Annotated in this window: 59 protein-coding genes and 1 riboswitch (1 of these 60 only partly in view); of the genes, 30 read left to right on the top strand and 29 right to left on the bottom strand. The window is 64.5% G+C overall.

Going from position 1 to position 55,275, the window contains the following annotated elements; all coding sequences use genetic code 11:
- Positions 1-402, top strand: the 3' portion of a protein-coding gene (gene ubiG / locus DTX69_RS26130) for a bifunctional 2-polyprenyl-6-hydroxyphenol methylase/3-demethylubiquinol 3-O-methyltransferase UbiG (protein WP_284736078.1). Its footprint begins 354 nt before the window's first position; 402 of the gene's 756 nt are visible here — the last part of the coding sequence; its start codon lies off the left edge, out of view; it ends in the stop codon at positions 400-402.
- 130 nt (positions 403-532) lie between these two features.
- Here the strand turns inward: ubiG and DTX69_RS26125 are convergent, their stop codons facing one another.
- Positions 533-994: a DUF1178 family protein gene (locus DTX69_RS26125; RefSeq protein ID WP_119304528.1), complete on the bottom strand. Its 462-nt coding sequence runs from the start codon at positions 992-994 to the stop codon at positions 533-535.
- 87 nt (positions 995-1,081) lie between these two features.
- On the opposite strand from DTX69_RS26125, the gene DTX69_RS26120 reads away from it, so the two are divergent.
- Positions 1,082-1,609 carry a class I SAM-dependent methyltransferase gene (locus tag DTX69_RS26120; RefSeq protein ID WP_119304527.1) on the top strand — a complete coding sequence of 176 codons (528 nt, stop codon included), beginning with the start codon at positions 1,082-1,084 and terminating at the stop codon, positions 1,607-1,609.
- A 9-nt stretch (positions 1,610-1,618) separates the two neighbouring features.
- On the opposite strand, the gene DTX69_RS26115 is transcribed toward DTX69_RS26120, so the two are convergent.
- Both DTX69_RS26115 and DTX69_RS26110 read right to left on the bottom strand, forming a co-directional pair.
- Positions 1,619-2,911 carry an acyl-CoA desaturase gene (locus tag DTX69_RS26115; protein ID WP_119304526.1) on the bottom strand — a complete coding sequence of 431 codons (1,293 nt, stop codon included), beginning with the start codon at positions 2,909-2,911 and terminating at the stop codon, positions 1,619-1,621.
- Positions 2,912-2,948: 37 nt separating this feature from the next.
- Positions 2,949-3,299, bottom strand: coding sequence for an ArsR/SmtB family transcription factor (locus DTX69_RS26110; protein WP_119304525.1), 351 nt, complete (start codon positions 3,297-3,299; stop codon positions 2,949-2,951).
- A gap of 85 nt (positions 3,300-3,384) precedes the next feature.
- On the opposite strand from DTX69_RS26110, the gene DTX69_RS26105 reads away from it, so the two are divergent.
- Complete coding sequence (locus DTX69_RS26105; RefSeq protein WP_162917572.1) at positions 3,385-3,873, top strand: hypothetical protein; 489 nt, start codon at positions 3,385-3,387, stop codon at positions 3,871-3,873.
- 116 nt (positions 3,874-3,989) lie between these two features.
- Here DTX69_RS26105 and DTX69_RS26100 read toward each other — a convergent pair whose 3' ends face one another.
- The 4 genes from DTX69_RS26100 to DTX69_RS26085 form a co-directional block, all read right to left on the bottom strand.
- Complete coding sequence (locus tag DTX69_RS26100; protein ID WP_119304523.1) at positions 3,990-4,649, bottom strand: peroxiredoxin; 660 nt, start codon at positions 4,647-4,649, stop codon at positions 3,990-3,992.
- Between the two features lie 40 nt (positions 4,650-4,689).
- Entirely contained in the window at positions 4,690-5,541 is an 852-nt protein-coding gene (locus tag DTX69_RS26095) for a carbon-nitrogen hydrolase family protein (protein ID WP_119304522.1), read from the bottom strand.
- Positions 5,542-5,569: 28 nt separating this feature from the next.
- Entirely contained in the window at positions 5,570-5,851 is a 282-nt protein-coding gene (grxC, locus tag DTX69_RS26090; RefSeq protein WP_119304521.1) for a glutaredoxin 3, read from the bottom strand.
- 115 nt (positions 5,852-5,966) lie between these two features.
- Positions 5,967-6,716: a ComF family protein gene (locus tag DTX69_RS26085; RefSeq protein ID WP_119304520.1), complete on the bottom strand. Its 750-nt coding sequence runs from the start codon at positions 6,714-6,716 to the stop codon at positions 5,967-5,969.
- A 58-nt stretch (positions 6,717-6,774) separates the two neighbouring features.
- On the opposite strand from DTX69_RS26085, the gene DTX69_RS26080 reads away from it, so the two are divergent.
- Positions 6,775-7,671 (top strand): methyltransferase domain-containing protein, encoded by an 897-nt coding sequence (locus DTX69_RS26080; protein ID WP_119304519.1) that lies wholly within the window; start codon positions 6,775-6,777, stop codon positions 7,669-7,671.
- Here the strand turns inward: DTX69_RS26080 and DTX69_RS26075 are convergent.
- Positions 7,666-7,941: a DcrB/PsbP domain-containing protein gene (locus tag DTX69_RS26075; RefSeq protein WP_119304518.1), complete on the bottom strand. Its 276-nt coding sequence runs from the start codon at positions 7,939-7,941 to the stop codon at positions 7,666-7,668. The two genes, DTX69_RS26080 and DTX69_RS26075, sit on opposite strands and share 6 nt — an antisense overlap.
- Before the next feature lie 179 nt (positions 7,942-8,120).
- On the opposite strand from DTX69_RS26075, the gene DTX69_RS26070 reads away from it, so the two are divergent.
- The 4 genes from DTX69_RS26070 to DTX69_RS26055 all read left to right on the top strand — a co-directional run bounded on the left by DTX69_RS26070 (position 8,121) and on the right by DTX69_RS26055 (position 13,298).
- Complete coding sequence (locus DTX69_RS26070) at positions 8,121-8,840, top strand: response regulator (protein WP_119304517.1); 720 nt, start codon at positions 8,121-8,123, stop codon at positions 8,838-8,840.
- Entirely contained in the window at positions 8,837-10,303 is a 1,467-nt protein-coding gene (locus tag DTX69_RS26065; protein ID WP_284736077.1) for an ATP-binding protein, read from the top strand. The genes DTX69_RS26070 and DTX69_RS26065 overlap by 4 nt, the downstream gene beginning before the upstream one ends.
- A 348-nt stretch (positions 10,304-10,651) precedes the next feature.
- Positions 10,652-11,104 carry a (2Fe-2S)-binding protein gene (locus DTX69_RS26060; RefSeq protein WP_119304515.1) on the top strand — a complete coding sequence of 151 codons (453 nt, stop codon included), beginning with the start codon at positions 10,652-10,654 and terminating at the stop codon, positions 11,102-11,104.
- A gap of 19 nt (positions 11,105-11,123) precedes the next feature.
- Complete coding sequence (locus tag DTX69_RS26055; RefSeq protein WP_119304514.1) at positions 11,124-13,298, top strand: xanthine dehydrogenase family protein molybdopterin-binding subunit; 2,175 nt, start codon at positions 11,124-11,126, stop codon at positions 13,296-13,298.
- A 137-nt stretch (positions 13,299-13,435) separates the two neighbouring features.
- On the opposite strand, the gene DTX69_RS26050 is transcribed toward DTX69_RS26055, so the two are convergent.
- From DTX69_RS26050 to DTX69_RS26040, 3 genes are all read right to left on the bottom strand, one after another.
- Complete coding sequence (locus DTX69_RS26050) at positions 13,436-14,239, bottom strand: polysaccharide pyruvyl transferase family protein (protein ID WP_119304513.1); 804 nt, start codon at positions 14,237-14,239, stop codon at positions 13,436-13,438.
- Positions 14,240-14,416: 177 nt separating this feature from the next.
- A complete protein-coding gene (locus DTX69_RS26045) occupies positions 14,417-14,683 on the bottom strand; it encodes a hypothetical protein (protein ID WP_119304512.1) in 267 nt (88 codons plus the stop codon).
- A 74-nt stretch (positions 14,684-14,757) separates the two neighbouring features.
- Positions 14,758-15,555, bottom strand: coding sequence for an SGNH/GDSL hydrolase family protein (locus tag DTX69_RS26040; protein WP_284736076.1), 798 nt, complete (start codon positions 15,553-15,555; stop codon positions 14,758-14,760).
- Positions 15,556-15,588: 33 nt separating this feature from the next.
- Between DTX69_RS26040 and DTX69_RS26035 the strand changes: the two genes are divergently transcribed.
- Entirely contained in the window at positions 15,589-15,984 is a 396-nt protein-coding gene (locus tag DTX69_RS26035) for a hypothetical protein (protein WP_119304511.1), read from the top strand.
- 65 nt (positions 15,985-16,049) lie between these two features.
- Here DTX69_RS26035 and DTX69_RS26030 read toward each other — a convergent pair whose 3' ends face one another.
- Together DTX69_RS26030 and DTX69_RS26025 are read right to left on the bottom strand one after the other, a co-directional pair.
- Positions 16,050-17,372 carry a tetratricopeptide repeat protein gene (locus DTX69_RS26030; protein WP_119304510.1) on the bottom strand — a complete coding sequence of 441 codons (1,323 nt, stop codon included), beginning with the start codon at positions 17,370-17,372 and terminating at the stop codon, positions 16,050-16,052.
- A 96-nt stretch (positions 17,373-17,468) separates the two neighbouring features.
- Complete coding sequence (locus DTX69_RS26025; RefSeq protein ID WP_119304509.1) at positions 17,469-18,188, bottom strand: Crp/Fnr family transcriptional regulator; 720 nt, start codon at positions 18,186-18,188, stop codon at positions 17,469-17,471.
- A 227-nt stretch (positions 18,189-18,415) separates the two neighbouring features.
- Between DTX69_RS26025 and DTX69_RS26020 the strand changes: the two genes are divergently transcribed.
- From DTX69_RS26020 to DTX69_RS26000, 5 genes are all read left to right on the top strand, one after another.
- Positions 18,416-19,045: a FecR family protein gene (locus DTX69_RS26020; RefSeq protein ID WP_162917571.1), complete on the top strand. Its 630-nt coding sequence runs from the start codon at positions 18,416-18,418 to the stop codon at positions 19,043-19,045.
- A 12-nt stretch (positions 19,046-19,057) separates the two neighbouring features.
- Positions 19,058-20,980: a CHASE2 domain-containing protein gene (locus DTX69_RS26015; protein ID WP_119304507.1), complete on the top strand. Its 1,923-nt coding sequence runs from the start codon at positions 19,058-19,060 to the stop codon at positions 20,978-20,980.
- Between the two features lie 261 nt (positions 20,981-21,241).
- Complete coding sequence (locus DTX69_RS26010) at positions 21,242-22,183, top strand: ABC transporter permease (RefSeq protein WP_119304506.1); 942 nt, start codon at positions 21,242-21,244, stop codon at positions 22,181-22,183.
- Positions 22,184-22,196: 13 nt separating this feature from the next.
- Positions 22,197-23,057 carry an ABC transporter permease gene (locus tag DTX69_RS26005; RefSeq protein WP_284736075.1) on the top strand — a complete coding sequence of 287 codons (861 nt, stop codon included), beginning with the start codon at positions 22,197-22,199 and terminating at the stop codon, positions 23,055-23,057.
- Between the two features lie 12 nt (positions 23,058-23,069).
- Positions 23,070-25,169, top strand: coding sequence for a dipeptide ABC transporter ATP-binding protein (locus DTX69_RS26000; RefSeq protein WP_119304505.1), 2,100 nt, complete (start codon positions 23,070-23,072; stop codon positions 25,167-25,169).
- Positions 25,170-25,264: 95 nt separating this feature from the next.
- On the opposite strand, the gene DTX69_RS25995 is transcribed toward DTX69_RS26000, so the two are convergent.
- The 4 genes from DTX69_RS25995 to DTX69_RS25980 form a co-directional block, all read right to left on the bottom strand.
- The gene (locus DTX69_RS25995) at positions 25,265-25,873 is read right to left on the bottom strand and encodes a 2-hydroxychromene-2-carboxylate isomerase (protein ID WP_119304504.1); all 609 of its coding nucleotides are present in this window, start codon (positions 25,871-25,873) and stop codon (positions 25,265-25,267) included.
- Positions 25,874-26,147: 274 nt separating this feature from the next.
- A complete protein-coding gene (locus DTX69_RS25990) occupies positions 26,148-27,782 on the bottom strand; it encodes an acyl-CoA dehydrogenase family protein (RefSeq protein WP_119304503.1) in 1,635 nt (544 codons plus the stop codon).
- Positions 27,783-27,791: 9 nt separating this feature from the next.
- Positions 27,792-29,078, bottom strand: coding sequence for a crotonyl-CoA carboxylase/reductase (gene ccrA / locus DTX69_RS25985; RefSeq protein ID WP_119304502.1), 1,287 nt, complete (start codon positions 29,076-29,078; stop codon positions 27,792-27,794).
- Positions 29,079-29,473: 395 nt separating this feature from the next.
- Complete coding sequence (locus DTX69_RS25980) at positions 29,474-29,716, bottom strand: hypothetical protein (RefSeq protein ID WP_119304501.1); 243 nt, start codon at positions 29,714-29,716, stop codon at positions 29,474-29,476.
- A 185-nt stretch (positions 29,717-29,901) separates the two neighbouring features.
- Positions 29,902-29,977, top strand: a riboswitch (SAM riboswitch).
- A gap of 82 nt (positions 29,978-30,059) precedes the next feature.
- Between DTX69_RS25980 and metZ the strand changes: the two genes are divergently transcribed.
- Entirely contained in the window at positions 30,060-31,259 is a 1,200-nt protein-coding gene (gene metZ / locus DTX69_RS25975; protein ID WP_119304500.1) for an O-succinylhomoserine sulfhydrylase, read from the top strand.
- A gap of 150 nt (positions 31,260-31,409) precedes the next feature.
- Here the strand turns inward: metZ and DTX69_RS25970 are convergent, their stop codons facing one another.
- Positions 31,410-32,417, bottom strand: a complete 1,008-nt coding sequence (locus DTX69_RS25970; protein WP_162917570.1) for a patatin-like phospholipase family protein — start codon at positions 32,415-32,417, stop codon at positions 31,410-31,412.
- A gap of 83 nt (positions 32,418-32,500) precedes the next feature.
- Complete coding sequence (locus tag DTX69_RS25965) at positions 32,501-32,680, bottom strand: hypothetical protein (RefSeq protein WP_119304498.1); 180 nt, start codon at positions 32,678-32,680, stop codon at positions 32,501-32,503.
- Between the two features lie 220 nt (positions 32,681-32,900).
- On the opposite strand from DTX69_RS25965, the gene DTX69_RS25960 reads away from it, so the two are divergent.
- Both DTX69_RS25960 and bluB read left to right on the top strand, forming a co-directional pair.
- Positions 32,901-34,901: a protein meaA gene (locus DTX69_RS25960; protein WP_119304497.1), complete on the top strand. Its 2,001-nt coding sequence runs from the start codon at positions 32,901-32,903 to the stop codon at positions 34,899-34,901.
- Positions 34,902-34,904: 3 nt separating this feature from the next.
- On the top strand, positions 34,905-35,567 hold the full coding sequence (gene bluB, locus DTX69_RS25955; protein WP_119304496.1) for a 5,6-dimethylbenzimidazole synthase: 663 nt from the start codon (positions 34,905-34,907) through the stop codon (positions 35,565-35,567).
- A gap of 78 nt (positions 35,568-35,645) precedes the next feature.
- On the opposite strand, the gene DTX69_RS25950 is transcribed toward bluB, so the two are convergent.
- Together DTX69_RS25950 and DTX69_RS25945 are read right to left on the bottom strand one after the other, a co-directional pair.
- A complete protein-coding gene (locus DTX69_RS25950; RefSeq protein WP_284736074.1) occupies positions 35,646-36,341 on the bottom strand; it encodes a retropepsin-like aspartic protease family protein in 696 nt (231 codons plus the stop codon).
- 104 nt (positions 36,342-36,445) lie between these two features.
- Complete coding sequence (locus DTX69_RS25945) at positions 36,446-38,227, bottom strand: vWA domain-containing protein (protein WP_119304495.1); 1,782 nt, start codon at positions 38,225-38,227, stop codon at positions 36,446-36,448.
- 164 nt (positions 38,228-38,391) lie between these two features.
- On the opposite strand from DTX69_RS25945, the gene DTX69_RS25940 reads away from it, so the two are divergent.
- Both DTX69_RS25940 and DTX69_RS25935 read left to right on the top strand, forming a co-directional pair.
- Complete coding sequence (locus DTX69_RS25940) at positions 38,392-39,273, top strand: DUF4743 domain-containing protein (protein ID WP_162917569.1); 882 nt, start codon at positions 38,392-38,394, stop codon at positions 39,271-39,273.
- Complete coding sequence (locus tag DTX69_RS25935) at positions 39,270-40,124, top strand: DUF4743 domain-containing protein (RefSeq protein WP_119304493.1); 855 nt, start codon at positions 39,270-39,272, stop codon at positions 40,122-40,124. The genes DTX69_RS25940 and DTX69_RS25935 overlap by 4 nt, the downstream gene beginning before the upstream one ends.
- Positions 40,125-40,269: 145 nt before the next feature.
- On the opposite strand, the gene DTX69_RS25930 is transcribed toward DTX69_RS25935, so the two are convergent.
- Together DTX69_RS25930 and gluQRS are read right to left on the bottom strand one after the other, a co-directional pair.
- On the bottom strand, positions 40,270-40,968 hold the full coding sequence (locus DTX69_RS25930) for a TerC family protein (RefSeq protein ID WP_119304492.1): 699 nt from the start codon (positions 40,966-40,968) through the stop codon (positions 40,270-40,272).
- 57 nt (positions 40,969-41,025) lie between these two features.
- Positions 41,026-41,853: a tRNA glutamyl-Q(34) synthetase GluQRS gene (gene gluQRS, locus DTX69_RS25925; protein WP_119304491.1), complete on the bottom strand. Its 828-nt coding sequence runs from the start codon at positions 41,851-41,853 to the stop codon at positions 41,026-41,028.
- 29 nt (positions 41,854-41,882) lie between these two features.
- On the opposite strand from gluQRS, the gene DTX69_RS25920 reads away from it, so the two are divergent.
- Positions 41,883-42,512, top strand: coding sequence for a DNA-3-methyladenine glycosylase family protein (locus DTX69_RS25920; RefSeq protein ID WP_119304490.1), 630 nt, complete (start codon positions 41,883-41,885; stop codon positions 42,510-42,512).
- A gap of 86 nt (positions 42,513-42,598) precedes the next feature.
- Here DTX69_RS25920 and DTX69_RS25915 read toward each other — a convergent pair whose 3' ends face one another.
- Positions 42,599-43,552, bottom strand: coding sequence for a FecR family protein (locus DTX69_RS25915; RefSeq protein WP_119304489.1), 954 nt, complete (start codon positions 43,550-43,552; stop codon positions 42,599-42,601).
- A 521-nt stretch (positions 43,553-44,073) separates the two neighbouring features.
- Between DTX69_RS25915 and DTX69_RS25910 the strand changes: the two genes are divergently transcribed.
- The 8 genes from DTX69_RS25910 to DTX69_RS25875 all read left to right on the top strand — a co-directional run bounded on the left by DTX69_RS25910 (position 44,074) and on the right by DTX69_RS25875 (position 49,617).
- Positions 44,074-44,745, top strand: a complete 672-nt coding sequence (locus tag DTX69_RS25910) for a hypothetical protein (protein ID WP_119304488.1) — start codon at positions 44,074-44,076, stop codon at positions 44,743-44,745.
- Positions 44,746-44,756: 11 nt separating this feature from the next.
- Positions 44,757-44,954 (top strand): hypothetical protein, encoded by a 198-nt coding sequence (locus DTX69_RS25905; RefSeq protein ID WP_119304487.1) that lies wholly within the window; start codon positions 44,757-44,759, stop codon positions 44,952-44,954.
- A 75-nt stretch (positions 44,955-45,029) separates the two neighbouring features.
- A complete protein-coding gene (locus tag DTX69_RS25900; RefSeq protein ID WP_162917568.1) occupies positions 45,030-45,425 on the top strand; it encodes a hypothetical protein in 396 nt (131 codons plus the stop codon).
- Positions 45,426-45,493: 68 nt separating this feature from the next.
- Complete coding sequence (locus tag DTX69_RS25895) at positions 45,494-46,159, top strand: alpha/beta hydrolase (protein WP_119304543.1); 666 nt, start codon at positions 45,494-45,496, stop codon at positions 46,157-46,159.
- Between the two features lie 128 nt (positions 46,160-46,287).
- Positions 46,288-46,851, top strand: a complete 564-nt coding sequence (locus DTX69_RS25890) for an HNH endonuclease (RefSeq protein WP_119304542.1) — start codon at positions 46,288-46,290, stop codon at positions 46,849-46,851.
- Positions 46,852-47,082: 231 nt separating this feature from the next.
- The gene (gene yczE / locus DTX69_RS25885; RefSeq protein WP_284736073.1) at positions 47,083-47,721 is read left to right on the top strand and encodes a membrane protein YczE; all 639 of its coding nucleotides are present in this window, start codon (positions 47,083-47,085) and stop codon (positions 47,719-47,721) included.
- A gap of 124 nt (positions 47,722-47,845) precedes the next feature.
- Positions 47,846-48,232, top strand: a complete 387-nt coding sequence (locus tag DTX69_RS25880) for a hypothetical protein (RefSeq protein WP_162917567.1) — start codon at positions 47,846-47,848, stop codon at positions 48,230-48,232.
- Positions 48,233-48,435: 203 nt separating this feature from the next.
- A complete protein-coding gene (locus tag DTX69_RS25875) occupies positions 48,436-49,617 on the top strand; it encodes a radical SAM protein (protein ID WP_162917566.1) in 1,182 nt (393 codons plus the stop codon).
- Between the two features lie 259 nt (positions 49,618-49,876).
- On the opposite strand, the gene aac(6') is transcribed toward DTX69_RS25875, so the two are convergent.
- The 5 genes from aac(6') to DTX69_RS25850 form a co-directional block, all read right to left on the bottom strand.
- Positions 49,877-50,332: an aminoglycoside 6'-N-acetyltransferase gene (gene aac(6'), locus DTX69_RS25870; protein ID WP_119304483.1), complete on the bottom strand. Its 456-nt coding sequence runs from the start codon at positions 50,330-50,332 to the stop codon at positions 49,877-49,879.
- Positions 50,333-50,556: 224 nt separating this feature from the next.
- Positions 50,557-51,144: a demethoxyubiquinone hydroxylase family protein gene (locus DTX69_RS25865; protein ID WP_119304482.1), complete on the bottom strand. Its 588-nt coding sequence runs from the start codon at positions 51,142-51,144 to the stop codon at positions 50,557-50,559.
- The gene (locus DTX69_RS25860) at positions 51,141-51,644 is read right to left on the bottom strand and encodes a disulfide bond formation protein B (protein WP_119304481.1); all 504 of its coding nucleotides are present in this window, start codon (positions 51,642-51,644) and stop codon (positions 51,141-51,143) included. Before DTX69_RS25860 ends, DTX69_RS25865 begins: the two co-directional genes overlap by 4 nt.
- Before the next feature lie 10 nt (positions 51,645-51,654).
- Positions 51,655-52,209 (bottom strand): YqaA family protein, encoded by a 555-nt coding sequence (locus DTX69_RS25855; RefSeq protein WP_407644000.1) that lies wholly within the window; start codon positions 52,207-52,209, stop codon positions 51,655-51,657.
- Positions 52,210-52,359: 150 nt separating this feature from the next.
- Entirely contained in the window at positions 52,360-52,623 is a 264-nt protein-coding gene (locus tag DTX69_RS25850) for an usg protein (protein WP_119304479.1), read from the bottom strand.
- A 352-nt stretch (positions 52,624-52,975) separates the two neighbouring features.
- On the opposite strand from DTX69_RS25850, the gene groES reads away from it, so the two are divergent.
- Together groES and groL are read left to right on the top strand one after the other, a co-directional pair.
- A complete protein-coding gene (gene groES / locus DTX69_RS25845; RefSeq protein WP_119304478.1) occupies positions 52,976-53,293 on the top strand; it encodes a co-chaperone GroES in 318 nt (105 codons plus the stop codon).
- Positions 53,294-53,347: 54 nt separating this feature from the next.
- Complete coding sequence (gene groL, locus DTX69_RS25840) at positions 53,348-54,991, top strand: chaperonin GroEL (protein WP_119304477.1); 1,644 nt, start codon at positions 53,348-53,350, stop codon at positions 54,989-54,991.
- Positions 54,992-55,275 lie beyond the last annotated feature (284 nt).

The raw sequence follows: 55,275 nt of genomic DNA, 5'->3' as shown, positions 1-55,275 counted from the left end.
TACCTGCAATGTGCGGCAGAGGACATGGTGGAGCGCGGCGCGCACTTCAACATTGTGCTGGCAATGGAAGTGATCGAGCATGTCGCGAACGTCGATGCCTTCATCGCGAACTGCGCCCAGCTGGTGCGGCCGGGCGGCCTGATGTTCTTCGCGACGCTCAACCGCACCGCCAAGGCTTTTGCGCTGGCGATCGTCGGCGCGGAATACGTCATGCGTTGGCTGCCGCGCGGCACCCACGACTGGCGCAAGTTCGTCAAGCCCTCCGAGCTGGCGCGCCCTTTGCGCCAGGCTGGTTTCGCCATCGAGCAGATGACCGGCGTCACCTACAATCCTCTGGCCGACCGCTGGTCTCTCACCCGCGACCTCGACGTCAACTACATGCTGGCAGCGAAGCGGGTTTGATGTTGCGTGTGAATTCCCTGGAGCCGGGAGACTTTGCTTCTTTCAGAGAATGACGGTGTTGCGGACACTAAGCGATCAGACCGCACAGCGATCTTCAGACTTCTGATATCTGATCTCTGATTACTGAATCCTAAGCGTCCGACCTTGGCAGCCAGGGGATGCGCGCAACCTCGACGCCTTCTTCCTCCAGCTCCTGATGCTCCTGATCGGTCGCTTCGCCGTAGATGCCGCGCGATTCGGTTTCGCCGTAATGGATCTTGCGCGCTTCCTCGGCGAACTTGTCGCCGACATAGTCGCAATTTGCTTCGACCTGACTGCGGATCTCCTGCAGATGCTGGCGCATCGTGGTCGCCATCACCGACATCGGATGACGGTTCTCATCCACCGCCGGCTTGGCAGGCAGGTTCGCGGACTGCTGCTTCTTCTCGGACCCGCTGATGCGCGGTGCCATCAGCGCCTTGGAGACCTTGCGGCTGCCGCAGGACGGGCACTCGACCGTCTTGCGCGCAAGCTGCCGCTCGCAAGTCTGGCCATCCTTGAACCAGGCTTCGAATTCGTGCTCCTTGGCACAGCGGAGTTGGTAAAGAATCATCGCTCGAAAAGTTGCCGTTGATCGCGTGTTCCGGGCTTAACAGATGGCACAGCTGGAAAGTTTAACAAGTCTAAATGCGTCGCAGCTATGACAACAGCGTGTGAGACCCGTCCTTCTGCCTGGGTGGCGGCCCATGCCGGCCTCATTCCCGCTGGGTCAAAAGTCCTTGATCTGGCCGCCGGCAGCGGACGCCATACCCGCTATTTCAAGAACTTAGGCTGTCAGGTCACCGCGCTGGACCGCGATGTCGCTGACCTTCATGACCTGACGCAGGCCGGTGTCGAAGTCCTGGCCGCCGACCTGGAAGACGGCTCCCCTTGGCCGCTGGGCGACCGGCGGTTCGACGGGATCATCGTCACCAACTATCTCCACCGCCCGCTCTTCCCGCACCTGGCCGGCGCGCTGGCGCCGGGCGGCGTGCTGATCTACGAGACCTTCGGCCAAGGCAACGAGCGGTTCGGGAAGCCCAGCAATCCCGACTTCCTGCTCCGCCCCGGCGAGCTGCTGGAATTCGCCGCCACGCAGGCGTTGCAGGTGCTGGCCTATGAGTGCGGCGACGTGACGGAACCCAGGCGCGCTGTCGTCCAGCGCATGGTTGCACAGCGGCTGCGCTAGCGGCGAACCTCAAGCCACCGGGCGCAGCGACATCGCGCTGCGCACCGACTCAAGCGCCACAGCCATCGGCATCAAGATAAGCGCGACGATCCACGTGCCGAGATTGCGCTGCGCCATCGCCAGGCAGACCGCGGGAAGGCCGACGAAGCTCCTCGCGTCGTGATGCACAACCAGCAGATCGAGTGTTGGATCGACGGTAAGCTCCACCCTGTCGCCGACGAGCGTGCGCATCGGCTTTAGATTGAGGGTGCCCGCCGGCCATTCCATGCGGAGCCGCCCTGCGGAATTACGGAGTTCCCGGAGCTGCCGGAAATAGCAGGCGAGCCGCGGCTTCACGAAGCGTGCCTCTCGCAGATCGTAGCGCGCCGGCTGCAGGACCGCACCGGCCAGCCGATCGACCGAATGCAGCTCCGCCCGCTCGGGCAAATCCTTCGGGAGCCGGAAGCTCCAGGCGAGCCCCAGCCGATGAAACAGCAGCAGCGTCCACCAGCCTGGATCCCATTCGCCCGCGAACAGGCCAAGCCGCGCCGAGCCAGGATAGGCATGGTGATTGTTATGCCAGCATTCGCCCATGGTGAGGATGGAGGTGAGGCGGATGTTGCGCCCCTGCACGGCGGCATCCCTCACTTCGACATGCATGCCGCCGTCATTGTGCGCGAAGTAGCCGATGAGCCAGTGGCCGAGCACGCCCGCCGTTACCCGCGCGCAGGTGCCGAAGATCACGAAGCTCCAGCCGCCCATGGCGTAGAACAGCAAGGCCGGCGGGATCTGCTGCAGCATCCAGGTCGCTTCCAAGAAGCGATAGAAGCGATCCTCCGCGATGCGCGGCTCGATCGCGATGTTCGGCGGATTCTTGAGTATGAGCTCGCAATTCAGCTGCCACCACGCATCCTTCCAGAACGAACTTCCATGACGCAGGTAGTCATGACAGGTTGGCAGACGCTGCGCGTAGTCGCGCAGCTCGTGCGCACGCATCAGCCCCAGCGGCCCCGCCAGCCCGACCTGTACACCCATATAGACCAAGAAATACTCGAGCCATTTCGGGCATTCATAGCTGTTGTGGATCAGCTTGCGGTGGCTGCCGAGCGAGTGGCCGAGCAGCAGCACGGCGCCGGTGACGAGGAAGAAGAGGAGAAGGCCGGACCACGTGAAGAAATAGACACCGCCAATGACAGCCGCGCCGGCCATGCCCAGGAACCAGAGCGACTTCAGCGGCGCGTAGCGGACGTCGCCTTCGATGACGCTGTTGAGATCGTCGGTGGAAACGCGATGATGACTGAGGCTTTCCGGCAGATGCTGCATGGCTTTCCCCTCTTTGCCTGAGCGCCGGCCGCGAAGATCAGCCCGGCTTGCGTACCGTCTTCGTTTTCGTCTTCGTCTTCTTCTGCGCCGCGAGCTTGCGCGACTCGCGCTTCAAGGGCCCGCCGACCGGGCACAGCTCGAAGGCGAAGCCGGCCAGCGTGTTCACGAGATTGTCGGGCGCGAGCTTGTAGAGCACGAACTGCCCGTGCCGTGCGCTGGTGACGAGGCCGGCATTCTCCAGGACGGAGAGATGCCGCGAAATCGTCGGTGCGCTCATCTTGAAGCGCTCCGCCAGCTCGGAGGTCGAGAGCTCCGCCGATGATAGGTAGGCGAGGATCTCCCGCCGCGGGCCGGAGGCGAGCGCTTCAAAGACCTTGTCCAGCGACATGCGAAAACTCAATCATTAGCTAATTTGCTAATTGCACAATTCCACAATATACTGCTTCCGTCAAGTCAGCGTGTGAGGGGTTACCATGCCGATACTGAGATCTGCTGGAATGGAGTCGATCTCTCGGCTTCACACGGCAACAATGGAAACTCGGCTTTGGCACGGTGCCAAAAAGCACTTGCTTCGGATCTTGGTCTACCTGGTTGTGGGGCCGCTCGTCGGCGGCGCGACCTTCGATTTTTGGACGATCGTGTCGACGCGGCCGCTTCTCGATAGCACGCTCACAGCGATCGTTCTGCTGCCGGTGGTCATGCTCTGCGGATTGCCGGTCGGTTGGAAGGCAGCGCTCTTCACCGGGTTGGCGATGAGCCTGCTCACGCCGCTCTTCAGGTATCGCCCAGCCTCGCTTCTGAGCTCGGCGGTGGTGGGCGGAGGGGCTGGCGGATCGCTGCTCCTGTACAGCGACCTGTTGCCATCGTTTGACTGGCACGGCGCTGGATTCGGTGCCGCCGGCGCAATCGCCGCGACACTAGTCGTCCACATCTGGCCGGCTGTGGCGCCCCGCAGCGTGTGAGCTTCTTGCGGCAATCTCTCTGATCACCGCTCCTCCGGGAGCCGCGTCAGTGAACTGCTCAATAAAAGCCCCGCGACCGAAGCCGCGGGGCAACAGACCAGATCAGTCGAAATGTGTTACCTCGGCTGCGGCACGATGCGCAGGTAGGGCTTCAGCGCCTTCCAGCCGCCGGGGAATTTCTGCTTGGCCTGGTCGTCGGAGACCGAAGGCGGGATGATCACGTCTTCACCCTGCTTCCAGTTCACCGGCGTGGCGACCGTGTGCTTGGCGGTGAGCTGGCAGGAATCCAAGAGGCGCAGCACCTCGTCGAAGTTGCGGCCGGTGCTCATGGGGTACGTGAGCGTCGCCTTGATCTTCTTGTCCGGGCCGATGACGAAGACCGAGCGCACGGTGGCGTTGTCCGCCGGCGTGCGGCCTTCCGACGTGTCGCCGGCACCGGCCGGCAGCATGTCATAGAGCTTCGCGACCTTGAGGTCCGAATCGCCGATCAGCGGATAGTTGACCTTGGCGCCTTGAGTCTCCTCGATGTCCTTGGACCATTTCTCGTGGTTGCCGATGGGGTCGACGCTAAGGCCCAGGATCTTGGTATTGCGCTTGTCGAACTCGGGCTTCAGGCGCGCCATGTAGCCGAGTTCGGTGGTGCAGACCGGGGTGAAGTCCTTGGGGTGCGAGAACAGGATGCCCCAGCTGTCACCCAGGTAGTCGTGGAACTTGATCCTTCCGGCCGTCGAATCCTGCTCGAAGTCCGGAGCGGTATCGTTGATGCGTAGCGACATCTCTTCCTCCCTTGCGACTGAAATCTTGCGGCAATGGCCGCTATTCGCTGGCGGCCCGCATCAAACTGTGCGGCCGCTCGAACTCCCGGTCGTGGCGCAGCGCCGGCACCATGGCGCGCGCCTTCGATACCTGCTCGAGATCGACGTCGGCCATGATGTAGCCCGGCTGGTCGCCCGCATCCGCCAGCACCTCGCCCCATGGGGAGATGATCAGCGAATGGCCATAGGTGCGGCGGCCTTCCGCATGCTCCCCGGTCTGCGCCGGCGCGAACACGAAGCAGCCGGCCTCGATCGCTCGGGCGCGCAGCAACACGTGCCAATGCGCCTGGCCGGTCGGCACCGTGAAGGCGGCCGGCACCGTCAGCATCACCGCGCCGGCGTGGGCCAGCGCCCGATGCAGATAGGCAAAGCGCACATCATAGCAGATGGTGAGGCCGAGCGCGCCCCAGGGCGTTTGCGCCACCACCGCCTGCTCGCCCGGCTTCACGCCGTTCGATTCGCGATAGGTCTCGCCGTTCGGCAGATCGACGTCGAACATGTGGATCTTGTCGTAGCGCGCGACGGTGCTGCCCGACGGATCGAACAGGAAGCTGCGGTTGGCGATGCGCCTTTCGTCGGCGCGCACCGGCATCGAGCCGATCAGCAGCCAGATGCCGAGCTCCTTCGCCAACGCGGAGAAATGCGGGATGCCAGGGTGCGCCTCCTCGACCGGCGTCTTGGCGAGTTGCCGCGCGCGGTTCGGCTCGATCAAAGTGGTGTTTTCCGGCGTCATGACGAGCTGCGCACCGGCGCCCGCCGCCGCCCGAATGAACGCGCTCGCGCTCTCGAGATTCGGCGCGATCTCCGCGGCCGAATTCATTTGAACACACGCAGCCTTGAAAACTTTGCTCATGCCCTCGTCCAATCAGATTGCCGGCCGATCAGGAGGCCGGCAGTTCCGACGCTGGTTGGTCCAGCAGGGGTTTCAGCTTGCCCGCGCGATCCAGAGCGTAAAGATCGTCACAACCGCCGACATGCTGCCCGTTGATGAAGATCTGCGGAACGGAGGTGCGGCCGCTTGCCCGCTGACGCATTTCAGCGCGCAGGCCGCTATCGCACATTACATCGACCTCTCGGTAGGTCACACCCCGTTCTTCCAACAGCTTCTTGGCACGCCAGCAATAGGGACAAAGCATGGTGGTGTAGATTTCAACGCGCGCCATGCGTCTGTCCGCTTCCGTGGCTGTCGTGCATCTGACGCCTCTCGGCAGTTGCTATCAGGTCAGTACTTTTGGCCGTGAACAAGCATTTTGCAAGTAGGTTGCTGCCCGATATTTGCTAGGTGGGCTGTATCCTGACAACTCGCGCCAGAACCAGCAGATCGACGGCACTCGCCCCTGCCAGCCGTAGGGCTTTGGCGCAGGCTTCCGCCGTCGCCCCGGTCGTCAAAACGTCATCGATCAGCAAAATCCGAACCCCCGCCGCGCGTTGCGTCTGGCGCGGATGGAGGGCGAAGGCGCCGGCTACATTGCGCTGCCGCTGGCTGCGGCCGAGATGGCCCTGGGACGCCGTCGCCCGCTGCCGGACCAGCAGGTCCGGAACCACAAGTTTTCCTCGCAAGGCGCCGATGGCGTTGGCCAGCACGGCCGCCTGGTTGTAGCGCCTCCGGACCAGCCGCCAGCGGTGCAGCGGCACCGGGGCGATAACGTCCGCCGACGCCACCAGGTCCGCCCCAGCCCGCGCCATCCAGCCGGCGAAGGTCGCGGCACCATCGATCCGGTCCGCATGTTTGAAGCGCAGGACCAAATCCCGGCTGGCGTCGTCATAGGTGAGCGCCGCTCGTGCCCGGTCATAGAGCGGCCGCTTGGCGGTGCAGGCGGCACACAGGCTGCCCTCGCCCATGTCGAACTCGAAGGGAAAGCCGCAGCAGGCGCAGCAAGGCGTGCCCAGGAACTTGAGCGCGGACCAGCACCGGCCGCATAGAGAGCCGGAATCCGCAACGATCTCGCCGCATTTCAGACAGCGCGGCGGCAGGATCGCATCCAGCAGCCAGGAGGCCGATCTGCGCAGGACGGGAGCAAGGACCATCCCGGCAGCTTGCGGAGTGGCACCGGTTCCTGTCAATTGGCCGCGGCTGGAAGGTGGAATGGTTCAGAGCACTGTCCCGGAACAGGCGCGTATTTTCGATCGCCGCTTGCTGCGAGAGCGGCGGGGGCGGGCGGCGCGCGATCTGCACGCCCATGATTTCCTGTTGAAGGAAATTGGCGAGCGGCTGTGCGACCGCCTCAGCGACATCGCACGCAGCTTTCCGCTGACATTGGATCTTGGTGCGCGCGATGGCCTGCTGGCCCGCACACTGAACGGCCGCGGCGGCATCGAGACGCTGATCCAATCCGATGCTTCGCTCATCAACGCACGAGGGCTGCAGAAGGCAGGCCCGAGTCTGGTCGCCGACGAAGAGCTATTGCCCTTCAAGGCGGAATGCTTCGATGCGATCCTCAGCAATCTCGCGCTCCACTGGGTCAACGACCTGCCGGGCGCGCTGGTCCAGATCCGCAGCAGCCTGAAACCGGATGGACTGTTTCTCGCCAGCCTGTTTGGAAGCGGGACGCTCACGGAACTGCGCAGCTGCCTCATGGAAGCGGAGCTCGCGGAGCTCGGCGGCGCCAGTCCGCGGATCTCGCCCTTCGCCGATCTGCGCGATGCCGCCGGCCTGTTGCAGCGCGCCGGCTTCGCGCTGCCGGTGGCGGATGTCGATACGATAACCGTCACCTACGGCGATGTCTTCGCCTTGCTTCGCGATCTCCGCGGCATGGGCGAAACCAACGTGTTGCTCGAAAGGCTGAAGCACCCGACCCGCCGCACCATTTTCGCCCGCACCGCCGCGCTCTATCAGGACCGCTTCGCCGATCGCGAGGGCCGCCTGTGCGCGACCTTCCAGGTCCTTTTCCTCACCGGCTGGGCGCCGCATGAATCGCAGCAGCAGCCGGCAAGGCGCGGCAGCGGCAAGACCAGCTTGAAGGATGTGTTCCGATCCTCATGAATCCGCGTAGCCATTCGGGCACTGGACCCGCTCACCGACGTTACCCGTGGATGAAGCTGGCGTGAACCGGGCTCGTCCGTCGAGAGCGGAGACGTTGATGTCCGCCGCAGGCTCTGCCGAAACTGATAGATTTGCCGCAATGTCGCCAGGGGTATCCGGCAGCGCCGCGGCAATCAGCCCGAAAGCCAACACGCCGATCGCCAGATTGAACTTCCAACTGCCCTTGGGTGGCACGTGGTCTTCCCACTGGTAGCTTTCGAGATGCATCATGACCCGTCTCCTTGAGAACGGGGCCAGACTGGCAGGGGCCTGTAGCAGAACTTTGTCGATCGGGGCCCGCAAAAGCCGCAACCTGTCACGGGCGCGCCGGCTGACAAAGTTTGATACACTTTTCCTCCTGGGGCGGGGGCTCGGGCAGTGCTAAAAAATTCGGCATTGGAGCTGCAGCCATGGAATCCATGCCCCACATCGCGATCGTCGACGATCACAAGGACATCCGTGAACTGGTCGGGCGTTATCTGGGGCAGCATGGCTGCCGCGTCAGTGCTGCCGACAGCGCCGCCAGCCTGCGTCATCTGCTCCAGCGCAGCGCGCCGGACCTGGTCGTGCTCGATGTCATGATGCCGGGCGAAGACGGCCTCTCCGTCTGCCGGTATCTGCGCGCGACCAGCAACCTGCCTGTCATCCTCCTGACGGCAGCGGCGGAAGAGACCGACCGCATCATCGGCCTCGAGATCGGCGCAGATGATTATGTGACAAAGCCGTTCAATCCCCGTGAATTGCTGGCGCGCATCAAGGCGGTGCTGCGCCGCGCCAACAGCCTGCCGCCGCAGCGCTCCGCCCAGCGCAACAAGGCGGTGCGCTTCGATCGCTGGACGCTCGATGTCGGCCGGCGCGAGCTGATCGGCGCCGATGGCGTCGCGGTGCCGCTGAGCACGGCGGAATATCGCCTGCTGTGCGTGCTGGTCGAGCGGCCGGGCCTGGTGCTGACGCGCGATCAGCTGCTGGACCTCACCGTCGGGCGCGCGGCGGACGTCTATGACCGCTCCATCGACAACCAGGTCAGCCGGCTGCGCAAGAAAATCGAGCTCGATCCTCGCAATCCCTCGCTGATCAAGACGCATTGGGGCGGCGGCTACAGCTTTACCGCCGAGGTAACGCCGGCATGATGGGCATCAGATGCCTGTTTTCGCGGTGCTTCTGGACCAGGAGCCTGGTCGGCCAGCTGATCGGCTTCATGCTGCTGGCGCTGGTGGTCTCGCAGACCATCAGCTTTTTCGTCTATTGGGACGAGCGCGGGCATGCGCTGCGTGCTGCCGCGAAGGAGGAATTCCTGGTGCGCTCCGCCTCGGTCGCGCAGCTGCTGGAAACCACGCCCGCCGTCTATCACCCAGAGATCCTGCAGGCGGTTGCCACCACCTACACGCGCTTCTGGCTGACCAAGGAGAAGCCCGATGATGTAGCAGCCTGGAAGGAGGAGGCGTGGCACCGCCTCGCCCAGCCTCTGCCGCGCTATGGGGAACCCGAACCGGCCCCGCACGGCACGCCGGAACGGCATGCATCGGCGGCCGACCCGGCGCTGATCGCGGCGCAGGCCCAAGCGTCGGATCCGGGCACCTGGGGCGTGCTGGCGGCGCGGGACTGGTCCCTCGGCCGGGTGGCCCACTACGTGCGGCTGGATCACACGTTCGGCTCCGGCCTGACGGTTCAGCTCCAGGACGGAACGTGGCTGAACGCCGCGTTTGCAAAAGCGGCCTACGGGTCGATCTGGACCTCTCAATCCACCGTTTCCCTCGCCATTACTGCAGTGGTCCTGACGATGATTGCCGTGCTGGTTGCGCATCGTGTGTCGCGGCCGATGCGGCGTCTCGCCTTTGCGGCCGAGGCCTTCGGCCGCGGCGAGGACACGGCGCGCTTGCCCGAGGAAGGGCCGATTGATATCCGCCGCACCGCCGAGGCCTTCAACCGTATGCAGGAGCGGCTGCGCCGTTTCGTGTCCGACCGCACCAGCATGCTGGCTGCCATCGGGCACGATCTGCGCACGCCGATCACCTCGCTACGCCTGCGCGCCGAGTTCGTCACCGATTCCGAGATGCGCGAGAAGATCCTGGCGACGCTCGACGAGATGCAGGCCATGACCGAAGCAACCCTCGCCTTCGCACGGGAAGAGGCGACCGGCGAGCCGACCCGCGTCATCGACCTCGCGGCGCTGACGGAAAGCGTGTGCAACGACCTCGCCGATCTCGGCTGGGACGTCACTTTCGCGGAGAGCGGCAAGGTGCCGTATCGCTGCCGGCCGGCCGCGATCCGCCGCGCGCTGCGCAACCTGATCGAGAATGCCGTGCGCTATGGCGGCTGCGCGCGCGTCAGTCTCGCCCTCACCAAGGACTCGTTCGAGATTTCCATCGAGGATAGCGGCCCCGGCATTCCGGAAGAGGAGTTCGAGCGCGTCTTCGCCCCCTTCTTCCGCCTGGAAGGCTCGCGCAGCCGCACCACCGGCGGGGTCGGTCTCGGCCTTTCCATCGCCCGCACCATCGCGCGCGGCCACGGCGGTGATATCGAGCTCACCAACCTGCGCAGCGGCGGCCTGCGCGCCCTCATCCGCCTGCCGCAGGAACCCAAGGTGCGATAGGGCGAAGGCCAGAGCGCCAATGCAGCACCGCGATCGAATCGTTTCGATGCTGCCCAACAGCGCTTGCGCGCTGCGCGCCTTCGGCGCCTTCCCCCCATCCAACTACGCCCTGGGCTCTTTGGACCCGGGGGTCGCACACGCTCGCCAAGCCTCCGTATCCTTCCCCCGCACGGGGGGAAGGGGATGAATTTGTATCAAAGTGTGCCAGCGCGACCGCCCCGCATATCTCGCGACAAAAAGCGCGATGCGGGGCAAATCCACGCGACACTCGCCCGCTAGGTTGACCCGGCACATGCGGTGAGGCGCTGCGTCGCCTCCACCAATTCAGGCACAACCGAAGGGTCAGTCATGGCGCGCATAACGGTCAACGGAATCCCCCACGATGTCGACGTCGAGCCGGAAACCCCCTTGCTGTGGGTGCTCCGGGAGCAGCTGGGCCTGACCGGCACCAAATATGGCTGCGGTGTCGCGGAGTGCGGCGCCTGCACGGTCCACGTCGACGGAGCCGCCACGCGGTCGTGCGTATTGCCGATCAGCGCGGTGGAGCCCGGCCAGAATGTGACCACGGTCGAGGGGCTATCATCGGACGGCAATCATCCGGTCCAGAAGGCGTGGCTCGCACTCGATGTCCCGCAATGTGGCTATTGCCAGGCCGGCATGATCATGGCGGCGGCCGCGCTCATCGCGCAGAACAAGGCGCCGACCGATGCCGACATCGACGCGGAGATCACCAACATCTGCCGGTGCGGCACCTACAACCGCGTGCGCGCGGCCATCAAGCGCGCTGTCGAGCAAGCCTGAAGCACGGGGAGGAGCACTCATGAACGCAATCGCCAAACTTTCCCGGCGCAACTTCATCGTTGGTTCGACCGCCACGATCGGCGGCTTGTCGCTCGGCTTTTGCGTGCCGTTCGCTGAGGCCGCCGGCAATCTCCCGCCCGAGGTCAATGCCTGGGTGGTAGTGAGACCCGACGACACGATTGTCATCCGCATCGCGCGCTCGGAGATGGGGCAAGGCTCGCTCACCGGCCTCGCACAGCTGGTGGCCGAAGAGCTGGAATGCGACTGGTCAAAGGTCACGACCGAATATCCGTCGCCGGGGCAGAATCTAGCCCGCAATGAGGTGTGGGGTGACTTCACGACAACGGGCAGCCGAGCGATCCGCCGGTCGCACGAATATGTGCGCCAGGGAGGAGCCGCCGCGCGCGAGATGCTGATCGCTGCTGCCGCCGAGCAATGGGGCGTGCCGGCCCGCGAATGCAGGGCCGCCAACAGCGTCATTACGCACCAGCCGAGCGGGCGCACCACGACTTACGGCAAGGTGGCGGACGCCGCCGCGCGCCAGACGCCGCCTAGCGAAGTCAAGCTCAAGGATCCGAAGGACTGGAACATCGCCGGCCAGCCGCTGCATCGGCTCGATACCGCCGACAAGCTGACTGGCAAGCAGAAATACGGCATCGACCTGGTCCAGCCAGGCATGCTGAACGCCGCGATCCGCGCCTGCCCGGTATTCGGCGGCAAGCTCGCGCGCTTCGACGCCGCAGCCGTGCAGACCATGCCCGGTGTGCGCAAGGTATTGCAGGTGGACGAGACGGCGGTCGCCGTGGTCGCCGACACCTGGTGGCGCGCCAAGACCGCGCTCGATGCCTTGCCTATCACCTGGGACGAGGGATCGAACACCGGCGTCAGCAGCGCCAGCATAGCGGAGCTGCTGGCCGAAGGCCTCGAGTCCGACGAGCGGGTTTTCGTGGGCACCTCGATCGGCGATGCACGCGGCGTCATCGCGAAGGGCGGCAAGGTGATCACCGCCACCTATGCGTTCCCGTACCAGAACCACGCCACCATGGAGCCGATGAACGCTACCGCGCTCTGGACGCCCGAACGCTGCGACGTGTGGGCGCCGACGCAGAGCGGAGGATTGAGCCTCCAAGTTGCCGCCGAAGCGGCTGGGCTGCCGATCGAGCAGTGCGACGTACACAAGGTCCATCTGGGCGGCGGTTTCGGCCGGCGCGGCGGATTCCAGGATTTCGTGCGCCAGGCTGTGACGATCGCCAAGCAGATGCCCGGCACGCCAATCAAGCTGATCTGGTCGCGCGAGGAGGACATGCTGCACGGCTTCTACCACCCGACCACGCAATGCAAGCTGACCGGGGTGCTCGACGAGGCCGGCAGTCTGACGGGATTCCACATGCGCATTTCCGGTCAGTCCATCCTGACCAGTGCGGCGCCGCAGCGCCTGCGCGACGACGGCAGCGACCCGCTCGTGTTCCAGGGGCTCGCCAACGGCGGCGACGAATACGCGTTGGGCTACACGATCCAGAATCTGCTGATCGATCACGCGATGAGGAATCCACCGGTCCCGCCGGGATTCTGGCGCGGCGTGAACCTCAATCAGAATGCCCTGTATCTCGAATGCTTCATGGATGAGCTGGCACACGCGGCCGGGCAGGATCCCCTAGCCTTCCGGCGCAAGCTGATGGTGGACCATCCGAAGCATCTGGCCGTGCTCGAAGCGGTGGCAGAGCGTATCGGCTGGAACAGCACGCCACCGCAGGGAGTCCATCGCGGCCTGGCCCAGATCATGGGCTTTGGCAGCTACGTCGCCGCGGCGGCCGAGGTCTCGGTCTCTGACGGTCAACTGAGGATCCATCGGATCGTCGCGGCGACGGACCCCGGCCATGTAGTGAACCCGGCTCAGATCGAGCGCCAGGTCGAAGGCTCCTTCGTCTACGGACTCTCGGCTTGTCTCTATGGCGAATGCACGGTCAAGGGCGGACGCATGGAGCAGGAGAACTTCAATACCTATAACGTCATGCGGATGGCCGACATGCCGCGGGTCGAGACCATCGTCATGCCCTCTGGCGGTTTCTGGGGCGGCGTGGGCGAGCCGACCATCGCGGTGGCAGCCCCGGCGGTGCTGAACGCGGTCTTCGCCGCCACCGGTAAGCGCATCCGGAGGATTCCGCTGGCCAACCAGGACCTGGGGAGCGTCTGAGATGGAGCTCGGCGCTCAACCGGTCCGCGCCCGGCAATGCTTCTGGCTGTGGGTGTGCGGGACCGCCACAGCGGCCCTGCTCATGATCGTATCGAGCGCAGCGACATGATTGCTGCGCTCGCGCAGCTGCACGGACTTTATGCCGGCAACCGCCAGGGTTCCTGCCGCTCCAGCCAATCGAACAGCCGATCGTAGCGGCTGCGCCAGTTCTCCGCTTCCTGGATAGACGCCTTCAGCTCCGAGAATGTCCTGAAGACGGGAATATCCGCACCCGCCGACGCGATAATGCCCTCGATCTTGTGCGTGTTGCCGGCGAGGGCCAGGAAAGGCGTGCGCGCCTTGCACGCGGCATAGACGGCATGATGGCGTCCGGTCAGCAGCAGGCGTGCCGTTTTCAGCGACCCCACCAGGGACGACCAGTCCATCGCGCGCATGTCGAGGAACGAGAAGCGCTCCGCCCAGCGCGACCGGAGGCGGACAAAGCTGCCGAATTCATGGGACAGGAAGTCCGTCATCACGATGCCGCCCTTGAGGTCGACGGCATCGCCGCGCGTGATGGGGGCGAAATAGGACAGGTCGGGCACGACATCGGCCGTGACGTCATGCTGTGCGATCGCGCGCTGCGAAAGCACCTCGCGCACCACGATCTGACGGCATTTTGCGAGCGCGGCATCGAATTCGTGCGGATTGTCCTGCCAGACGCTGTTGACGAGGAACGCCGGCCGTGCGCTCGCGGTCGCCATCTCGATCAGCCGCATCTTGTCGCGGAAGGCCCCACCGCCATGGTGCATCGAGCCTTCCCCGTTCACGACCAGGACATCGAAATCATCGCCCGTCACGATCTCGCCGTGTCGCCGCAATTCGGCGGCAATGACCTGCGTGACGGCCGCGGATCCGCAATGATAGCTCGAATGGTCTCCAGTTAGCCGGATGCGCACCATGATTTCGCCCGATTGTCAGCGCCGCGCGTGCGGCTCCCGGCGCCGGAGTGTGGCGAACCGCCAATGTGGGGTCAATGCGCGCGATTCGGCCCTGGCGCCTGAGCACTTGCCTCGGGCGTGGACAAGTCGAGTTGCGGCAGCAGCGACGCTGTCGCGATTTTCGCGCCCTGGATACAGTCAGTTCGTCGGCACCGTCCGATCCGCCTGCGGGCAGCCGTTGGGACGCGTCTTCGTTCCTTGGCGTTCCGGCGGAACCTTGCAGTTGTTGACGCGCTGTTCGTCGCTTGCCTTGTCGCTCAAGCGCTCCTTTCCGGTCTTCGGAGATGTGGCCGACGACGTAGCTCCAGTATCCGCCTGCAGCGACTCCTCCGCCCAGACCAAGACGGGAAAGAGGAGCAGCGCAGTGCTTGCTGCCAGCGCAAGAAGGGCATTGCAGGTCCGCATGCCGAGCCTCGTTCGCGATGCGAGCAGAATCCACCCCCATCCTCGGTTGACACTCCGATTCTTGCGCTCTTCCGCTAGCGCACGAACACCTGGCTGCGGCCGACATCGAATTCGTGCTGCGTGAGGAGCGACACGATCGTGCCCGCAATCTTCCGGCCGCCCTGCACCGAGGGCTCGATCGGGTTGGCAAAATCCGCATCCTCGCCGCACACCACGCGCAGGTCGATCAGTGGAAGGCCGCGCATGACCACCTCGCGAACAATAACGTCGTTGATCACCGCAAGTGCCGTAGTGGCGACACGCCGCTCGATCGGGTCCGAATAGCGCGGATCGTAGATGGTGCAGAATGCCGTCGCCAGCTTCCTGCCGACCACCGCCTCGACCATTCGGACATAGCCGCTGCGAAATTCCTGCTGAATATCGGCAAGCTTCATGAGCGTGTCGGCAACCGAGCTGGAGGCCGCGCCCAGGATGTCCGAATAGCCCAACGCGTCGTTGCCGCCGATGCTGACGACAAGGTGCGTCGCGTCCGACGGCACGCGGGTCAGCTGATCGCCTATATCCCGGATCGTGCTGCCGTCGATCGCAGTCAGAGTCGCGCGCCAGCCTGCCGGCAGGCGCTCCCGGACTTGCGCAATGACGTCCGGCCCGCCGCCCACATAGGCAGCATTGTCAAAGATCGAATCCCCGAGCAAGGCTACATGGGGCATGGCTGAACCCTCCCCGGCGCGCGCCACGCCGGCCGTGGCAAGCGCGCCTATTGTTGCCGCCAGGATCGCACGCCGCGAGATACCACTCTCGCCATCGAGAAGATGCTGCGCGCCCGGAGCAAAATTGTCGTTCCCGTGTTGGGTACCCGGGCGTAGGTTCAATGCGCCCTCCTCGACGGAGACAGGGGACATGCCATGAAAATCATCGCCATGACAATGGTTCCAGGCCTGGCGCTTGCCCTTGCAATGCTGGGGAGTTCAGCTGCGCAGGCCGAGCAATATCGGCTTCTGCCCAGCGAGACTGGCACGATCTGCCAATCCGCCACCAAGTCGGACGTGACAACCATCCAAGGTGGCAACGACGTCAAGATCGCCCGCGCCAAGCGCGACACCGTGAACGCGGCCATCTGCGTCAGCGAGGGCAGCGTGAGTGGTGTCAACGTCCGTTGGAAGGCCAACGGCTACTGGAAGAGCAGCGGCACCATCGGCGAGGGTTGTGCCGAGATCCTGGGCGCCAGCAAGATCAAGGTGCGCCCCGTGAACACCAATTTCCACGAGGCCGCGACCTACTACACTTGCATCCAGGAGTAACGCCGCGCGCAAGCCAAAAGCCCGGGCTCCTTGCGGTGCCCGGGTGAGGAGTGGCTGAGAGGTACTTACGCTGCCCGCTTCGTGCCCTGGTCGCGATAGCGACGGGCCAGCGGGCTCTTGGGCTTGAGCGTCAGCCGTTCATTGGCGAGCGCCCGGACCAAGCTAAGCTCGCCCGCGCGATGCGCCGCCTCGATCAAGGTGAGGTCGATCAGGTCACGCTGGGCGTGGCTGCCGCCGAAGCGCTGAGCGATGTTGCGCAGCGGGCGCAGCAGGTCGATGGTCGCGGCATACTTGCCTTGCTCGAACGCCAGCAGGGCGCGCGCCAGTGGCAGGCCGACATCGCGGCTCATCAACGCATTGTCCGATTGCTTGCGCGCCGTCTCGGTCAGGATGGAGACCGTGCGCTCCGCCTCCCCGATGCGCCCAGCGCCCAGCAGCGCCATCACCGCATGGCAGTCATTGAAGGCATAGAGCTTGTCCTCGACCAGCGGTTGCCAGCGATCGGCGATCGCCTGCCAACGGTCGCCGACATCGACGCCGCGCAGCTTCAACCGCCACAGCAGGGCCGCAGCATCCACCATGTCGAGCACCGTGGCGGAGGAGCCGCCGCGAATCGGACTGTCATAGAGCTTCAGAGCTTCGGCTGTCTGGTCCGCCTCCAGACGGAACAGGGCGAGATGCCACCAATTGTGCACCTGGAAGAAGGATTCGGGCGCCCAACCCGCTTCATTGTCGCGCATGAAGCCGGCGCCCTCCTCGTATCGCCCCATCATCTCCATCACATGAGCGACGGCGTGATACGCCCAGCCATCGCGCTTGTTGAGCTGGATGGCGCGGCGCGCGCTCTCTTCCGCGCGGGCATGATCGCCCATTTCTTCGAGGCCGAAGGCGTGCATGCCGAGCAGCGTGTGATAACCGGGCATGCGCTGATCCCATTCGGCGAGCACTCGTGCCACGCGATCGCGCAGATTGCGGCTGTCGCCGCGGTAGAAGTCGAGGAGGTGACCCATCTGCAGCGCGACGATGTCGTGCGGATCGTCGATCAGGATGTCGTCCAATCGCTCCGAGGCGCGATTGAAGGCTCCGTCGATCAGGCAGGCGATGGCCGCGGCGTGGCGCCGCTCGCGGTCATTGAGCTTCAGATTGTGCAGCTTCGCCAGCAATTCTGTCGCGTTCGCGACGGACCCGCGCTCCATGCCGGAGAGCAGCAGATAGGCCTTGAGCGCAATCGCCATGGCGAAGTCCGGGCTTTCGGCGATGGCGTTGTCGACCGTCGCGACCGGATCACCGACATAGCAGTTGAACTGGCAGATCGCGGTCTCGTAGAGCTCGACCGCCTTGGTATCGGCGCCCGTCACTGGCGCGCCGCGATGATCCTTCATGATCATAGGCCCTCTCCTTCTTCTCTCCCGAAGCTGCGCCGGTTGACGCAGGCAAGCCATCAAAGACCTAGGCCAGCGGCGCTCGCCCCGCTGTGAGGCACTTCACACCCGGTCTATGCTGTCGATCGCGGCATGCTCGCGCAGCGTGCCGAGATCGAGGATGGTAAGCCCGCCATCTTCGGTGCTGACGATGCCCTTGTGGCTCCATGCCGCGAGCTGTTTGTTGATGGCCTCGCGCGAGACGCCAAGCATCTGCGCGAGCTCGGTCTGTGAAAAGCGTCGGCCGAGCCGCGCTTCGTTGCCATCGATCTCGCCATGCGCCACGATCAGATCGCCGAGCTTGCGCGCCAGGCGCACCGGTAGATCGGCAAAGGCGAAGTCGCTCAGCAGGTCCGTCTTCCGGCGCATGCGTTCGCACAGCAGCTCGATGATGTGCCGCCCGAGGATCGGCTCGCTGTCGAGCACCGATAGAAAGGCCGAGCGCTGGATCACCAGCAAGAGGGTCGCTTCCTGTGCGGTCGCGTTGGCGGTGCGCGGCAATCCATCCAACAAGGCGATTTCGCCGAACACGTCGCCCGGCTCCATGATGGAGAAGGTCAACTCCTTGCCGCTGTCGCTGCCGACCCAGATGCGGACCAACCCGTTCACCACGGCGTAAAGCGCATCGCCCTCATCGCCGCGGTTGAACAAGTTCTCGCGCCGGTCCAGGTGCTTGGTGACCGACAAGGCAGCCAGCCGCTCCAGGATCGGCTGTGCCACATCCTTGAAAAGAAAGCTGCGCCGGATGAGCGCCTGGCGCTCGCTGTGGTCCAATCGCCCCATTAATGTATCCAAAATTGTCGTCCGGCCGCCCTGAGGGACGCCATAGAGCTACAAATGGCGGTCTATCCGCAAGGGCTTGTGAACCCCTTCACACCGTCGTCGGCCTATTGGCTCAATCTATTTGACTGCTTAGGCCTACCCCGGCATTGCTGCGCGACCCGAAACGCCGGATGGTTGCATATTCTATCACCTTAGCGAGGGGAATTTGAATGGAATCGAGGCGAGCCATGGGTGAACGACATCCAGGAACCAATCGACGCTGCTGGCTACCAATATGTATCGGTACGCTCCTGGTGCTCGGCCAGCCTGCCTTTGCGCAGGACCGTGCCTGCGCGGTGGCCGAAGTCGCCGGCGCGGCAAGCCTGACGCATGCTGGCGCCCGCACGAATGTGCAGGTCGGAACCGAGCTTGCCGCCAGGGATGTGTTGCAGACCGGTCCGTCCGGTCGCGTGGATGTCGCGTGCAGCGACGGCACGCGCGTGACGCTTGGTCCCGACACGCAGGTCGGCTTGGGCTCTCTGGTAGGCGAGCAGGCAGACGATGCTTCCATCGGCATGAGCCTGCATCGAGGCATTGCGCGATTCCTGGCGCCGATCAGGACCTGGGGCAGCTTCAACGTGTTCGGCCCCGTTGCTGTCGCGTCGGTGCGCTCCACCGAATGGATCATGGAAACGCCCAAGCGCGGCACCAACGTGTTCGTGCTGGCGGGCACTGTCGATGTGTTGGGTAAGCGCGGCGACAATGTCCGCCTGTCGCCGACCTATGGCGTCGACGTGACCGCCGACGGCACGATGGGAGAAGCCAAGGTATGGGGCGCCCAGCGAGTCGCCAATGCTCTGGCGAGGCTCGGCCTGTAATAGCGAGGTCGCTTGCGTACCACCATCGGCAAGCTGCCCTGGTACTGGGTCCTCGTGTGCCTGATCGCCGGGGCCGCCATCGGCTGGTGGCATCCCGGCGAAACGAGCGCGCTGACCGCCGCGCTCGAAGGCCGCTTGCTCGACCTGCGTCATGTCCTGCGCGGGCCGCTCAAGGCACCGGATGATTTCGTCATCGTCGCGATCGACGATCGGAGCGTCGATCGGCTGCAACGCTTTCCCGTGCCGCGCGCAGCTCTTGCCGACGCGGTCGATCGCCTGACCGATGCCGGCGCCAAGGTTCTGGCAATCGATCTCCTGCTGCTGGAACGCGAGGCCGGTGGTGAGGGCGATGCACTCTCATCCGGCGATTCGCTGCTGGTGGCAGCCTTGGCCCGCCATGGCCACGTGATACTGGCGACGACGGAGTCGGCCGACATCCCGCCCGATACCGAGCTAGTGAAGCGCAGCCGGCTCGAAGTGGCGGGAACCGCCAGCGCTGCCCACGAACGGCCGGAGGGTTCCGTCGGCTTCCGGCTGCCAGTCAGCGATTTCGCCCGGGTCGCATCGCTGGCACATGTGAATCTGCCGCGCGATGCCGATCGGTCCATCCGGCGCATGGTGCTTGCAATGCCGATTGGATCGGCAGACTACCTGCCCGCCATGCCGCTAGAAGCCGTGCGGCTGCTACGCGATCTGCCGCGTTCGGCTATGAAATTGACCCCTGGCGTAAGCATCGCGCTAGGCAACCAGCAAATCGCCACCGACACCTATGATGCGATCGGCATCAATCACTATGGCGACGGTGGTGGCATCCCGAGCTATTCATTTATCGACGTGGTTGAAGGCAAGGTGCCGCCCGACTTGCTTGCCGGCCGAGCCATCTTCGTCGGCGCCACCGCGCTCGCGTCCGGCGACGTGTTTCTTTCGCCATTCGCAGTGGAACTGCCGGGCGTCAAGGTGCTGGCGACGGTCGCCGCCAACATCGCCCATGGCCAATATCTGCTCCGCGCGCCATCCACGTGGGCGATCGATATCGTCGTTGCTGTCCTGTTGTCGATGTTGGCCTTCCTCGCGGCCAACCGGCGCTCCCTGGCGATCGCCGCGATCGCAACAATCGCGCTGTGGGCCGTGACCTTTGCGGGCCTGCAATACGCGTTCACCGCGGCCTATCTCTGGCTCGATGCGACGACCTATGTTCTGACGCTCTTCAGCGTGGGCATCCTCACTTTCGCCGCGCGCATTGTGCAGCAGCGGCGCATCTCCGGCCGGCTTCAGTCCGAGCGCGACAATCTCGCGCGCTATCAATCGCCGCTCCTGGCGGAGTTCCTGGCCGAACAGCAGAGCCCGAGCTTCCATCAGCGGGCGCAGGAAGCCGCGGTGATGTTCGTCGACGTGGCGGGCTTCACGCGACGGGCCGAGCGTTTGGGCCCTACCGCGACCGTCGTCTTCCTGCGTGAACTGCACGGGCGCATCGAGCGCTCCGCCCTCGCCCATCGCGGCGTCATTGAGCAGTTCATGGGCGACGGCGCCATGATCATCTTCGGCCTGCCGGAGCCGACGCCGACCGACGCCACCCGGGCACTGGCGGCCGCGCGCCAGCTGCTCGACACCTTGAGCGACTGGAACCTCGATCTCGAGGCGGCAGGCCAGGAGCCGGTGCGTATGCGCATCGGCCTGCACTATGGGCCGGTGATCGCGGCACTGCTGGGCGGCGAGCACCAGGGCCAGATCACCGTCGCGGGCGACACCGTCAATGTGGCAAGCCGCTTGCAGGAGATGGGCAAGGAGCACAAGGCCGCGATCGTCGCCTCTGCCAAGTTCATCGCCAATGTGCACCGGGCCGGTCGCGACGACATGCTAAGCGGCATGCGCCGGCTCGCCGGCCAGCAGGTCCGTGGGCGAAACGAGACCATCGACCTCTGGGTATGGCCGTAAGGAATGGCTCGGCCTTCCCAGAAGGAATTTCTCCCGGCCCCTGAGGGGTAGGACCATTGCGTCGGATCAACCGAAGATCCTTCTCCCTGCCCGCTTTTAGGGAATAAGCGACGGTCGCTCAGGCGATAGTCCGCGTCGCGAAGGGGGTTCCATTTACACCCTGACTTACCTATGGTTTTCTGAGGGTTATAAATAAGAAAACATCAGGGAGGCGGCCGCGCGCACCGCGCGGACCCCGCCGTTCATATCGGAAGGGGACGAATGCTTGCTTTCTTTCTGAAGCGGCTGGCGTCGCTGGTTTTCACGATGCTGGTCGTGTCAGCCTTGGTATTCGCCGCCTTCGAGTTCACGCCCGGACAGATGGCGACCAAGATTCTGGGTCCCTTCTCGACCCAGGACCAGCGCGACCGCCTGATGGAGGAGCTCGGCCTCCACCGGCCGGTTTGGGAACGCTATTTCGAGTGGCTGGGCAATGTGCTCAGCGGCGATCTCGGTTACTCGACGCTCTATAAGCTGCCGGTCAACGACATCATCTGGGACCGGCTTGGCAACACCCTGACCCTGGCGGCGATCGCCTTCGCGGTGATGGTGCCGCTCTCGGTCCTGTTCGGCATCAGCGCCGGCATGCGCGAAGGCTCGAAGCTCGACCGCACCATCTCGGTCGCGAGCATCGTGACCACCTCGGTGCCCGAATTCGCTTCCGGCGTGTTCCTGGCCAGCATTTTCGTGATCGGCCTGGGCTGGCTGCCCGGCACTGCCACGCTTGAAGCCGGCGCCCGCTGGCCGATCGCCGCACAGCTCGTCCTGCCCGTGACCGTGATTGTGCTCTATGACCTCGGCTATGTCGTGCGCATGGTGCGCGCCTCGATGGTCGAGGTGATGACGCGGCCGTATATCCGCACGGCGATCCTGAAGGGCCTCACCTTCCGCGACGTGATCCTGAAGCATGCCTTGCGCAATGCGATGATCGCGCCCTTCACCGTCATCCTGCTACAGATCAACTATATGATCACCGGCGTCGTGGTGGTGGAGGCGGTCTTTGCCTATCCCGGCTTCGGACGCATGTTGCTGGATTCCGCGCTGTCGCAGGATGTGGCGACGGTGCAGGCGGCCTCTCTATTTGCCGTGCTGGTTTCGGTCTCTACCCAGATTGCGGGCGATCTGGGCTACATGATGCTGAACCCGCGTATCCGCTTCAGTTGAGGGAGAGCGACGGATGGCGATGAGCGATACCGCTGGTGCAGTGACCCGGACCTGGGCGCGCGTAAGCCTGCTGCGCGAATCCCCGGTTGGCATGGTGGGCGCCTTCCTGGTCGTGTTCTGGGTGTTGGTTGCGATCTTCGCGCCGGTGATCTCGCCGTTCGGGCCGAACTCCAACGACCTGGACGCGCTGGTCGATCCGACCCCGAACGCAATCCACTGGTTCGGCACCGACATGCAAGGCCGCGACATTCTTGCACGCGTGATCTGGGGCTCGCGCACGGTGCTCACCGTCGCGCCCGTCGCGGTCGCAATCGCCTATGCCATCGGCAGCCTGTTGGGCCTGCTGGCCGGCTATTATCGCGGCTGGGCCGATACTGTTATCAACCGCATCTCGGATATCATCCTGTCGTTCCCGGCCATCGTGCTCTATATCATCGTGATCATGCGGTTCGGCCCGAGCGCGCTCAACATCATCCTGGCGGTGATCTTCATCGCCTCGCCGCAAATCATGCGTATCGTGCGCGGCATGACGCTGGAGCTGCGCGAGCGCGAATATGTTGCCGCCGCCAAGATGCGCGGCGAATCCGCGCTCTACATCATGTTCATCGAGATCCTGCCCAATGCGCGCGGGCCGCTGATCGTCGATGCCTGTCTGCGCATGGGCTACACAACCATCGCCATCGGCGTGCTCGGCTTCTTGGGGTTAGGCCTGCCGCCGCCGACGCCCGACTGGGGCGGCATGGTGAAGGACAGCTACGCGCTGATGTCGATCTTTCCGCACATGGCGCTGTTCCCGGCAGCGGCCATCACCTCGCTGGTGGTCGGCTTCAGCCTGCTCGCCGACGGCATGCGCGAGATCAGCATGCGGGATTAGACGGAGTAAAGCATGCAATTCGCCACCGCCACTGAGACGAACAGCCGGCCCGGCGCCGGCGCCGGCAAGCCGCCGGTTCTCGAGCTGCGCAATGTCAGCATCTCCTATTTCGTGCGCGCGGGCGAAATGAAGGTGGTGCCGAACATCAGCTTCAAGCTCGGCCAGGGCGAGGCGATCGGCCTAGTCGGCGAATCCGGCTGCGGCAAGTCCACCGTCGCGTTCGCCGTCATGCAATATCTGGGCACAGTCGGCCGCGTCACCGGCGGGCAGGTCCTGTTCGAGGGTAAGGATCTCGCCAAGTTGTCGCCGGCGGAGCTGCGGGCCCTTCGCGGGCGCAAGATCTCCATGGTCTATCAGGACCCGATGAGCAGCCTCAACCCGGTCATCCCGATCGGCAAGCAGCTCATGGAAGTGCCGATGATCCATTTCGGCGAGAACGAGCAGCAAGCCCGGGCCCGCGCGCTGCAGATGCTGCGCGAGGTCAACCTGCCCGATCCTGAAACCATGATGACGCGCTATCCGCACCAGCTGTCGGGCGGGCAGCAGCAGCGCGTGGTGATCGCCATGGCGCTCATGGCGGAACCGTCGCTGCTGGTGATGGATGAGCCGACTACCGGCCTCGACGTCACGGTCGAAGCGGCCGTGCTCGATCTGGTGGCGCGCCTGCGCGAAAAGCACAACACCGCCATCGTCTTCATCAGCCACAATCTCGGCACGGTGGTGCGCATCTGCGACCGCATCGGCGTCATGTATGCGGGCGAGCTGGTGGAGGAAGGCCCGATCGCCGACGTGTTCCGCAACCCCCGCCATCCTTATACGCGGGGCTTGTTGAGCTGTATCCCGACCCTGGGCGCGGACAAGAACAGCCGGCCGCTGACCGCGATTCCGGGGCAGGTGCCGTCGATCCTCAACCGGCCGAAGGGTTGCGTGTTCCAGCCGCGCTGCCGCTTCGCGATCGCGGAGCGCTGCAGCCAGGATCCGCTGCCGACCTTGAGCCTCAGCGAGCGCCATCGCGTCAAATGCGTGCGGGCTGAGGAACTGCCGTCGCACGATAAGCTGCCGCAGGGCATTGAGGCGGTCGCCATTGGCGATCAGCCGGTCGATGCGGAGGCGGTGCTGAGGATCGCTCACCTGCGCAAGACCTATCACCAGTCGACCGGCATGTTCGGCGGCAAGGGCTATGACGTGCACGCCGTCGACAATATCGAGCTCGAGGCCAATCGCGGTCAGACCCTGGCAATCGTCGGCGAGTCCGGGTGCGGCAAATCCACCCTCGCCAAGGTGCTGACCGGCATCGAGCTCGGCTCTGCCGGCATGGTGACGCTGGCCGGCAAGGAGATCAGTCAGATTCCGGTGGAGGATCGCGAAGCGGACACCAAGCGCGCGGTCCAGATGGTGTTCCAGAATCCTGACAGCACGCTCAACCCCAGCCATTCCATCGGCTATGTAATGGAGCGCGCGATCCGCAAGCTGCGCGGCTTGAGCGGACGGGAGGCGAAGAACGAGACGAGCACACTTCTGAAAACCGTCAATCTGCCGCTGGAGTTCGCCAGTCGCATGCCGCGGCAGCTCTCCGGCGGCCAGAAGCAGCGCGTCGCCATTGCGCGCGCCTTGGCGGGCGAGCCGGACCTGATCCTGGCCGACGAGCCGGTCTCCGCGCTCGACGTCTCGGTGCAGGCCGCGATCATCAACCTGCTGGTCGACATCCAGGCCAAGCGCGGCGCAACCCTCATCTTCATCTCGCACGATCTGTCGGTCGTGCGGTACCTCGCCGATTACGTGGCGGTGATGTATCTGGGCCAGGTGATGGAATTCGGGCGCACTGACGAAATCTTCGCGCCACCCTATCATCCCTACACCGAGGCCTTGCTTTCGGCGGTGCCGATCGCCGATCCCGACGTGCACCAGCGCCGCATCATCCTTGAAGGCGCCATCCCCAGCCCGCAGAACCGCCCCAAGGGGTGCCCCTTCGCGACCCGTTGCCCGCGCAAGCTCGGCCCGATCTGCGACAACGAGGCGCCGCCGATGCAGACCACCGCCAGCGGCCACCGCATCGCCTGCCACATCCCGCTGGATGATCTGAAGAAGGTGGACAAGGTGGTGGTGGCGTAGCGCAACTCCGCCACGTGTCGCTCTCGCTGCTCACTCAATCGTCATGGTCGGACTTGATCCGACCATGACGGAAGTGAGAGCGTGTAGAATCGCGCCTATCGCTTCCCCGTCAGCGCCCAGCGCAGCAGGATGAGGCGGTCATTGCCCCAATAGACTTCGCCGTCGAACACGAAGCTCGGCACGCCGAACACGCCGAGTGCGACGGCGTCGGTGATGGCATGATGCAGCTCACTCTTGGTGTCGGAGCTTTTCGAGGCCTGGATAAGACGCCGCGGGTCCAGCCCCGCATCATGCGCCGCCGAAGAGATCACGGTTTCGGTGTCGCGTCCCTCGCGCTCACCCATGGTGAGGGCGAACACCGCCTGGGAGAACTTGGCGCAGCCCTCCGGCTCCTTGGCCGCTTCGGTGGCCGCCAGATTGAAGCGCAGCCAGTCGTATTTCTCCCATTCCACGATCCGCAGCGGAATGTCGTAATATCTGGCCCAGCGCACGACGTCCTTGCGCCGGTAGGCGATGTCGTACTGGCCGGACGTCGGCGCGCCGGAGAACGGATCCCACTTGCGCGCCACCATCAGCAGGTCGAAATCGAGCGGCCGCCACGCCACCTCCGCGCCACATTCCTTCTCCAGCGCCGCTATCTGCGTCGCGGCGAGATAGGAGTAGCGGCTGTTGAGTGCGAAATAGAAATCGACGTGCTTGGGCATGGAACTTTGATCCACCGTCGGCGAGGCTCTCGCGGCGATTAGAGCATAGCAAACGCTGCGTGTCTCGCGACGAACCTATGTGCACTTATCGGAGTGCATTTGAACATGGCGCAGAACCATGCGGATTCCCCTCCCCCACCTTTGGGGAGGGGCCGGGGTGGGGGAAGCGAGCGAAGATTCTCGCGCACCGAAACGCGGCTTCCCCCTCCCTAACCTCCCTTATGTCGGGGGAGGAGGCGGCTCGCTTTGCAGCAAGGAGTCTGTTGGAACGACTCTAATTCCGCCCGCTGAGCAGCCCGCGGGCGACCACCTGGGCCTGGATCTCGGCGGCGCCTTCGAACACGTTGAGGATGCGGGCGTCGCACAGCACGCGGCTGATTTCGTATTCCTGGGCGTAGCCGTTGCCGCCGTGGATCTGCAGCGCGTTGTCGGCGTTGGCCCAGGCAACGCGCGCCGCCAGCAGCTTCGCCATGCCGGCGGGGATGTCGCAACGCCGCTCCGAATCCTTCTCGCGCGCGGCGAAATAGCCGAGCTGGCGCGCGATCATGGTCTCGACCGCCATCCAGGCGAGCTTGCCGTGGACGCGCGGGAACTCATAGATCGGCCTGCCGAACTGGATGCGCTCGCGGGCGTATTTCAAACCCAGCCCCATGGCACATTGCGCGACGCCCACAGCGCGCGCCGCGGTCTGGATACGCGCGGATTCGAAGGTCGCCATCAGTTGCTTGAAGCCTTCACCCTCGCGCCCGCCGAGCAGGTTCTTCGCCGGCACTTCGAAGCCGTCGAAGCCGATCTCGTATTCCTTCATCCCGCGATAGCCGAGCACGGGAATCTCGCCGCCGCGCATGCCCTTGACCGGGAACGGATCGGCATCGGTGCCGCGCGGTTTCTCCGCCAGGAACATGGAGAGGCCGCGATAATCGGTCGAGCTCGGATCGGTGCGCGCCAGCAGGGTCATCATGTCGGCGCGCGCAGCATGGGTGATCCACGTCTTGTTGCCGGTCACCTTGTAGACATCGCCATCCTTCACCGCCCGCGTCTTCAGCGCGCCGAGGTCAGAGCCGGTATTCGGCTCGGTGAACACCGCCGTCGGTAGGATCTCGCCGCTCGCGAGCTTCGGCAGCCAGTGCCGTTTCTGCTCCTCGGTGCCACCGAGGCGGATCAGCTCCGCCGCGATCTCCGAGCGCGTGCCAAGCGAGCCCAGTCCGATATAGCCGCGCGACAGTTCCTCCGTGACCACGCACATGGCGAGCTTGCCAAGCCCCGACCCGCCGAATTCCTCCGGCACGGTCAGGCCGAACACGCCCATCTCCGCGAGCTGCGCGATGACCTCCAGCGGAATGAGCTCGTCCTTGAGATGCCAGCGATGCGCTGCTTCGCGGTGATCCTCGGCAAAGCGGCGGAACTGGTCGCGCACCATCAGCAGCGCCTCGTCCTCAAGGCCTGGCTCGCCGAATTCACTCTCTTCGATCAACTCCGCCAGACGTCGCCGCAGGAAGGGCAGGTCCGCCTGCTGGAAGTGCGCCAGCTGGCCCGCCAGCTTCTCCAGATCGGCTTCGGCGAGGCCGAGGTCGGCGGGCCGCACCATCTCGCCCTGGCTCATGGGGATGCCGCCCAGGATCTGCGCCAGGTACTCCGTGAAGCCGAGTTGCAGGATCAGCCGCTCGCGCTCGCCGAACTTGCCGGCACGATCAAGATTGTCCGCCCACTCAAGCGTGGCGCGCAGAGCGGCAACGTAGGTAGCGAGCCACGCAAACCCATGCGCGGCATGTTGGTGACGGTCCAAAGCGGCGGCATCGATTCTGCCGCCGAGAGCCACCTTCGTGCTGAGCGCCGCCTGCGCACGCGTCAGCACGTCTTCGGCCGCCTGCAGCGCCAGGTCGCAGGCGCCGTGCGCTCCAGCCGACATGGGAGAGCCTTACCCTTCGATCACGTCTTCCAGGGTGCGGCAGCCGGGCCGCTTCGCCTGGACCAGCACCGCCATATTGCCGGGCTTGTGCTGGTTCTTCCACATCTTGGTATGAGCGGCCGGGATGTCGTGCCAGCCGAACACCTCGGACATGCAGGGATCGATGCGCCGCTCCAGCACCAAGTTATTGGCCTGGCTCGCCTGCAGCAGGTTGGCGAAGTGGCTGCCCTGGATGCGCTTCTGCCGCATCCACACGAAGCGGGCATCCATGGTGAGGTTGTAGCCGGTCGTGCCGGCGCAGAATACAACCATGCCGCCGCGCTTCACCACGAAGCAGGAGACCGGGAAGGTCTGCTCACCCGGGTGCTCGAACACAAAATCGACGTCGACGCCCTTGCCGGTGATCGCCCAGATCGCCTTGCCGAACTCGCGGCAGCGCTTCATGTAGTCGGCATAGCCCGCCGTGTCGTTGACATCGGGCAGCTGGCCCCAGCACTTGAAGTCGTTGCGGTTGATGACGCCCTTGGCGCCAAGCGACATCACGAACTCGCGCTTCGATTCATCCGAGATGATTCCGATCGCGTTGGCGCCCGCCGTCGCGCACAACTGCACCGCCATCGAGCCGAGACCGCCCGATGAGCCCCAGATGAGGACGTTGTGCCCTGGCCGCAGGATGTGCGGGCGATGGCCGAACAGCATGCGATAGGCGGTGGCGAGCGTGAGCGTATAGCAGGCGCTCTCTTCCCAGGTCAGGTGCTTCGGCCGTGGCATCAGTTGGCGCCCCTGCACCTTGGCGAATTGTGCGAAAGATCCGTCCGGCGTCTCGTAGCCCCAGATGCGCTGCGAGGGCGAGAACATCGGATCGCCGCCGTTGCACTCCTCGTCGTCGCCGTCATCCTGGTTGCAGTGGACGACCACCTCGTCGCCCACTTTCCAGCGCTTCACCTTGGAGCCGACGGCCCACACGATGCCCGACGCATCGGACCCGGCGATGTGATACTCGGCCTTGTGCACGTCGAACGGCGAGATCGGCTTGCCGAGGCCGGCCCAGACGCCGTTGTAGTTCACGCCCGCCGCCATCACGAGCACGACTACCTCGTCCGCTTCAGGCACGGGAGTTGGCACCACTTCGATCTGCATCGACTGCTCGGGCGGCCCATGCCGCTCGCGCCGGATTGCCCAGGCATACATCTTGGTCGGCAGATGGCCCATGGGCGGGATCTCGCCGACCTCATACAGGTCCTTGCGTCCCCCGTTCCCCTTGTGAAGCTGGATCACTTCTGCCGTCTCGGACATAGGCCTGATCTCCCTATCGCTGGTGTGCGGCTCCCCTCAAAACCCATCATGCCTTCGCACTTGCGATTGCGCAATGCAAAATGGTCAGGATCGTGCCGGTTTACCCTCCGACTTAAGTATAAAGTAACCAGTAATAAGATATTTCGGAAATAAAGTTCCATCCTGATGTGCTGCGATGCGGGACAGGTAAGGTCCAACCGTCCTAGCCATAACCCCAGCCGCGCCGCTTGGTTGCGGCGCGACTCGCTGGAGGAACCGATCCGTGCGTTGAGGTCGCGCCTCACCAATGCTACAGGATCGCGGCCTTGGGGCGTCTCGATCTGAGCGATCTCGTCGTGCGCTGCGACGTCAGGCCAGCAGGAGCCACAGTATGACGAGCGTCAGAGTGAGCGCCGTTAGAGGGAGTAGCACCGACCGGCTGGGGAGGCTTTCAGCGTCATCAGGGAAAAGAACAGTTGCCGCCAATCCCGCTCACGCAGAGGCAGCAAGCCGGCCGCGGCGGCGCGCACGGTTGCATAATCCCGATCGTTCCCTACCGTCAGCGTGGAGTCCGGCAGGCGCCGGTCGCCGATAACCCGGTCGCGGCCGAATATCGGCACGACGCGATTCTCCAGATGATCGAGCGACCATCGCGCCACGAGCGCCCCCAGCGAGGCTGTGGAGATTGAGCGAGCGGTCCTCGATCGAGAAGCGCACGCGCGGAAATAAAATTCTTCATCTGCAAGCCGGCAAAGTCTCTGTCGCGGCTATCGGCGTGTGCGTTCGATGCGATCGGCGGGGGGCGGCGCCACCTTGACTCCGCGGCGGGCTTATGAATACATGCGCCCAATCACGTGGTGATTTGGACCGGATTGCGGCCACGTTAAACAAGCGGCTAAAAGGTGCCTGGCGAATTTCAGCACGCCTCGACCTTTGTGCCGGTCGAGGTTTTTTTTGTGCCCGGATTTCAGGATCTCCGGCGATCCGGGGGGAGCCAGGACGATGCAGAACTACAAGCGCGAAATTCTTCCCGAATGGGGTCTCGCCACGCAGATGGTGCATGGCGGCCAGACCCGCTCGCAGCACGCCGAGACCGCCGAGACGATCTACATGACCTCCGGCTATGTCTATCACTCGGCGGAAGAGGCGGAGGCCGCGTTCGACAATTCGCGCCCGCGCTTCGTCTATGGCCGCTTCGGCAATCCGACCGTGTCGATGTTCGAGGAGCGCATGGCACTTCTGGAAGGCGCCGAGGCTGCGCGCGCCACTGCCAGCGGCATGGCCGCCGTGTTCGCCTCGCTCGCCTGCCTGGTGAAAGCGGGTGATCGCGTTGTCGCGGCCGACGCGTTGTTCGGTTCCTGCAACTACATCGTCCAGGAGATCCTGCCGAAGTGGGGCGTGGAAACCGAGTTCGTTGACGGCCGCGATCTTGCACAGTGGCGCAAGGCGCTGAGCAAACCCACCAAGGCCGTGCTGCTGGAAACGCCGTCCAACCCCAGCCTACGCCTCGTTGATCTCAAAGCCGTGTGTGATCTCGGCCATGCTGCCGGCGCGCAGGTGATCGTCGACAACGTATTCGCAACGCCTTTGCTGCAGCGCCCGCTCGAATTCGGCGCCGACATCGTGGTCTATTCCGCGACCAAGCATATCGACGGGCAGGGCCGCTGCCTCGGCGGTGTGGTCCTCGGCACCGCGAAATACATCAACGAGACGCTGCAGCCTTTCATCCGCCACACCGGCCCGAGCCTGAGCCCGGTCAATGCGTGGATCCTGCTCAAGGGGCTCGAGACGCTCGAACTGCGTTTGCAGCGCCAGTGCGAGGTAGCCGAAAGGATCGCCAAGGAGCTGCAGGGCCATCCCAAGCTTGCGCACGCGCACTATCCGACGCTCGACAACTTCCCGCAGGTCGAGCTCGCGCGCCGGCAGATGAAATCCGGCGGCAGCATGGTGAGCCTCGATCTCAAGGGCGGCAAGGAGGCGTCGTTCCGCTTCCTCAACGCGCTCAAGCTGATCCTCATATCCAACAATCTCGGTGATTCGAAGTCCCTGGCAACGCACCCCGCGACCACCACGCACCAGCGCCTCTCACCGGAGCAGAAGGCCGCGCAGGGTATCATGCCCGGCCTGATCCGCCTGTCGATCGGTCTGGAGGACGTGAAAGACCTGCTCGCCGATGTGCGCCAGGCATTGGACGCGGCGTAGTCGATACATACTCCGTCACCCCAAGGCTTGGCCTTGGGGTCCACGAGCTTGCTCACGGCGGCATGATCTCGCGCTTCAAAACTCGTGGATGCCAAGGCCAAGCCTTGGCATGACGAAAGAGTAGAACGCGATTTTCCTTCGGATCACCGCCTACAAAAACATCGCCGGCAGATCCGCCGTCGCCTGTTTGCCGATGGCGGTGTGGTTGCGGGCGAGCCACGCATCGGCCGCTTGCCGTCCGTCCAGCCGCAGCTTGGAGACCATGCGCCAGTCGGGCATCAGACGGCTGCCTGCCGGCAGCTCCGCCGTCGAAGGCGTCGCGTCGATCAGGTGAAAGCGGTGCCGCAGGAAGGGCGCGACCTTGCGGCTCGCCATCAGCTCGATGGCGGCGATCTCATGGCGCAGCGGCGCGTTGAAGATGATGCGGTTGATCCCTTCGCTGATGCCGGCCTGATCCTGCGGCACGTCCTGCGCGGTCAGCGGGATAAGCTGGACCAGCAACGTGTCCTCCGCCTTCGCCGGATTGATCAGCGGCATGAGCGGCGGATTGGCGACATAGCCGCCGTCCCAATATTGCCTGCCGTCGATCTCCACCGCTTGATGGACTTGGGGCAGGCAGGCGGACGCCATCACCGCCTCAAGCGAAATGTCCGCGCGGGTGAAGATGCGCTTGCGTCCTGTCGCCGCGTCGGTGGCCGCGATAAACAAGGCCGGCCCTTCGCGCCGCAGCCGCTCGAAATCCACGAGCGAGCGCAGCAGCTCCCGCATCGGATTGAAGTCGAGCGGATTGAATTGGGCGGGCGCCAGGAACTTGCCGATCAGGTCGAGGCTCGCATGCTGCAGGCGCTGCAGCCCGGGCAATGTCTCCAAGCTGCCGGTCTGCCCGCACAGCGCCGACCAGAAGCGCGCAAGCTTTTCCAAGGCGCCGGCCGACCCGTTCTCCACCAAGCCGTCGGCGACCAGCACTGCGTTGATCGCGCCGGCGCTGGTGCCGCTGATCGCCTCGAAGGCCAGCTGGTGCTCCTCGAGCAATCGATCGAGGACGCCCCAGGTGAACGCGCCATGCGCGCCGCCGCCCTGCAGCGCCAGGTTGAGCCGTCGCGTCTCGAGCCGCGATGCGGCGGCTGGCCGCGTCTGCAGCCAGGCTTGTCGTCGCATGCGAAGCAGAAGCCGGAGAACACGCCGCGGCAGGAGGCGGCGCGCAGCAATGCGTTGCAAAGCGAATGCGGTCGCCAAGCTAGCTATCGCCAGGGCTGACCGGTGGCCGCCCGCGTTTCGCAGGCGGCGTCATTGGCCGGCTGGTGCAGGACGCCGACCTCCTTCATCCAGCGCTGCTCGATCGCGCGCTGGGTTCGCTCAGCCGCCGCACGCTCGATCGGGAGGGCAAGCCAGGTCACTTCTTCTTGGGTATAGGGCCACATGATTCCATTTCCATTGGTTGGTGCGCAGGTGGCCGCTGGCCCTGACTCGCGATCCTTATGCTGCACCGCACTATTTGTATGTTATTATTTCGGTTTTCGATTTCAAACGAATTTTGCGCCGCAGCATATACTGGCGTGCGCTGGACGACGGGAACACTGAGACCCTATATTGCATTGCAAAACAGGCCGTTAATGGCGGAACTTGAGATCAGGGGCGCCAATGGACCAGGGAGAATCGCCGCACACCGGTAAAGCCAAGGACCAACCGTGGCTGTTCCGGACCTATGCCGGCCATTCCTCGGCGGCGGCCTCCAACGCGCTCTATCGCACGAATCTCGCGCGCGGGCAGACCGGGCTCTCCGTCGCCTTCGACCTGCCGACCCAGACCGGCTATGACCCTGACCATCCGCTGGCCAAGGGCGAAGTGGGCAAGGTCGGCGTGCCGATCAGCCACCTCGGCGACATGCTGGCCTTGATGGATGGCCTGCCGCTCGACCGCATGAACACGTCGATGACGATCAATGCGACGGCGCCGTGGCTGCTGGCGCTCTATATCGCTGCGGCGGAGAAGCATGGCGTCGACCGCGCGCAGCTGCAGGGCACGGTACAGAACGACATCATCAAGGAATATCTCTCCCGCGGCACTTATATCTTCCCGCCCGAGCCGAGCTTGAAGCTTACCGCCGACGTCATCGCCTTCACCTATCGCGAAGTTCCGAAGTGGAACCCGACCAACGTCTGCTCCTATCATCTGCAGGAAGCGGGCGCGACGCCGGAGCAGGAGCTGGCCTATGCGCTGGCGACCGCAATCGCCGTGCTGGATCGCGTGAAGGCGCGCGTACCCGCGGAAGACCTGCCGCAGGTCGTAGGGCGCATCAGCTTCTTCGTGAACGCCGGGCTGCGCTTCATCACCGAGATGTGCAAGATGCGCGCCTTCACCGAGCTGTGGGACGAGATCACGCGCGAGCGCTACGGCGTTGAGGATCCGAAGCTACGTCGGTTCCGCTATGGCGTGCAGGTCAATTCCCTCGGCCTCACCGAGCAGCAGCCCGAGAACAACGTCTATCGCATCCTGCTGGAGATGCTGGCGGTCACCCTGAGCAAGGATGCGCGCGCCCGCGCGGTGCAGCTGCCGGCGTGGAACGAGGCGCTCGGCCTGCCGCGGCCGTGGGACCAGCAATGGTCGCTGCGCTTGCAGCAGATCCTCGCCTTCGAGACCGATCTGCTCGAATACGACGACATCTTCAACGGCTCCACCGTGATCGATGCCAAAGTCGCGGAGCTGAAAGCGGCCGCGCGCGAGGAGCTGCGGCTGATCGACGAGATGGGCGGCGCCGTCGCCGCGATCGAATCGAGCTACATGAAGCAGCGTCTGGTCGAATCGAATGCGCGGCGCCTCGCCGCAATCGAAGCCGGCGCGCAGGTCGTGGTCGGCGTCAACAAATATACCGACAGCGCGCCATCGCCGCTCACCGCCGGCAGCGATGGCGGCATCCTGACCATCGATGAGACCGCCGAGACCGAGGCGATCGGGCGCCTCAAGGCGTGGCGCGCGAGCCGCGACGAGACGGCGGTGAAAGCGGCGCTGGCGCAGCTCCATGCCGACGCGCGCGCGGGCCAGAACATCATGCCCGCCTCCATCGCCTGCGCCCATGCCGGCGTCACCACCGGCGAATGGGGCGCCACCTTGCGCAAGACCTACGGTGAATATCGCGCGCCGACCGGCGTATCACGCGCAGCCGCCAACGCACCGGCTGTGGATCTCGACGAACTGCGGGCGCGCGTCGATGCGGTGTCCTCCAAACTCGGCCGGCGGCTCAAGATACTGGTCGGCAAGCCCGGGCTCGATGGACACTCCAACGGTGCCGAGCAGATCGCCGTGCGCGCGCGTGATTGCGGTATGGACCTCGTCTATGACGGCATCCGCCTGACTCCGGAGGAGATCGCCAAGGCGGCGCAGGAGCAAGGTGTCCATGTCATCGGTCTCTCCATCCTTTCCGGCTCGCACATCACGCTGGTGCAAGAGGTGCTGGACCGCCTGCGCGCGGGCGGCCTCGGCGACGTGCCGCTGGTCGTCGGCGGCATCGTCCCGCCGGAAGATGCCGATCGCCTGAAGGCGATGGGCGTCGCGCGCATCTATACGCCCAAGGACTACGACATCTGCCGCATCATGGTCGAGATCGTTGACCTGGTCGAAGCAGCCCACTCGCGCGCGGCTTAGGCCATGTTCCGCGAAATCGTCGCCTTCCGGCGTTCGCCGCAATTCAATGACCGCTTCCGCCACGATTTGCGCGAGCTGCTGCGCTGGCGCCGCGACGTGCGCCGCTTCCGCACCGATCCCATCCCCGATGCGCTCGTCGACGAGTTGCTCGACCTCGCCTGCCTCGCGCCTTCCGTTGGCAATGCGCAGCCCTGGCGCTTCGTCAGCGTCGATGATCCCGCCAACCGCGCCGCCATCATCGCGAACTTCAACGCGGCGAACGAACGCGCCCTCGCCGGCTATCGCGGCGAGCGCGCGCGGCTTTATGCCAGCCTGAAGCTCGCCGGCCTCCAGGAAGCGCCGCGCCATCTCGCCGTGTTCTGCGAGGAAGGCACGAGCCAGGGCCTCGGCCTCGGTCGCCAGACGATGCCGGAGACTCTGCGCTACTCCGCGGTGCTCGCGGTGCATACGCTTTGGCTGGCGGCGCGCACCCGCGGCATCGGAACCGGCTGGGTCTCGATCCTCGATCCCGCAGCGGCGGCCCGCCAGTTGCGCGTGCCGGAGAGTTGGTCCCTGGTGGCTTATCTCTGCCTGGGCTGGCCGGTCGAGGAACACGACGAGCCGGAGCTGCAACGGACCGGCTGGCAAGCGCGCCAAGATGCCTGCCGCCGCGTGCTGCGGCGGTAATCGACATTATCGGCTAGCGACCTGCTCCTTCGTCCTGCCAGTGCTTGGCCTTGGGCTGACCGAAGGAGCATTGATCGGCTAAGGCACCAGCGTCAACTGGCCCCGCTCCACGCGCCAGCCGCTGAGGCGGTTGAGGAATGCCATGCCGAGCAGGCTTTCCGGCATGTCGGCCCCGTTGACGGTGGCCGGCACGCTATTCATGGCGATCGGTCCCACTACCAGATCGTCGAGGCGGACCGAGGCGCCGCGCACGGTGCCGTTCGCGGTCTGGGCGAGGCGGTCGAAGCGCAGGGCCTCGGGATCGAAGCCGATGCGCTGCGCGTCCTTCGGCGCCAGCACGATATCGGTGGCGCCGGTATCGACCATGAAGGTGACACGGTTACCATTGACCAGGGCCTGGATGTAGAAGTGCCCGTCGGGTCCCGCGGGAAAGCTGATGGTGCCGTCGTCGTGCGCCATCCCTTGCATGGGCGAGAGCCCGCCCATGAACCGCTTCCCGACAAAAGCGACATCTTCCTTGAAGGATATGATGCCGGTCAGGACGACGAAGATTACCGCCCAAATCGCCGCATTACGCAGCGCGCTCTGAGGCCGGGCGCGCGCGAAGGTCAGGACCGACGCACCGATCAGCGCGATCCAGCCCACCCGGTAGATGATGCTCATGCGCGTATCGGGATTGTCCAGCGTACCGGGAAACAGCTGCTCCAGGAAGAAGACCAGCGCCACCGTCCCGCCCAGCAATATCAGCAGCCAGAATCCGACCGAGTGTCTCACCTGATGCCCTCCAGTCCGAACTCGATCATAAGGTTGGGCGGCCACCGTGCCAAGGCAACAGCGGCCGCCCCAGTTTTTGGAAGGAGGACGTGGTTAGAGTGAGGTTAGGACCCGTTGTCGAGCGCCCGCGCCATCTCCACCAGCTCGATGAACTCGGCGCGATAGCCGTCGCCGTCATCGCCGCGAGAGGCGCGGGCGGCCTCCGCGATCTGGTCGTAGCCGAACACGCCGACATAATCGCCGCCGCGCAGCTTCTGCCCGAAGGCAGCGACGGCCGCTGCAAAGTGCGCATCGGAGGGCGCATCGTCCGCGTTCTCCAGCGCGGCCACCGGCAGCGGGGTCTCGATCAGCTTGGAGACATTGGCATCCGGCGCCTTGTAGCGCAGACGCAGGAACCCGAACTCGGCTGCCCTGGGGTCGACCCGCTCATCCGCATGTTCGCCATAGCGCAGCGGGTCGATCGCGAGCCCCTTGGACCCTTTAACCGCGATCTCGTAGATCGCAGTCACGGTGTGGCCGGCGCCGATCTCGCCCGCGTCCTTTCGGTCATTGTTGAAGTCCTCGCGGTTGAGCGCGCGGTTCTCATACCCGATCAGGCGATATTCCGCGACCACGCGAGGATTGAACTCGATCTGGATCTTCACGTCCTTGGCGATGGTCTGGATCGTGCCGGAGAGCTGATCGGAGAGCAGCCGCTTCGCCTCCTTAAGCGAATCGACATAGCCGTAATTGCCGTTGCCGACATCGGCGATCTGCTCCATCAGCGCATCGTTGTAATTGCCTTCGCCGAACCCAAGGGTGGTGAGCGACACGCCGCTGTCGCGCGCGTCCTCCACCATGTCCTTCAGCTGTCCGATATCGGTGACGCCGACATTGAAGTCCCCGTCGGTCGCCAGAATGATGCGGTTGATGCCACCCTCGATCTTCGCTTCCTTGGCCTTGGCATAGGCGAGCGCGAGGCCTTCGCCGCCTGCGGTCGATCCGCCTGCCTTCAGCCGGTCCAGCGCCGCCTTGATCTTCGCCTTGTCCTTGGCGGCGGTCGGCTCGAGCACCAGGCCCGCCGCGCCGGCATAGACCACGATGGTGACCTTGTCATCGTCGCGGAGCTGGTCGGTCAGGACCTTCATGCCGGCCTGCAGCAAAGGCAGCTTGTCCGGCTGATCCATCGAGCCCGACACGTCGATCAGGAACACGAGATTGGCGGCCGGCCGCTCTTCTGCCGGCGGCTGATAGCCCTTGATGCCGATGTGCAGCAGATGCGTTTCGGGATTCCACGGCGTGCGGACCACTGACGTGGTCACGCGGAACGGATCGCCGCCGGCCTCTGGCTTCGGGTAGTCGTAGGAGAAGTAGTTGATCATCTCCTCGACCCGCACCGCATCCTTGGGCGGCATCCGGCCATTCATCAGGAAGCGCCGCACATTGGAATAGGCGCCGGTATCGACATCAATGGAGAAGGCCGAAACCGGCGCTTGCGCGACCTGCTTCACGGGACCATCGTTGACGGCCAGGTAGTTCTCGCCTGTACCAGGCTGAGGCGGCTGGCGGTAGCCGGACTGATAGTCACTCTCCAGCACACCCCTTGTGATCTGGATCGGTGGGTAGTTCGGCGCAGCCTGTGGTGCTGGAGCACTCGCAGCAGCCCCTTGTTCCTCGCCATAGGGTAGCATTGGGGCGGCCTGGGGCACGATCCCGCCCGCCGCGACCGCCTCCTCTTTCTTCTTCTGGAGGCCAGCCGAATCGAGCTTGGCCTCCTCCTGCGTGCTTGGCTGGTTGCCGTTGGCGGCTTGTTCCTTGACCGGTTGGCCCTCGCAGCCCAGCAGAATGGCAACCGTGGAGACACCCGCGATCCAGAGTCGTGAACCAGGCAGCTTTGACCTTTGCATTTGCCTTCCCCTTCTCTAGAACCGTGCCAAGGTGCTGCAACGCGCGTGGCGCTGGCTTTCCTGCGGCAGGTAGACCTGTGTCGCGCGCGTAGATGGCGGGGCGAAGGCGCAATTGCGGCGAGACGGTGGCAGATGCTAAAGCTGCAAGAACTGGAGAGGGGCGCGTGAGCGTGGAATCGTCCAGCCTGTTGCGGCTGTTCCGCCGCTATCCGCGCGCTCACCTGGCGCCATATCGTCGCTTCATGGTGGCAGATCGTCACGTCGGCTGGATCAAGCCGGATTTCGCCCAGTTGCTCGCCGAGTTTCCCGATATCTTTTACCTGACCGATCGCGAAGTACATCTGCATGACCGCCTCGCCGAGGTCAAGGACCGCAGCACGGCAGTTGCCGATGCACTGGCGAAGCTCCATGAGCGTGGTGCCATTCCCGGCTGGCGCGGCGAGCTCTATCCCGTCAACCGCCGGTTCGGCGAAGCACCGCTGCTGCTGATGGAACGCGCGGCGACGCCTCTGTTCGGGCTGCAGACCTACGGCATCAATGTGAATGGCCTGGTGCGCGCGGGTGAGGAATGCAAAGTCTGGATCGCGCGCCGCGCCATGACCAAGCACGTCGATCCCGGCATGCTTGACCTGGTGGTCGGCGGCGGGCAGCCTTACGGCATCTCGATCGCCGAGAACCTCCTGAAGGAATGCGCGGAGGAGGCCTGCATCGGCCCGACCTTGGCGGAGCGCGCAAGGCCGGTCAGCGTGACCACCATGTTGATCGAGGCGGCCGAGGGCTTGCGTGTCGGCGTGCAGTTCAACTTCGATCTCGAGTTGCCGGCCGACTTCCAGCCGCGCAACGACGATGGCGAGGTCTCGGAATTCCAGCTCTGGTCGATGAAGCGCCTGGAAGAGAATCTGCGCAATGCCGACGATTTCATGTTCGACGCTGCTCTGGCGAAGCTCGACCTGCTGGTGCGTTTCGGAATTGTCGGCCCGGACGATCCCGATTATCTCGATTTGATCGCTGAGCTGCGCAGGCCAACCCCCTACGTGCGCACATGAGCCTGATCGATCACATCCACCGCTGCCAGAGCGCGGACATGCGGAAGTTCCTGCCCTGGTTGATCGTCGGAGAGACGGCAGGCTGGGTCCGGCGCGACATCGCCACGCGGCTGGCCAACTATCCGACCGTGCTTTCCGTCGACGACAGCGCGGTGCGTCTGCGCGATCATCTGGCGAGCTTCGAACACCGTTCCGCCGCCATCGGCGACGTCGCGCGCGACCTCTACGAGGCGGGCGTGTTTACCGGCTGGCGCAACGAGTGGTTCCCGGTGCTGACGCGGTTCGGCGCAGCGCCGATGATGCGGCTGGAGCGTTCGGCCGTGCCGATGTTCGGCGTCCATGGTTACGGCGTGCACATGAACGGCTTCGTGCGCGAGCGCGGACGCCTGAAACTGTGGGTCGGCAAGCGCGCCGACAACCGACCGATCGAGCCCGGCAAGCTGGACCATCTCGTCGCCGGCGGCATTTCACTTGGCATGGGCGTGCAGGAGTGCCTGGCGAAGGAGTGCGAGGAAGAAGCCTCCATCCCCGCCGCCCTCGCCGCGTGCGCCAGGCCGGCCGGTGCCCTCCGCTACCGCATGGAGCATCAGGGCTGGCTGCGCAACGATACCCTGTTCGTCTACGATCTGGAGCTGCCCGCCGACTTCACGCCCGTCAACAAGGATGGCGAGATCGCGAGCTTTCGCCTGATGGAACTCGACGAAGTCGAATCGATCCTGTCAGCCGGCGAGGACTTCAAGTTCAATGTGGCGCTGGTAGTGATCGACTTCCTGATCCGCCACGGCCACCTTACGCCGGAACATCCCGACTACAGCGACCTGGCCCTCGGCCTGTGGCGGCATGAGAGTTAGCCTCGACTCTTGAAATTCTCTCGTCATGGTCGGACTTGGTTCGACCATCCACGAGTTTCTCTCGGCAGGACCGCACGGCTCCAGGCAAACTGGTGGATGGTCGTGCCAAGCACGACCATGACGAAATAAACAGAATGGTAGTGGCCTACTGCAGCATCTGCAGCGCGCCTATGTCGCCCATTTCAGTCACCACTTCCACCGAGCCACGATAGATCATGTCGAGCGCGACCCACAGGATGATGGCAAGGCCGACATAGGCGATCCAGTGGTACTTCTTCAGCACGTTCGCGATGATGGTTGCCGCCGCGCCCATCAGTCCGACCGACAAGACGAGGCCGACGATCAGGACCCAGGTATGCTCGTGCGCTGCGCCGGCGACCGCCAGCACGTTGTCGAGCGACATGGAGACGTCAGCGATGACGATCTGGGTGATGGCCTGCCGCATGGTCTTGGCCGGCGGCGCGCCCGGCAGCGCCTCCGGAGGCTCGGCCAGTTCGCGCCGCTCGTCCTTGGTCAGTTCATGCTGCGACATGGCCGCGTGACGCAGGCGTTCGCGCCGTTGCTCCACCAGCTCGCGCCAGAACTTCCAGCACACCCAGAGCAGCAGCAAACCACCCGCCAGCGTCAGGCCGATAATCAGGAGGAGCTGTGAGGTGATGAGTGCAAAGAAGATGCGGAGGGCGGTGGCCGCTGCGATACCGATCAGAATGACTTTGCCGCGCTGCTCCTTGGGCAAGCCCGCCGCGGCCATGCCGACGACGATCGCGTTGTCGCCGGCGAGAACGAGGTCGATGATGATGACTTGGCCGAGCGCGAGCAGGGCCGAGTAGAGCTCAGGATCCATCCCTTGCGCGCAGGCCCATCGACCCGCGCCCCCTAGTTTTTCGGTCTGTCCTCGGGATTACGTCGGGAATCCCGCCAACGCCCGCACCTCTGCCGCCGATCGGCCCGCTTGGCGCAGCGCCCTCAGGCCCATTGCGCCGTCGCGTTTGGACAGCCGCTCCCCTGCGGCGTTGGTCAGCAACAGATGGTGTGCGTAGGTGGGAACATTCAAGCCCAGAATTGCCTGCAACAGCCGGTGAACGTGCGTGGCGTGGAACAGGTCGACTCCGCGAGTGACTAAAGTCACCTCCTGTAGGTGATCGTCGAGCGTGACGCAGAGATGATAGCTGGCGGGCGCGTCCCGCCGCGCCAGCACCACGTCGCCCAGGGTCTCGGGTCGGGCCTCCACTACGCCTTCCCGTTCATCGGTGAAGGCCAGGGCGCCCGAGATGGCGCGGGCCTTTGCGACATCCAGTCGCAGGGCATAGGGATCGCCCCGCTCCTGCCGCGCGTGCACCCAATCGGGTGGTTGGTTGCGGCACGTGCCGGGATAGACCGGTCCCTCCGGCCCATGCGGCGCTGTCACCGCGGCGGCAATGTCCTTGCGGCTGCAGAAGCACGGATAGATGAGGCCCATGGCGCGCAGCCGGTCGAGCGCCCCCGCGTAGTCCGCCAGATGCTCCGACTGGCGTCGAACGGGCCCATCCCAATCGAGGCCGAGCCAGGCGAGGTCCTCCAGGATTGCTGCTTCGAACTCGGGCCGGCAGCGCGTCGGATCGATGTCTTCGATGCGCAGCAAGAATCGGCCGGATTCCGCCCGCGCGCTGTGCCACCCCACCAGCGCGGAATGCGCGTGGCCCAAATGCAGGTAGCCCGTCGGGCTGGGCGCGAAACGCGTGACGATCATGAAACCGCAAGGATAGAGTGCAGGCGCATATGGCTAGACCTAAAGAAGATCGCGACCTGCTGCAACGCGCCCTCGCCCATCTCGGCAAGGCTGACCAGGACTTCGCGCGCGCGATCGAAGAGGTCGGCCCGCCACCGGCGCGCAGACGTCCTGCTGGTTTCCTGGGCCTGTTGCATGTGATCGTGGCTCAGCAGGTCTCGACCCACGCCGCCAAGGCGATCTCGGCCCGGCTCGATTCAGCACTCGAAGGGAATTCGCCCGAAGCATTCCTGAAGCTGAGCGACGATGATCTGCGCGCCATCGGCTTCAGCCGGCAAAAGATCATCTATGGCCGGGACCTCGCAGCGGCCTTTCTCGATGGTCGCCTCTCAATGCCCAGGCTGCGCCGGCAAAGCGACGAAGAGGTGATCGCCGCGATCACCAGCGTCAAAGGGCTCGGCGTCTGGTCCGCCGAAGTGTTCCTGCTGTTCGGCCTGCGCCGGCCCGATGTGCTGCCGGCCCACGATCTCGGCCTCGTCGTCGCTGCCCAGCGGATGAAGCGCTTAAAGGAGCGGCCGAGCCCGATGGAGCTGCGCGAGATCGCGGAGCCGTGGCGTCCGTACCGCTCCTATGCCTCACGGATGCTCTGGCACTACTACCACGCCGCGCCACCGGTGTAGGCGGGCCTGGATCTGGTCGCAGCAACGAGTCACCAACCGATCATCTGGCCGATGGTCAGGCAGGACCCGTCTCTGCCAAGACCGGGCTAGTGTCCGCCGCGGCTACCCTCGCCCTTCTCGCCGTGTTCGCCTTTCTCGCCGTGTTCGCCTTTCTCGCCGTGTTCGCCCTTCTCGCCGTGTTCGCCCTTCTCGCCGTGCTCGCCCTTCTCGCCGTGCTCGCTCTTCTCGCCGTCCTCGCCCTTCTCGCCGTGCTCGCCCTTCTCGCCGTGCTCGCCCTTCTCGCCGTCCTCGCCGCCTGGATCCTCGCCGCCCGGATCTTCACCGCCCGGATCTTCACCACCAGGCTTCCCGCTAGTATCCCGCGCCGGCGGATCGGCGCGTGCTTCCTGCTCGCGATCTCGAGCTTCATGCTCGCTGCCCGGAGTTTCGGGCCCGCTGGCCGGGCCAGCCGCAGTCGAGAAGGATCCGATGTCGCCGCACTGGGCGTCTGCATTCGCACTCGCGATCAGGATGCTCTGGCCGCCGACGCACGTGGCCGCCTTGCCCTTGCCGTGCGGAATTGCATCGACCGAGCCATCCAGGATGTCGATGATGGTTGCATCGTCACCGTCGACATGGACCAGGAACTCGGTGCCGCGGATGCCGATCGTCGCGACCGGCGTGCGCAGCTTTACGCCCTGATCCGGCCTGCCGTTCGAGTTGAAATGGAACAGCCCGGTATTGAGATTGATGACGCCCGACGCGGCCGCCCCATCGAACACGTAGTCGGACAGCACCATTTCGCTCAATTGCTCGACGCTGAGCTCGGAGCCGTCGATGAACTGCACCTGGATCACCGACTCCCGCTTGGTGCGCAACGCTTCGTTCTGCACCAGTTCGTCGGAAACTCTGGCGGTGATCTCCTTGTCGCCCGGCGGCTGCCGAAAGCCTTCGTTCACCACGTCCACGACGGTCGCTATGCCGGCGGCCTTCGCGGCCTGCGGCATAGCCCACAGCGCGGCAATGGCGTAACAGATCTCGTACGCCAATCTGCGTTTCATGGAACCCTCCGAATCGCACACACCCGTTCTTCGACACGCCTTTTCGGCGCTTGCGCGCCGACGCGTCCGCCTTCTGGCGGATTCAGGCCGGCGCGTGCACTGCTTCCAGTGCGTTCGTCCCCACTTGCGATCGAAATTCTGCGCGCCGCATGAACGTCCCGCTCATGCGCCACAGGAGGTATGATCCACCCCTGATCTAATCCCGCCTGTCCCGGCCTCCCTCAGCCGGCCGAGATGTCGGGTCGGGCGATTTCACGATATTCAGAGTTCCCGAACGCTGCCTGATTTTCTGCCGCCTCGAAAAAGTTGACGGCACCCTCAGTGCTGGCAACGTCGTCCACGACCCACCGACAAGCCATGTTGCCATGGTCGCCCTCTGTCGGAGATTGGTCTGGTAGACTTAATTGTCTTCTTTAGAATGGACGAGGGTCAATATAAATTTCGCCGAACGCGCCAAGAAATTGTAGGGCTAACGCATCAAATGCGAACCGCGACGGCGCGGGCCGTGTAGGCAAAAAGTGATGTCAAAGACCGATCTCAGCTATGAAGACTGGATCGATTACGTGTTCGGCCATGCCGTGCCTTTCTCTGAACAGGCCTGGTATTTCAATGCAGACGAGGATTGGTGGGATCCCGAGCCGGCGCAAGCCGTCGCCTATATGACTCAGCTGTTCGAAACACCCGAGCCACTGGCCGAGCAGTTCGCCGACAGCCAGATCGGCCAGGGCCTCTACTATCTCGTCGACAATGGCGCCGGTGCCTATTGCCGGTTCCTGACCGACGCGACCGTGCCGATCGAGGCGCGATTGGCCTGCGTCGAGGCGATGTCCAGCTTGTTCGCCCGCCTGTTCCAGCCGCGCTGCGAACCTGTTCTGTCGCATCTCGATGAGCCTGGCGACAATGAGCTGAATCGCATCTGCTACATGTGGTGGGACATCATGCCGATTGGAGCGGTGAAGGAATCGTCGGGCTCCGATCCAATCCAGGATGGCTGTCTCTCCGAAATGGAGGACATACTGCGTCTGCCGAACCCTGCTTGCCAGGAGAGCGCATTGCACGGCCTCGGCCACTGGGCGCACGCCTATCCGGAGTTTACCGAAACCACGATCAATGCTTATCTCGCCGCCAATCCGACCCTGCGCCCGGAGCTCGTGCGCTATGCACACGCGGCGCGCGCGGGTTGCGTTCAATAGGGGGCCATCGTTTGACCCAGCGCATCCTGGGTGACGGCTACGTCCGGCGCAGCTTCGAGGAATGGCACAATATCGTGTTCTGTGGCGATCCGGAGCAGGTCGATCCGTGGTGGAGCAGCCTGGAAGAGGACCCTTGGGATCATCCGCTCCACGTCGTCGATCATCTCACGGGCTTTGCAGCGATCCGGTTCCAGCGCTCGAGGGTCTGAGCGACGAACAGATTGCGCGGCCTGTACTACCTGACGAATATGCAGCTAGGTGGCTGCTGGCGCGAACTCTACCGCATGCGCGTGACAACTGAGGCTGCGGTTGCCTGCGTTCACACCATCTATGCGCTATTCGAACGGGTGTTTGCGCCCCGTTGCGCACCGGTGCTGTCGCACATCGCCGAGCCGGGCGGTAGCGAGCTGAACGGGGTCTGCTACATGTGGAGGGACATCATCTCGCTGCGGAGCGAGACGGGCGACGACCGCCGCGGCCGCATCGGCGAAGCGGTTGACACTGTCATACGCCGAACGCTTGCGCTGCCGAACATCGCTTGCCAGGAAAGCGCCCTGCACGGCGTTGGCCATGGTTGCGGCAGGTCTGACGTGGTTGATCAGTACCTCGCCGCCAATCCCAACTTGCCGCCGGCGTTGCGCGCGTACGCCCTGGATGCGCGCGCCGGCCGCGTGCCCTAGCCGCCAGCCCTTGTTTCCCGCCGCCACCATCGGCTAGATGCCAGTGCACCAGACTAGGAAAGCACATGATGGAACTCTCCGGCTCCTCGCATGCGCCGGCCAGCGGCGGCAAGGCGAAGCAGCTCGTCGTGCTCTTGCACGGCTACGGGTCGAACGGCGACGACCTCATCAGCCTGGCGCCGTTCTTCGCGCAGGCGCTTCCCGAGGCGGAGTTCATGTCGCCCAACGCGCCATTCCCGTGCGAAATTTCGGCGTTCGGGTTCCAGTGGTTCGGGTTCGAGGACCGCACGCCGGACATGCTGTTGGGCGGCGCGCGCCTCGCCGCGGAGATCCTCGACCGGTTCCTGGATGCGGAGCTCACCCGTCGCGGCCTCGCCGACCGCGACCTGGCGCTGGTCGGGTTCAGCCAGGGCACCATGATGTCGCTCCATGTCGGGCTGCGCCGGCCCAACCAGATCGCCGGCATTTTAGGCTTTTCCGGTTCATTGATCGCACCGCAGTTGCTGGCCGGCGAGCTGAAGTCCAAGCCGCCCGTTTTCCTGGTCCACGGCACGGCCGATCAGGTGGTCCCCTTCGGCGCCCTGGCCCAGGCGGAAAAGGCCCTGAGAGACGCGGGGGTCCCGATTGAGACTGAATCCCGGCCCGGCCTGCCCCATTCCATCGACCAGATCGGCGCGCAAAGGGGCGCGCTTTTCCTGCGCCGGTGCTTCAACGCCGCGCCCGCGGTGGAATGACAATCGAATGAAATCAATATTATAGCTGATTTCAATATCTTGCGTTTTGGGCTCGGGCCCTCTATTGCTATGGTGTATCGAGTGTGACGGGGCCGTCACCCGTCACGGTTTGATGACGGAGCGTGCGCGTGCAGGCATCGCCTGAAGCTTGTCCGGCCCTGGTCCTCAATGCCGACTTCCGGCCGTTGAGCTATTTCCCCCTGTCGCTATGGCCGTGGCAGGAAGTGGTGAAGGCCGTCTTCCTGGACCGGGTCAACATCATCTCGGAGTATGAGAACGAGGTGCACAGCCCATCCTTCTCGATGCGGCTCCCCTCGGTCATCTCGCTCAAGGAGTTCGTGCACCAGTCGCGCCGGCCGGCCTTTACCCGGTTCAACGTGTTCCTGCGCGACCGTTTTCGCTGCCAGTATTGCGGCGATACCTTCCCGGCCCCCGAACTGACCTTCGATCACGTCGTGCCGCGTTCGCGCGGCGGGCGGACGAGCTGGAGCAACGTGGTGACGGCGTGCCAGACCTGCAACCTCCTGAAGGGCCGGCACCTGCCGCACGAGGTGGGCATGCATCCAAGGCGACCGCCACTGCAGCCGACGACTCACGAGCTGCAGGAAAATGGTCGAGCCTTCCCGCCAAACTACTTGCACCAGAGTTGGCGGGATTTTCTTTACTGGGATACCGTGCTCGAAACGAGCTGAGCGGCGTCGCATCATTAAAACTGTCATCCTGGGCGGGCAGCGAAGCTGCACGACCCGGGACCCATACGATCCAACAGCGCTGCGGAAGGTCCGTATGGGTCCCCGCTCTGCGCCGCTGCGCGGCTTGGCCGGGATGACAGAGAGGTGCAAGGCTCGCGTGCGCGCGGCGCCAACATGTATCGCATCAATCCCGTCATTGACGCGGCGCGTGCGCGCTCATAAGTCAGCGCGATGCGCTCCATTCTGTCGATCGCGCCGCAGCGTTGGCTGATGCTGTTCTCGGGCTTTCTGTTCTGGGGCCTCGGGCTCGCTTTGTTCGTGCGCGCCAGTCTTGGCCTCGGGCCGTGGGACGCGTTCCACCAAGGCCTCGGCTTCCAGCTCGGCATCACCATCGGGACCGCCAGCATCATCGCCAGCGTCCTGGTGCTGCTGCTGTGGATTCCGCTCAGGCAGCGACCGGGCATCGGCACCATCTTCAACGCGCTGACCATCGGGCCGTTCACCGATCTCGGCCTGTGGCTGCTGCCACAGGAGATCGAGAGCCTGTGGCTGCGCGGCGCGATGCTGATCGCCGGCATGATCTGCATCGGATTGGGCAGCGCGCTCTATCTGCCCGCCGGCCTCGGCGCCGGCCCGCGCGACGGCTTGATGATGGGTCTTCACGAAAAGCTCGGCTGGAGCATCCGGCTGTCGCGCACCGCGATCGAGGCTTCGGCCCTGGCGATCGGTTGGCTGATGGGTGGCACGGTGGGCATCGGCACTGTGGTATTCGCGTTGGGCGTTGGCCCTGTGGTGCAGACCAGCCTCGCACACGCGCGCCGCTGGCTGCCCGACTGGCGCCTGCCTGCGCCCGCACCCGCGCGGCAATAGCCGCGCATTGACGCGACGCGGCAATAACCGACACGCATCCTTTCCATCCGCCGTCGGCATTGGCCGCGCGGCGCATATAACGCCATCATGGTCATACTGCAGTCCTCAATAGTCGGAGGAGACCATGCGCAGATTGCTCACACCATTGATTTTCATCGCATCGCTCGGCACGGCCATCGCCGACGAGACCAGGTTCATGTCCATCGATCAGATGAAGTCGGAGATCATCGGCAATTCCATGAGCGGCCGGACCGATGCCGGCGATGACTATATCGAGCACTACACACACGACGGTCGGATCATCGGCCTCTCCAAGACAGCCGGCAGATATGAAGGTAAATGGTCGTTTCGGCAGGATGGCCTAATGTGCTTCCGCTACGGCGATGGCGATTTCGCCGGCGGCTGCGTGCATCTGTCGCGCCACGGTGATCGAATCGGCCTCGCGCGCGTCGATGGCTCTGTCGAGCCAACGGCCATCTTGATTCAAGGCATGGCACCGCAGCTCAAATAGTCCGCAGCACCATTACGGTTTTCACACTCCGTGCATCAGGGTGTAGCGGCGCGCGCATCTACCATGAACCTATTCCTTCAGCTGCGAGACTCACCTGTCTCACACTCGCTCAAAAGGAGTAGGTCCGCAGAACTAAGCGACATTCGTGGAGGATTTGGTCTATGGTCGCCGGACCGGCTGATCACAGTTGCGGGGGAACAGCAATGGCTGGGACCAAGACTGGCGACTTCATCGAGCTCATCACGCCGTTCCTGCGCCGCAAGATGAGTGAACTTGAGCAGCGCTGCGGCATGAACAGCGCCGAGTGGCGCGCCATCGCATTGCAGTACGTGAAGAATCCGGTGGAGGCCGCGGTCTCGCCGCAGGAGCGCCGGCGGCACTACGAATCCGAGATCCATCTCCAGTTCGACGGCAAGCCCCTCGCGGGCGTCGAGCGGCTCTATCGCCGGACTGTGCTGCTCGAGCCGACGACCGTGTGCGCCGCGCATTGCCGCTGGTGCCTGCGCGGCCAGTACCCGGTGAGGACGTTGCGCGAGGAAGAGATCATCAACGCCGCGCGCTATTTCGGCGAGGCCGAGGAATGCGCCGGGGTCGACGAGGTCCTGATCACCGGCGGCGACCCCCTGATGGCACCGAAGCTGTTGCGCACGGCGTTCGAGGCGCTTGCCGTACGCGCGCCCAACATCCGCACCATCCGCATCGGCACGCGCGTGCCGTTCCAGGATCCCGAGCGCATCAACGACAACCTGCTGTCCGTCCTGACTTCGTTGCCGGATCGCCGGATCGAGATCGGCGTCAACGTCAATCACCCGATCGAGTTCTGGCCGGAATCACGCGCCGCCATCGCGCGCCTCAAATCGACTGGCGCCACGATCTACAACCAGCACCCGCTGCTGAAGGGCGTGAACGACGACCTCACGGTCTTGGCGGAGCTCTATTCGCTGATGCGCGAGAACGGCATCGAGGCACACTACCTGTTCCACGCCATCCCGATGCAGGGTATGCGCCACCATCGCACCTCGGTGAAGAAGGGTGCGGAACTCGCGATGCGCCTCAGCGCCTCTGGCGAATTCTCCGGCCGCGCCAAGCCGCACTACGCCTTGATGACGGACATCGGCAAGATCGTGCTGTACGAGGGCACGATCATCGCGCGCCGGCCGTCTGACAATTCGCTGCTGCTGCGCTCCGGCTATCGCCTGGAGGACCGCATGCGCTGGAACCCGAGCTGGCGCATGCCCGCCAGCGTCGAGATCGACGAGGAAGGCTTCATGTGCGTCTGGTACAAGGACGGCGAGGACGAAGCCTGGAGCGAGCTCGGCCTCTGGGGCAACCTCCCCCTCGCCAGCAACGATATCGGCCCGCCCGCCAACTCCGTCGCTGGCTGACGCGCGAGTTGTGAGCGTCCTCCTTCGTCACGATTGTGGCCAGTCGTTTAGACGGGGCGCGGCCGTGCACACGTTTATGAATCGCGTCGCACCGTGCTCAACGCTCTCTCCTTCTGTCACCCCGGCCAAGCGCAGCGCGAGCCGGGGTCCATGGTTCAGCTGCTCGTGCCGCTGCGTAATGGATCCCGGGTCAAGCCCGGGATGACAGGTGAGTGATGGCAATGGCGTCAGCGCGCGCCGTGCCAAACACGAACAGCGCCTAGCCTTTGAGCGCCTTGCGGAACCGGATCGCGCGCTCGACCTCCTCGAAGCCGAGCGCGCCATGGGCACGTTCGCTCACCTTGTTCTCGAGCAACGAGTCAGACGCAATCTCGGTATGGCTATGTTCGATCGCCCATTGCTCCGCGGCCTTCACGAGCGCGCCGCCGATGCCCTGCTGCCGCTTGTCGGGCGTCACGTACCACGCTTCGATGAACGGCACCGGCGAACTATCACAGCCATCGACATAGGGCCGCAGCGACAGCTCCAGCATGCCCACCAGCTTGCCGTCCGCTTCCGCCACGAACACCTGATGCGGCATCAACGGCTCGCTGCGCGCGGTAAAGAACGCGGTCACGTCGCCGCGCAGCGCATCCGGATCGGCATCCGGCCACAACGCAACGCGCATGGCGAGCCACGCGTCCGCATCTGCTTTGGTGGCGAGACGAACATTCATGCCAAAAGACTACCCCTTCCCCCCTCGCGGGGGAAGGATGCGCAGCCTTAGCGAACGAAGTGAGCTTAGGCGGAATTGGATGAGGGCGCTGCGCCGAAACGCTATGGCATTGCGTCACCTATCGGGGCGGCGCTCTTGCGAGTGTGCACGGCTTGTCGCCGCGCCCCCCATCAGACTTCGGCTAGACTAGGGGCGAAGGGTATCGTCGCCAGATGAGCGGGACCTTAAATCCGCTCCGCCAGCCAGATCGCGAGTCTGGACCCGGCCTTGATCGCGCCAGTCAGCAGCGGATAGGCGGGCGCCTGTTCGGCGCCGTGCTCCAGCCCGGCGTCGCGGTGCTCGAGCTCGTCTGCGCGGAACTTGTCGATCTTGGCCCTAAGCGGCGCTTCATCGGCGCCGAGCTTCTCCGACTGCGCGCGGTAATGCGCGTCGATCACTTCCTCGACCGCGACGGTGCAGGCCATCGCCGCCTTCGGCCCCAGCAGTGCGGTCGCCGCGCCCAGCGCAAAGCCGGCGGCATTCCACACCGGATGCAGCGCACTTGGCCGCACGCGACGCTCCACCATCAGCGTCTCGAACGCCTTGAGGTGCTCCAGCTCCTGCGCATACATGCGCTCGATCGGTTGCGCCTCCGGCTTGCCGCGCAGGATCGCGAGCTGGCCTTCATAGATGCGCTTGGCGCCGAACTCGCCGGCATGGTCGACGCGGATGATGCGCTCGATCAGCTCCTCCTTGGTGAGATCGCCGGGCAGGCGCCCCCCGGCAGTTTCCCGTGGGGTTTCCTTCGCCGTCTCGGTGGAATGATCGGTCACGCGTCCCTGCTCCTCAACGCGCCCCAGGCAGTGAAGGCCGCCAGCGCCAGCGCGTAGATGAGATTATAGCCCGCCATGGAGATTCCGAACATGGTCCAGGCCGGCACGTCGCAACGCACGATCGGCGCGTCCATGATCGCCTGCTCCAGCTCCTCCGCGCTCATGCCTGGTGCGATCTGGCCGGCGCACGCAGCGGTGCCCTCCCACCATTTCTGCTCCACCCCGACATGGAACAGGGCGATCCCCGCAGTCGTCACGAAGGCCAGCGTCAGTAGCCACAACGCCACGGAGCGCCGCGCCGTCCGCGCCGGCTGCAGGATGGCGACGACGCCCAGCGCGATCGCCCCCCAATAGCCGTAGCGCTGCCAGTAGCACAGTTCGCACGGCGCGAGGCCAAAGCCATATTGCGACAGCCAGGCGATGCAGAGGGCCGCCAGCGCCGCGCCGGTGGCGAGCCATGGTACGGAGGAAACGGGTAGGAGCGGCTGACGCGCGGCCATGTCCTGGGGCTCAGATCACATATTTGACGACGACAAAGCCGCCGACCAGCGCCACCACGAACGCCGTGGTGACCAGGGTCAGGCGGCGCTCGATGAAAGCACGGATCGGCTCGCCGAACCAATAGAGCAGCCCCGCCACCAGATAGAAACGGATGCCGCGCGTCACCACAGATGCGATGATGAAGACCGGCAGACTGAAATGCGCGATACCGCTCGCGATGGTCACCAGCTTGTAGGGAATTGGCGTAGCACCCTTGATCAGGATCACCCACAGGCCCCACTCATGGTACCAATTCTGGAACTCGAGCAGCCCGTCCTGCATCCCGTAGAGCGCGATGATCCATTCCCCCACGCTCTCCAGCAGGCCATAGCCGATGTAATAGCCCAGCATGCCGCCCAACACCGAGGCGATCAGGCACACGCCGGCGATGCGCCAGGCGCGCTGCCGGTCCGCCAGCACCATCGGCACCAGCATGACGTCGGGCGGAATCGGAAAGACCGAGCTCTCCGCAAAGCTCACCCCCGCCAGCCACCAGATGGCCTTCGGGTGGCGGGCCTTTTCCATGGTCCAGTCGTAAAGGGAACGAAGCAAAGGCGGGCACCGACAGAATTCACGTGCGCCTGTTTAGCAACGCGCGCCGACTATCGCAAATCAGCGTGTCGTGACATCAGGTCATTGAAGGATGCTACGGCAATTCTTCGCTAGGCGCGGTCTCTAATGCATCGTCAGCAGCTCGTTGGCGTTGCGCCACTTGGGTGGCGCCAGCAGGTCGACGCTGGCGACCTTCACCGAATGGAGCCGGCCGTCCAGATTGTGCGCCCAGAAATCGAGGAACTTGCGCAGGGTCGGAAATTGCGGGGCCAGATCATAGTCCTGCCAGAGATAGGTCTGCAGGAGCGAAGGATGATCCGGCATGTGATACAGGATCTCCGCCGTGGTTAATCGGTACTGCTTCAGCTGCATGACCAAACCGGACATCGGCACCTCTCGTCCCCCGTTCGTAACCCGAGATCAGCCGGTAGGTTCGACGCCAAGATCCAAGGCTACCGGCGCGACTCGCTCCAATGACGACACAGACATGGTAACCGAAAATCCTTAACAATGTTGCAAAATACCCGTAATTCCAATGTGTTAGCACTCGCGCGATAGCTCTGCTGCTAAATTCGTAGGGCTCACGCGAAAATTCCCGCCTCACGGCCTCTTGACGGAAGCTGAGGGTGGCCCTAAATCGCTGGCACTCACCGAGCCTGAGTGCTAACAGGGCGCCTGGGCTCGGGTCGGGTTCCACAGGGAAAGCGCGACCAAACTCAAGACCAATTGGAGGATTTCCATGAAATTCCGCCCGCTCCATGACCGCGTCCTCGTGCGTCGGATCGAGCAGCAGGAGAAGACTGCTGGGGGCATCATTATTCCGGACACCGCAAAGGAAAAGCCCCAGGAGGGCGAAGTCATTGCGGCCGGCGCCGGCATCAAAGGCGAAGACGGCAAGATCACCCCGCTCGATGTGAAGGCGGGTGACCGCATTCTGTTCGGCAAGTGGTCGGGCACCGAAGTGCGCATCGACGGCGAGGATCTCCTCATCATGAAGGAGAGCGACATCCTCGGCATCGTCGAGGGCACTGCCACCGCCAAGAAGAAGGTCGCGTAAGTCTCGCGGCCTTTTTTCGTGATCAACGACAAGAACTAACCGGAGAAGACTACAATGCCAGCGAAAGACGTTCGTTTTTCTGGCGACGCGCGCGACCGTATGCTGCGCGGCGTCGACATCCTGGCCAACGCCGTGAAGGTCACCCTGGGTCCGAAGGGCCGCAATGTGGTGCTCGACAAGGCGTTCGGCGCACCCCGCATCACCAAGGACGGCGTCACCGTCGCCAAGGAGATCGAGCTTAGCGACAAGTTCGAGAACATGGGCGCCCAGATGGTGCGCGAAGTGGCCTCGAAGACCAACGACATGGCCGGTGACGGCACCACGACCGCCACGGTCCTGGCGCAGGCTCTGGTCCGCGAGGGCGTGAAGGCGGTCGCCGCCGGCATGAACCCGATGGACGTGAAGCGCGGCATCGACCTCGCGGTTGCGACTGTGGTCGAGGACGTGAAGAAGCGCTCCAAGAAGGTCTCGACCTCGGACGAGATCGCCCAGGTCGGCACCATCTCGGCCAACGGCGAGCGTGACATCGGCGACATGATCGCCAAGGCGATGCAGAAGGTCGGCAACGAGGGCGTGATCACGGTCGAGGAGGCCAAGGGCCTCGAGACCGAGCTCGACGTCGTCGAGGGCATGCAGTTCGACCGCGGCTATCTCTCCCCGTACTTCATCACCAACGCGGAGAAGATGACCACCGAACTGGAGAACCCCTACATCCTCCTGCACGAAAAGAAGCTGTCCAGCCTGCAGCCGATGCTGCCGATCCTCGAAGCGGTCGTGCAGTCCGGCCGCCCTCTGCTCATCATCGCTGAGGACGTCGAGGGCGAGGCGCTGGCGACCCTGGTCGTCAACAAGCTGCGCGGCGGCCTGAAGGTCGCGGCCGTGAAGGCGCCGGGCTTCGGCGATCGCCGCAAGGCGATGCTGGAGGACATCGCGATCCTCACCGGCGGCCAGGTTATCTCCGAAGACCTGGGCATCAAGCTGGAGAGCGTCACCGTCGACATGCTGGGCAAGGCCAAGAAGGTCGTGATCTCCAAGGAGGAGACCACGATCGTCGACGGCGCCGGCAAGAAAAAGGAGATCGAGGGCCGCTGCACGCAGATCCGCGCCCAGATCGACGAGACCACCAGCGAGTACGACAAAGAGAAGCTGGCCGAGCGTCTCGCGAAGCTGGCCGGCGGCGTGGCCGTGATCAAGGTCGGCGGCGCCACCGAGGTCGAGGTGAAGGAGCGCAAGGATCGCGTTGACGACGCGATGCACGCCACCCGCGCCGCGGTCGAGGAAGGCATCGTCATCGGCGGCGGCGTCGCGCTGCTCTATGGCGCCAAGGTGCTGGAGAAGCTGCAGGGCGAGAATCCGGACCAGAAGGCCGGTATCGACATCGTCCGCCGTGCGCTGCAGCAGCCGGTCCGTCAGATCGCCGAGAATGCCGGCGTGGACGGCTCGGTCGTCGTCGGCAAGCTGCTCGAAGGCAAGGGCGGTGCGATCGGCTTCGACGCGCAGAACGGCGAGTATGTCGACATGTTCAAGGCCGGCATCATCGACCCGACGAAGGTCGTGCGCTGCGCCCTGCAGGACGCGTCCTCGGTCGCGGCCCTGCTCATCACCACCGAAGCCATGGTCGCCGAGCGGCCCGAGAAGAAGGCGGCTCCCGCCGGCGCTCCGGGCGGCATGGGCGGCATGGGCGACATGGACTTCTAATCGACCGAACGTCGATCAGAGCTCCGAATGCTCGAAGGGCTGCACCGCAAGGTGCAGCCCTTTTTCTTTGGGTCTGCTGCGGTATGGCACCGCCGCGACACCAACCCATCCAGTCTAAAATCGACAAACTATCTAAAATTGACATCAACGCAATTTTAAGCCCCATTAGAGCGTGATTCCTTCATTCTGAAGCGTATCCTGAGTTTCTGAAGTAGTTAGCGCATTCCTGTGGTGTGAAGACGTCGATGAGCTGACCGATGCCGCGCCAGGTGGTTTCGATGGTG

Source organism: Dongia deserti, assembly GCF_003574735.1.
In the GTDB taxonomy this organism is placed as follows: domain Bacteria; phylum Pseudomonadota; class Alphaproteobacteria; order Dongiales; family Dongiaceae; genus Dongia_A; species Dongia_A deserti.
Note: the sequence above shows the minus strand (reverse complement) of the source record. Positions and strands in the feature narration are given on the sequence as shown.

Coding starts and splice junctions, on each gene's coding strand:
- DTX69_RS25915 (WP_119304489.1), bottom strand. CDS start 43,552: ATGAAACGCAGATTGGCGTACGAGATCTGTTACGCCATTGCCGCGCTG.
- DTX69_RS26025 (WP_119304509.1), bottom strand. CDS start 18,188: ATGGGGCGATTGGACCACAGCGAGCGCCAGGCGCTCATCCGGCGCAGC.
- DTX69_RS26065 (WP_284736077.1), top strand. CDS start 8,837: ATGATGGGCATCAGATGCCTGTTTTCGCGGTGCTTCTGGACCAGGAGC.
- DTX69_RS25990 (WP_119304503.1), bottom strand. CDS start 27,782: ATGTCGGCTGGAGCGCACGGCGCCTGCGACCTGGCGCTGCAGGCGGCC.
- DTX69_RS25850 (WP_119304479.1), bottom strand. CDS start 52,623: ATGTCCGGTTTGGTCATGCAGCTGAAGCAGTACCGATTAACCACGGCG.
- DTX69_RS25965 (WP_119304498.1), bottom strand. CDS start 32,680: ATGTGGCCCTATACCCAAGAAGAAGTGACCTGGCTTGCCCTCCCGATC.
- DTX69_RS25920 (WP_119304490.1), top strand. CDS start 41,883: ATGGCTAGACCTAAAGAAGATCGCGACCTGCTGCAACGCGCCCTCGCC.
- DTX69_RS26080 (WP_119304519.1), top strand. CDS start 6,775: ATGGTTCAGAGCACTGTCCCGGAACAGGCGCGTATTTTCGATCGCCGC.
- DTX69_RS25930 (WP_119304492.1), bottom strand. CDS start 40,968: ATGGATCCTGAGCTCTACTCGGCCCTGCTCGCGCTCGGCCAAGTCATC.
- DTX69_RS25960 (WP_119304497.1), top strand. CDS start 32,901: ATGGACCAGGGAGAATCGCCGCACACCGGTAAAGCCAAGGACCAACCG.
- DTX69_RS26125 (WP_119304528.1), bottom strand. CDS start 994: ATGATTCTTTACCAACTCCGCTGTGCCAAGGAGCACGAATTCGAAGCC.
- groL (WP_119304477.1), top strand. CDS start 53,348: ATGCCAGCGAAAGACGTTCGTTTTTCTGGCGACGCGCGCGACCGTATG.
- DTX69_RS26000 (WP_119304505.1), top strand. CDS start 23,070: ATGCAATTCGCCACCGCCACTGAGACGAACAGCCGGCCCGGCGCCGGC.
- gluQRS (WP_119304491.1), bottom strand. CDS start 41,853: ATGATCGTCACGCGTTTCGCGCCCAGCCCGACGGGCTACCTGCATTTG.
- groES (WP_119304478.1), top strand. CDS start 52,976: ATGAAATTCCGCCCGCTCCATGACCGCGTCCTCGTGCGTCGGATCGAG.
- DTX69_RS25855 (WP_407644000.1), bottom strand. CDS start 52,209: ATGGAAAAGGCCCGCCACCCGAAGGCCATCTGGTGGCTGGCGGGGGTG.
- ccrA (WP_119304502.1), bottom strand. CDS start 29,078: ATGTCCGAGACGGCAGAAGTGATCCAGCTTCACAAGGGGAACGGGGGA.
- DTX69_RS26035 (WP_119304511.1), top strand. CDS start 15,589: ATGAAAATCATCGCCATGACAATGGTTCCAGGCCTGGCGCTTGCCCTT.
- DTX69_RS26070 (WP_119304517.1), top strand. CDS start 8,121: ATGGAATCCATGCCCCACATCGCGATCGTCGACGATCACAAGGACATC.
- DTX69_RS26120 (WP_119304527.1), top strand. CDS start 1,082: ATGACAACAGCGTGTGAGACCCGTCCTTCTGCCTGGGTGGCGGCCCAT.
- DTX69_RS26100 (WP_119304523.1), bottom strand. CDS start 4,649: ATGTCGCTACGCATCAACGATACCGCTCCGGACTTCGAGCAGGATTCG.
- DTX69_RS25860 (WP_119304481.1), bottom strand. CDS start 51,644: ATGGCCGCGCGTCAGCCGCTCCTACCCGTTTCCTCCGTACCATGGCTC.
- bluB (WP_119304496.1), top strand. CDS start 34,905: ATGTTCCGCGAAATCGTCGCCTTCCGGCGTTCGCCGCAATTCAATGAC.
- DTX69_RS26005 (WP_284736075.1), top strand. CDS start 22,197: ATGGCGATGAGCGATACCGCTGGTGCAGTGACCCGGACCTGGGCGCGC.
- DTX69_RS26105 (WP_162917572.1), top strand. CDS start 3,385: ATGCCGATACTGAGATCTGCTGGAATGGAGTCGATCTCTCGGCTTCAC.
- DTX69_RS25875 (WP_162917566.1), top strand. CDS start 48,436: ATGGCTGGGACCAAGACTGGCGACTTCATCGAGCTCATCACGCCGTTC.
- DTX69_RS26085 (WP_119304520.1), bottom strand. CDS start 6,716: ATGGTCCTTGCTCCCGTCCTGCGCAGATCGGCCTCCTGGCTGCTGGAT.
- DTX69_RS25880 (WP_162917567.1), top strand. CDS start 47,846: ATGCGCAGATTGCTCACACCATTGATTTTCATCGCATCGCTCGGCACG.
- DTX69_RS25945 (WP_119304495.1), bottom strand. CDS start 38,227: ATGCAAAGGTCAAAGCTGCCTGGTTCACGACTCTGGATCGCGGGTGTC.
- DTX69_RS25895 (WP_119304543.1), top strand. CDS start 45,494: ATGGAACTCTCCGGCTCCTCGCATGCGCCGGCCAGCGGCGGCAAGGCG.
- DTX69_RS25995 (WP_119304504.1), bottom strand. CDS start 25,873: ATGCCCAAGCACGTCGATTTCTATTTCGCACTCAACAGCCGCTACTCC.
- DTX69_RS26075 (WP_119304518.1), bottom strand. CDS start 7,941: ATGATGCATCTCGAAAGCTACCAGTGGGAAGACCACGTGCCACCCAAG.
- DTX69_RS26045 (WP_119304512.1), bottom strand. CDS start 14,683: ATGCGGACCTGCAATGCCCTTCTTGCGCTGGCAGCAAGCACTGCGCTG.
- DTX69_RS26010 (WP_119304506.1), top strand. CDS start 21,242: ATGCTTGCTTTCTTTCTGAAGCGGCTGGCGTCGCTGGTTTTCACGATG.
- DTX69_RS25900 (WP_162917568.1), top strand. CDS start 45,030: ATGCGCGTGACAACTGAGGCTGCGGTTGCCTGCGTTCACACCATCTAT.
- DTX69_RS26095 (WP_119304522.1), bottom strand. CDS start 5,541: ATGAGCAAAGTTTTCAAGGCTGCGTGTGTTCAAATGAATTCGGCCGCG.
- DTX69_RS26030 (WP_119304510.1), bottom strand. CDS start 17,372: ATGATCATGAAGGATCATCGCGGCGCGCCAGTGACGGGCGCCGATACC.
- DTX69_RS26050 (WP_119304513.1), bottom strand. CDS start 14,239: ATGGTGCGCATCCGGCTAACTGGAGACCATTCGAGCTATCATTGCGGA.
- DTX69_RS25910 (WP_119304488.1), top strand. CDS start 44,074: ATGTCAAAGACCGATCTCAGCTATGAAGACTGGATCGATTACGTGTTC.
- yczE (WP_284736073.1), top strand. CDS start 47,083: ATGCGCTCCATTCTGTCGATCGCGCCGCAGCGTTGGCTGATGCTGTTC.
- DTX69_RS25970 (WP_162917570.1), bottom strand. CDS start 32,417: ATGCGACGACAAGCCTGGCTGCAGACGCGGCCAGCCGCCGCATCGCGG.
- DTX69_RS26055 (WP_119304514.1), top strand. CDS start 11,124: ATGAACGCAATCGCCAAACTTTCCCGGCGCAACTTCATCGTTGGTTCG.
- DTX69_RS26110 (WP_119304525.1), bottom strand. CDS start 3,299: ATGTCGCTGGACAAGGTCTTTGAAGCGCTCGCCTCCGGCCCGCGGCGG.
- metZ (WP_119304500.1), top strand. CDS start 30,060: ATGCAGAACTACAAGCGCGAAATTCTTCCCGAATGGGGTCTCGCCACG.
- DTX69_RS26020 (WP_162917571.1), top strand. CDS start 18,416: ATGGGTGAACGACATCCAGGAACCAATCGACGCTGCTGGCTACCAATA.
- DTX69_RS25935 (WP_119304493.1), top strand. CDS start 39,270: ATGAGCCTGATCGATCACATCCACCGCTGCCAGAGCGCGGACATGCGG.
- grxC (WP_119304521.1), bottom strand. CDS start 5,851: ATGGCGCGCGTTGAAATCTACACCACCATGCTTTGTCCCTATTGCTGG.
- DTX69_RS26115 (WP_119304526.1), bottom strand. CDS start 2,911: ATGCAGCATCTGCCGGAAAGCCTCAGTCATCATCGCGTTTCCACCGAC.
- DTX69_RS26060 (WP_119304515.1), top strand. CDS start 10,652: ATGGCGCGCATAACGGTCAACGGAATCCCCCACGATGTCGACGTCGAG.